The sequence below is a fragment of the Nostoc sp. ChiSLP03a genome (assembly GCF_034531215.2).
Lineage (GTDB): Bacteria > Cyanobacteriota > Cyanobacteriia > Cyanobacteriales > Nostocaceae > Nostoc.
On sequence record NZ_JAVRBQ020000180.1, the window covers coordinates 1 to 46833 of the forward strand.

Below are 46833 nucleotides of genomic sequence, written 5' to 3' on the forward strand. Positions count from 1 at the left end.
TTACAGCAGTTTTCTTTTGCATGAGGTACAAATTCACTGGTTTTGAGGCAGGAGGCAGAAGGCAGGAGGCAAGAGGGAGAAGAATAATTTGATTTGCGAATCCTTGGTTCTGTACCTCATTTAGTTGCAAAGTGCTGTAAATCAAAAAATAAAAATAACTTGGAGTTTTAATTCTTTATTCTGACAAACAATCTCAATTTGTCTAATAAATTCTCGAAAGTAAAATCTTCGTTCTGTTTCCGATAAATCTAACCAAAATTGTGGTATGGAAACAGCTTGAGCAACAGAACGCAAGTTAACTGGAGGGAGAATTGCCAACTTTGCTTCGAGTGCAGAAATTTCTGTGCGAAGTTTGTAAGCCCTTAACTTTGCTGTTTCGGCATCTAAAATTCCAGTTTCAATTAAAGCGGGTAACTGAGCAAGTATTTCTTGCTGACGAGCGATCGCTTGTCCTAAGCTATTTTTGAATGCATCCAACTGAGGAAAATTCATTCCTGCTACCGCCAGAGGTAAATTACGACAAACGGTTTCAATGGTATGTTCCAACACCTCTTGGTAGGGAATAGCCTTACACTTGGGGCTTTGGGGACAGCTAGGAGAACGTAAATAAAGATACTCTTGATCTTGGTTGCGTTGGGTAACACGAGTAACTGTCAGATGCGACTGACACTCAGCACAGACAACCAACCCAGCCAGAGAACGCGGTGCGCTAGCAGTTCGGGATGGTAAACGGCTGTTACGGCGCAAAAGTCGGTCAACTTGGGCTGCTTCTTCCTTAGAAATTATTGGAATATGGGTATTGGAGATAATTTCACCATTTTGGTAAGCTGTATTGCCGCGATAAACTGGATTAGTCAGCCAGCGTCTTCCTGTAGTGACAGAGATTTTCTTGCCATATTTTTTCGCCAAGTAACGCACTGAACCCCGCAGGGAACCATAAAGTAAAAAGTGTTCAAAAAAATCTTTTACCACTGGTGAAGTACTGCGGTCAATGGTATATTTTCCCTTACCTCTGCGATAGCCGTAGGGAACTTTGCCTGGTGGCGGTGCAACCTCAAGACGATTACGGGCGTGTCCTTGGCGGATGCGGCGGCTACGTTGCTGACGTTGGATTGCGTGTAGCAAATTCAGCAAGTCAGCGCCCAGAGGGTAATTTTCGGAAGTGTAGGGTTGTTCAGTGGCGATTACTGCGATTCCCATGACTTCGAGTTGATTGAGGCGATCGCTAATTTCCTCTACAGTATCTCCCAATTCTTCCAACCGACGAATCAGGAGATAATCTGCTGGTTCAGTTTGGCAATCAGTAAATAATTGTTGTAATTGCGATCGCAAAGAAGAGTCTGCCTTGCCCAAATCTTCATAAACCCGATCCACCTCCCATCCCCAATCGGCTCGATCGGGAGAAGCTTCTAATAGCGGATCGGTGTAAGAGTAGGCAATTATTTTCAAAGGTTTAGCGCAGCCTTATAAAGAAATGGTATCAGTTGTTTTGAGTTTAGCGTTCTAGTTGTTCAACTTGTGTCCATTAAATTATTATTGTCCATTTTAAAGAATTAGTGTCCATTTTTAGGATAGCTCCCTAATAAGCCAAAAGCCTTGCTGCAAAAGTATTTGAACCATATTTTCTCTTTGATTATTCTCTCACCACTTTTAAAGTAAATGATGTCATTTTTCTAATATACTTTTAAAGTAAATGATGTCATTTTTTTTTGAAAGACAGGTCAAGTGTATGTCTACGCGTTCTTTGAGTCAAGGCGCTAATCTCTCCGATCATGAGGAAGTTGTTGCTACGGAGCAGGTAGAGGGAAAGCCTTATCTACTGTTTAATGATGATTCACCAGAGTTTCAGCAAAAGGCTGATGTAATTGATGCCATTGTACAAGCACCTGATAAGAATGCTCGCAGGGATGCGATCGCAGAGGCAGCTAAAACACTTGGTAAAAGCATCCGAACTATAAAACGAATGGTTGAGAGAGTTCAAAAAGACGGAGTTGCTACCCTTGCAGTCGGTCGTCAGGATAAAGGACAGTTTCGTATTAGCAAACAATGGTTTCAATTTATAGTTGAAATTCATAAATGGGGTCAAAAAGAGGGTTCGCGGGTAAATCATAATCAAATTCACGGATACTTGATAGCTTTGGCATCTAAGGGAGAAGAACTACGCTCTAAAAAGTATGCTGAAAAATTCAAACAATACCCAGAGGTATTAAAGGATTTAATAGAGAGAAAGTGTCCCTCTCATGTCACCGTCTATAAAGTTATAAACTTTAATATTGACCAAGAAAGCAGAAGATTTCGCCATCCCGGTTCACCAACCGAAGGACAAATTATTCAGACAACTCAAGGAATTTTAGAAATTACCCATAGCAACCAGATTTGGCAGGTTGACCATACCAAATTAGATATTTTGTTGATTGATGATGAAGACAAAGAGATTATTGGTCGCCCTTACATAACATTAGTGATGGATAGCTATTCTGGTTGTGTGGTTGGGTTTTATTTGGGATATGAGTCTGCTGGATCACATGAAGTTGCACTTGCCTTTCGTCATTCAATCTTGCCAAAGCATTACGAACCAGAGTACAAATTGCAAGAAAAATGGGATATTCTCGGTGTTCCAGAATATTTAGTTACAGACCGCGCCAAGGAATTTAAGTCTGCACATTTGAAGCAAATTTCGCTACAGTTAGGTTTCCAACGTCGGCTACGTGCTTTTCCATCGGCAGGCGGTTTAATTGAGACTATATTTGACAAAATTAATAAGGAAGTTTTGTCTTTATACGGAGGATATACCGGATCGAGTATTGAGGAACGCCCTAAAGAAGCAGAGAGAACTGCATGTTTAACACTTGATAAGCTAGAAAGAATATTAGTTAGATATTTTGTAGACCACTACAATCAGCATGATTATCCAAAGGTAAAAAACCAAAAACGTATTAAACGCTGGAAATCAATGCTCTTGAGTGAGCCAGAAGTTCTCGATGAGCGTGAACTAGATATCTGCTTAATGAAAGTTGCGCATCGAAATGTCGAGAAATATGGTTCTGCCAACTTTGGAGGTTTGGTGTATCAGGGAGATTCTTTAGTAAGGTATGAAGGTCAGAAAATTTCCTTAAGATATGACCAGCGCAATATTGTAACTCTGCTTGCTTATACCCGTTCTCTTGACGGTCAACCAGGAGAGTTTATTGGTATTGTAAAAGCTAGGGATTTAGAAAAAGAGCGGCTTTCTCTTGGGGAATTAAATTGGATTAAGAAGAAGCTGCGGGTGGAAGCTAAGGAAGTTGATAATTCTTCAATTTTGAATGAACGACTAAATATATTTGAGGACGTGGAACAAGAACGTAAAAGTCGTAGAAAACGGCAAAGAAAAGCTCAAGTAAAACAGGAACAAAAGTCTAATAAATCGAAAATTGTTGAAATGTTTCCTGAAAATGCAATACTGGAGGAAACAACTATATCACAAGAAAATTTTACATCTTCACCTGATATTGCCTCACAAAAACCTGTAAATTCTATAGACAAACAGGGTAAATCTGAAACCAATCGCACTGTCAAGGCTAGACGACCGAGAGTAGGGGTACAAAATTGGAACCAATTTGTGAAAGATAACTGGTAAGTAAAATGTCAGAGACTAACTTAGCCCATGTAGAACCAAAACTTCAGAAGCAGTTTGATGCTAGTTTACAGTCTGCTGAGGAACTGCGCCGCTCACCAGAAATACAGGCTGAGGTTGAGCGAATTGGTAAAGCTGACACTTACTTACCATTAGACCGCGATACAGAATTATTTGACTGGCTTGATGACCAGCGTGATGCAAAACTCTGTGGTTACGTCATATCTGCTACAGGTTCTGGTTTGCTAAAAGCTTGCCAACTCTATAGGATGCAATATGTAAAACGGCGAGGGACATTGTTAGAAATTCCGGCGACTGTTATTTATGCCGAAATTGATCAGCATGGTGGCCCAACAGATTTGTATTACTCTATTCTAGAAGAAGTCGGTCATCCGCTTACTAACGTTGGAGCGCTGCGAGATTTACGATCGCGGGCATGGGGAACTCTTAAAAGTTATGGTGTCAAAATACTCATAGTTGGTAATGCTGACTACTTAACTTTGGAAGGATTTAACGAACTAATTGATATTTTTACGAAACGGCGAATAGCTATTATCTTGGTTGGGACTTACTATTTAAGCGATAATATTCTCGAACGAAAAAGTCTTCCATACGTGCGCGTTCATGACTCATTTCTAGAGCCATACGAGTTTCCCAACTTAACTGAAGAAGATATTATTGAAGTTGTGGATGATTGGGAGCAAAAATTCATTCCTGAAGATGGTCGATTAAATCTCGCACGAATGGATAGTGTAATTTCTTATTTGAAACTAAAATCTGGAGGGCTGATTGAGCCTTTGTATGATTTACTTCGTAAAATTGCAATCTTGAAACTAGATGAGCCATCCTTTGAATTGAGCCAAGCTAATCTGACTAGAAAATTTGGTAGACGCAAGGAACCAAAAGTTAAATTTAAAAGAAAAGGCTAACATTTTTAAATGGCTAGCTTTACAGCTATTTTGTGGGGTGGTTAGACAGCCCGCACTTCTCTAAGAGACGCTGCGCGTAGCTTGCTTCCACGAAGTGGTACGGCAAGCTCAGTGACCATCGTAGACATCGCTAGAGGCTGCGTTTATTATCAAAATGTCTCGCTGGCAAAGAAGAGTTAGCCATTCCCGTTTTATGTAAAAAGGTGAATATCAAAAAGAAGTTACAAAAAAAGACGTGAATTTAACCACGTCTTTGGGTGATAAGAGAAAGGTTTACTACTAAGCTACATCTGCTACCAGCAAGCCATTGACAGCTACTATGATCAGCTGCGCTTCAAAGGGTGTGTTACAGCAGGGTCTTTCATCCCTATTACAAGGTTGCGTTACCCATTTACCCTCCAAGTTTTGGTAAAAAGTGCCGAGAAGTTGCGAACCGTTCCACACTCGATACAGTTCTCCCAAATCATCTGGCACTGAATCAATTTCAATTTCTGGTGCTGCTGCGTCAGCTAAGTGGTCAACATATTCCTCAAGCTCTGATTTAGCAGAAGCTTGGTTATCAAACTCTTCTTGTACAATCATCTGAGTAACCTCATTGATGGGGTTTAACAAAAGGCGATCGCCCTCCGGCAAGAGACTGCGATCGCCTTTTTGATTTCAGATTTTATATTAGATACTTTAGTAGCTAAAATTAAGAGAGCTATTCAAAACTTTATATCGTAACTTCAATAGTGCTAATAAAATCACTTATAGAGATATTCAATGCTGTGCAAATAGATTCTAATACTTTCAGTGAGACACTTTCAGACTCACCATATTCTAGTTTTTTCAGGTTTTGATGGGAGCATTCTCCGCCTCTGGCAGTGATTTCATCAGCTAGCTTCTGACGGGATTTTTTACCACGTAATCGCTTTAAAACTTCTCCTCTATCTTTATTCCAGGCTACAGATACAACATCTGCAACATAAATATACATTTTTGTTTCTTTATCACCCTTATTGCTCATATAATAGCTACAGCAGTAAACAAAACGTGAATTCTTGAGCTACTACAGTTTACAAACTATGAGGATTTAAGATGAAAGCGAGTCTCCTTTGGAGAAGCTTCTCTACGAGAGAGTGCGCTAACGCACCAGAAGTGGCTTAGTTTTTACAGTCTCCTAGCAATTCTCATTGGCAAGAACTTAAAACTTGCAATTTTGTGTTGCAGTGAATAAAAATTTATTGCCCAAACAGTGCGATCGCATCGCAAAGTCAAACTTTTAATTCCCGCCATGAAGGATTACAGTTATTTAAGCAAGTTTATGTACCGAAGTGTTAAATTTGTGACTAAAATCTGGATATTTGAACCTCTATATGATTTCCTTCGCAATGTTGCGCTACTGAAAATAAATGAGCCGCATTTTGAACTGAATCAACATGATTTGACTAAAAGGTTTGCTAGACGCAAGAAAGCAAAAGTTATATTTACGAGGAAAGGCTAAAGTGGCATATTTGCTTTGAGTTCAAGCTGTTTAGGTATTGAGATGTAAGTTATGGAGCCAGAAGCGGTTCAATGTCCGCCTTGGTATGTAGAACCCAACGAAGGGGAGAGTATTAGTCACTATTTTGGACGATTTAGGCGACACGAAGCAGTTTGCGTCTCGTCTCCTGGGAGTTTAAGTAAAGCCGCAGGAATTGGCCCAGTATTAGCAAGGTGGGAGAAATTTCGATTGAATCCGGTTCCCAGTCAAAAGGAATTAGAGGCGATCGCAAAACTGATAGGTTTGGACACAGACAAGATAGTTCAAATGCTGCCGCAAAAAGGCGAAAAAATAAAGCTAGAGCCAATTCGTTTATGTGCGGCTTGTTATGCTGAGAAATCATATCACCGCCTAGAGTGGCAGTTTCAATCAACAATGGGGTGCGACCGCCACAAGTTACGTCTCCTTTCAGAATGTCCTTTTTGCAAAGAGCGTTTTGCTATCCCAGCGTTATGGGAACAGGGAGAATGTAACAAATGCCATGCTCCTTTTAGAAGTATGAAAGAGCGGCAGAAAGTCTACTAATTAACACTGCTAGGTAAGGTTTATGGCTTTGCTTAGGCATTTCAGAGCTTGTTATTATCCTTCTTCTGTCACTTTCCTTATATAAAAAGATGTAGCCCTTAAATCTAATTTATAAACTCAGGTAAATGCTTACTTATTAGTGTTTCAGGAATCCGAGCTAATAAAGTACTGATTCAGTGAAACTTAAACCTAGTAATGATAAGTTTTGGTAAATCAAAAAAACTTGATAAGTTTTATTTTAAATCAAATAATAACTTCTTAGAATAAATAGAGTTAAAGGAAAACAAGTATATGTCAAACAAATTTACACTACGGTTTAAATTAATATTTTAAGATTAAAACATACTAAAAATTTATAAACAAGAAACTATTTTTATATTTTTATAACTCCAAAATGCTATAATGTGTTTATCCAATTTGATTAACAGATTGTAATCACTATAAAATGTTATCTAATTCAGAAGCATATCTAATTGAATCAAAAAATGTTCGGAATTTTACTTCTTTAGGAACAGTTAGTTTATCACTTAGAAAACCAATCAAAGGTACTGAATATGAAATGGTACAAGAATATGTACGTTCGCAATTAATATCTCATATCAAAACAGGAGAGAAAAAAGTTATTCTTTTAGAGCCTCAACTTGATTCAGGGTTTCCGGATATTGTTATTGTTTACTTTGAGCCAGAAGTTGCTAGAAATTGGTCAATCAAAAGATTAAAAATTAATAAATTAGATTTGCGGATTTTGCATTATATTTTTTCTGAAAAGGATGTAGATAATTCAACACTAGAAAATATATTCCCTGGCGATTTTTACAAATCAGTACGACGTTTACTTAGTGCAGAACTTGTTCATTACCAATCAGGAAAGTTGCAAGCTAAACCATTAGAAGAAATCTTTGCGATTAAACGCCTAATTGCGATTGAGGCAAAAGTAAAAAATTGGCAGGAAGGACTTCATCAAGCTATTCAGAATACGTGGTTTGCTTCAGAGTCGTACTTATTGCTACCAAAGCTACCTAGTAATAGTGAACTTATTCAAGAAGCGAAAAGTTTTGGCGTAGGAATTATAACTACTCACTGTTCACTGGTAGAGTCTAAGCTTTTACCTACAGTAGGAAAACTGCCTAAATCCTATGTTTCCTGGTTATTTAATGAGTGGGTTTGGCACACATTGTTTGAATATAAGCATTGAAAGATTAAATTTAGTTAAAAATATTAAGAAAGTATAAAAAATGGGCTGAACATTATTCAGCCCATTTTTCATATAATGTGTATTTGTTAGGATCGCTAAAATTAAATTTTTGTATAAATTTACTTTCGTGATAGCAAATTAGTCGTTAGTGTTGGATTCAATTATTAAAAATGGCAATTGACATAGCATGGCTGCAAACCCAGTTTCCTGAAATTTCTTCACTTGCTCCATTAAATCAAGGTGGGCAAAAGGAAGTTTTTTCTGGTGTACACATTACTGATAGAACAGTGGTACTCAAGATTTACCGTCCGCAAACCGATATTGATAGGGTTATCCGCGAAATACAAGCCGTGCAAGATATTGGTTCCTCTAGGGTGCCAAAAGTTTTTGACCTCGGCACACGACACAGCCCAATTGGTGATTTCCTTTGGGTTCGGGAAGAGATGGTTATAGGCAACAACCTCCGTCAAATTCTGCAAGCAAAAGGAACCCTTACTCCTCAGCAAATATTACGCTTAGGGAAACAAATTCTTGAGGCGCTTGCTGATGCTGAAAAAACTCGCATTGTGCATCGAGACGTAAAGCCGGAGAACATAATTATTGATAATAATAGTGATGCGTGGCTCTTAGATTTTGGTCTTGTTAGACACTTAGATTTAGTTTCTCTGACTGCAACATCTGACCCCTATGGTGCTTTTACACCCGGCTATGCTCCACCAGAACAGTTTAGAAACCGAAAATGTGAAATAGATGCTCGTACAGATTTATTTGCTCTCGGAGTGACTCTATATGAGTGCTTAGAAGGCATTAATCCCTTTATTGAAAATGCGTCTAATTTAATAGAAGTTTTGCATCGAGTTGAAACTACCTCTTTTCCTACAATTTCTAAGCCAGTAGATAAAAGAGGGCAATTTTCACAATTGATCTGGGCGATGACTCGACAACGACCAGACCACCGCCTATCTACTATTACAGAAGCTCTTACTTGGATTGAAGAGATATGCACAGAAGAGGGAGTTAGCTAAATGGATTTTTATCTTCAGTTGGGCTGGGGAATGATGGGTCACTGTGAAAACTTGCTCAAGGGATGGGAAGGTGGAACTGTTATCCTTAGCCCTCGCGACTTAGAGCCTGAACAGCTAATAAATTTTGCTGGCAAAATAAAAAAATTGAAGGGGCAGGTGCTACTAGATCCTCAAGTCTACTTACCACGCGCTACTCACCTACGATTACAATCTCATAATTATTGGGATAAAGAATATAGTACTATATCTTTCTGGTCAGGAACAGGTCTCAACCAACAATTGATGAGATTGTTGGAACTAAATCGTCAACTAAGTTGTGATGCTTTCATTTTGCCAGGATTGTATACTCGTACCGTTAATATTGATTGGTTGGAGTATCAACGCGCTACAATCGAATCTGCTCAGTCACTACAAGATAATCAATTTGATTTAATTGCAACAGTTGCCTTAAGTGTTGATGTGATTAAAAATCCTGACCAAATTCATGACTTAATTGAGTCTGTGAAGAATTGGTCGGTTAATACTATTTATCTAATTTGTGAACCCCCTACAGGCCAATATTTAGTTAATGATCCGGCATGGTTGGCAAATGTACTTGACCTTATAGCCGGATTAAGATTGAGCGAGAAAAAAGTGATTTTAGGCTATTGTAGTCATCAAATGCTAATTGCAGCTTGTACTTGTGCAAATGCAATTGCTTCAGGAACATGGTTAAATGTGCGCTCGTTCACAACCAGCAAGTTTCACGCTCAAGAGTCTGACGACGAATCAAGACGAACTACTTGGTATTATTGTCCACAAGCTCTATCAGAGTTTAAGCTTCCTTCTCTGGATTTGGCAGCACAGCGAGGGATGTTAATGAACTTGAAGCCAATCCCAGCATTAGAAAATAATGAGGCAAAAATTCTCTTCAGTGGTTCTCAGCCTAGCTCCACTGGCTTTAGGGAATCAGAATCATTTCGTCATTACTTGCAGGCTTTGAGAACACAAGCTCTTGCATCCAGCCGAAGCTCATTTGATGAATCAGTTGAATATCAGAGAAACCTATTAGATTCTGCCGAGCAAATCCTTCAAAAGCTACAGTCAGTTAGCATTCGTGATAAAGCAAGAGATTTTGAACAAGTAATTGATACCAATCGAGCAGCCTTGAGTTATATCGAAGACTATCGTGGCGTAATTCTTCGTCGTAACTGGAGTAGGCTAGCTTGATGTTTATAATACTTCATACTTTTGGAAGCAATCGAACTCAATAACTTCCAAGGGGGGAACGATTCAATTCATCCTTGTAAAATTTCCAATTTGGCATAAATTTATTCATCAAAGCCACAAAGCGATCGCCATGATGTCGTTCTAACAGATGCACCATTTCATGAACTACCACATACTCTAGGCAGTGCTTGTCTTTTTTGGCTAGTTCGAGGTTAAGCCAGATACGTTTTGCTTGGATATTGCAAGTACCCCATTTGGTTTTCATCAGCTTTACGCCCCAGTCCTCAACCTTAACTCCCATGTTCTTTTGCCACTTTTCGATTAATGGGGAAATTTCCTGTTTTAACTGCTGTCGATACCAGGACATTATGACTTGTTGGCGTTGCGCTTCATTACTTCCTTCTCTAACATAAAGGTCGATATAAGTATTATTTCTAACTTCTACTTTGGGATTACCCAAGCTATAAATGACATTTAATAAATAGCGTTTTCCTTAAAAGTAATGGCTTTCACCAGACACAAATTCTCTTGGTGACTGGCGTTCTTGTGCTTCAAAGTTAGCTTGATGCTTTTTAATCCAGGCAAGTTTGGAGATAGCGAATAAACGCACAGCTTCGTCATCAATGTTTAAGGGTGTGGCGATACGTACTCGACCATCGGGGGGGTACACTGCCAAGTGCAAGTTTTTAATGTCTTTTCTGGCAACGTCTATGACGAGTTCACCGACAGTTATTTGGTGCATCCTAATACTCGCTTTGGCTCTTGACTATTTCAAAAATGCGATCGCAATCTTCAGGGGAAGTTAGAAGTTTTTTAATGGCATTTTTTACTTCGCGCTCTTTCATTATGTTTCCACGCCACCCATCTTTTTTGGTTTTGCGAATTGCGTCATCTATCGCTAGAGATAAGGCTTCGTCTTGATTGAGGTTGTCGTATAAAGCCCTTTTAGCAGCAGAGTTCAATGATTGAGGATACTGTGATGATCTACTCGGTTGAGCAACTTGTTTACTTAACTCAACAATTCGCTGCAAGTAGGCTTTATAGTTTTGACTGGCTGCTTTTCGCGCTTGGATTAACTCATCCAGCAATGTGGACATTTTTTCAAAATATTTCGGGTTGGTTGGCTGTTGATCGATAATGACTTTGCGTAAGTTGTTTTCGATGGTTTCCGCGACGGCTTCTTGGTTTTGCTTGATGCCTTTGGGTAATGCGTCAACTGCATTTGCACCGCGTTCGACAATCAACTGAATTAGCGTCATATCGTCGAAGGCTGAAATAATTTCGCTTTCTTCTGCGCCGATGTAGGTATCAATCAAGTGACGCATGGCGGGTTCGTAGGCTTTCAAATCAATATAATCACCACTGGCTAGCTTTACTTCTGCGCGTACCTGTTCGTAATGCTTAACTTCTTGTTTAATAACTTCAGTTTCTGCTGTGGTGTATCCGGCTTCTGCCATATCATTGGATAGATTAGCATAGGCTCGGATCAAAGCTGATGTGTACTTATAAAGGGCAATGCGCTGTTGTTGATTTTCTTTTATAAGGTCTGAGTTTTCAGTATCGGCACCGCAGAAATAGCGAATATAGGCATGGGTATCGTAGGGTCGCTCCACAGGTTCGCACAAGGCTTTGATGCTTTCTCTGGAATTTTCTAGGCGTTCTCTGCCTTTTGCGATTCTGTCACTCAATAATCCATCAATGTCGTCTGCTTCGTAGTCTTCAAATGCTTCGCTGGTGTAATCGTTAATTGATTTCTCCAGGCTTTTAAATAGGTCTTTATAGTCGATGATGTAGCCATATTCTTTATCTTCACCATCCAAACGGTTGACGCGACAAATGGCTTGAAATAGTCCGTGGTCGCGCATGGTTTTGTCGATGTAGAGATAAGTGGCAGAAGGTGCATCGAATCCCGTCAGCAACTTATCGACTACAATCAGCAGCTTCATTTGGGCTGGTTCTTCGACAAATTTATTTTTAACTTCGTCTTCAAATACTTCTGCCGCTTTGCCGTTGAGCATTTTTTGATAAATTTCGTACTGCCGTAATTTTTCCGTCAGTTCCTCTTCTCCCGTACTTTCGCCTTTGATATCATTCGGGGAAGGTTTGTAGGATGTGACAATGGCACATTTGGTAAAACCAGCGCTTTGGAATAACTCGTAATATTTACAAGCTTGGTAAATGCTACCGGAGATGAGCATAGCGTTACCATGACCACTTTGCAAGCGGTCTTTAGTTTCAAAATCTAGCAGAATATCGCTGACAATTTTTTCTAGTCGGGATTTTGAACTGAGAACTTTTTGCAAATTTCCCCAGCGTTTCTTGAGTTGGGTTTTGGCGTGTTCTGTTAAGCCTCTAGTTTTGGCTTCAAACCACTGGTCAATTTTGGTTTGTGAGGTAATGTTTTGGTCAACATTGCGAGCTTCGTAGCGCAAATCAAGGATAACCTGGTCGGCTACAGCTTTTTTGAATGTGTAGGTGTGAATGTAATCACCAAAAACGTTGATGCTGTTGTGCTTGTCTTTTTTGAGTAGGGGTGTGCCAGTAAAGCCTATGAATACAGCATTGGGTAGGATTTCTTTCATCGCGTCGTGCAGCGTGCCTGATTGGGTGCGATGACATTCATCCACAAATACATAGATATCGCCTTTGGCGCTAAAGTCGCTGGGCAGGCTGCGCTTGAGTTCTTCGATGTAGCTGTTATAGTCTGCGTCGTCTGCCTTGTCTTTCTTGCCAAATTTGTGGATTAGGGAGCAGAGTAACCAGGTGGTGGTGCTGTTGAGTTTGTTAATTAGGTCTTTCCCGCTTGTAGTGCGGTAAATCGCTTCGTTGACTCCTTTAAAGACACTCTCAATTTGCTTGTCTAGTTCATCTCGATCAGTAATTATCAGAACACGAGCATCAGTAATGTTTTCCCGAATCCATTTAGTTAGCCAAACCATTGTCAGGCTTTTACCACTGCCTTGAGTATGCCAGATAATACCCCCCTCTCGGCGACGGAGGTAAGATTGGGCAGCATTAACTCCAAAATACTGGTTATGGCGGCAAACTTTTTTAATACCCCGGTCAAAGACGATAAAGTTGTCAATTAACTCTAGAAAGCGTTCTTTGGCGCAGAATTGCCGCAGGTGTTTATCTAAAGGGTCGGTGATGTCGCTGTTAGTATCTTCTTTCCAAGTGAGGAAGTATTTTTCTGGGGTTTCAATTGTGGCGTAGCGGAGTCCCTCGGTGTCATTACCTGCCATGACAAACTGCATGGTGGTGAAGAAGGATTTAATAAATACAGATTTTTGGTTATCGAGATTTTGGCGGATGCCTTCAGAGACGGAAATGGTGCTGCGTTTGAGTTCGAGTACACCGATCGCAATACCATTAACATAAAGTACGATATCTGGGCGTTTGGTGTTTTCGCCTTTGACAGTGACTTCTTCGGCGATCGCAAAATCATTTTCTAGAGGTTTTTCCCAGCTGATCAGCCAAACGGTTTGGGTGTTCTCGCCAACTTCTTCTTTGACATTAACCCCATAGCGCAGGAGGCTATAAACCTGTTTGTTGATGTCATAAAGGCTTTTGCTTTGGTCGCCTGCGACTTTGTTGAGTTCATACAAGGTTTTGGTGATGAGGCTGTTGCTGTAGCCTTGTTTGTCGCGGAGGAAGGCGGTGAGGATTTCCGTTTCGATGTTGCTGTTGTTAGGTCGGTCGTGCCAATCACCCAGATAGCGATATTTTAATTGTTGCTCGAATAGTTGCACAATGCGGTTTTGGGTTTGGCGTTCGCGTTGTCCGACCTTGCTCATAGCAACCCCATTACTGTTAAAATCACGGATTTACTCAGATTTAAATATGACACTGTTTATCAAACTATGTCATCTTTATTTGTGTCAGCCGTGAATTTTATGTCTAGCTTAATGTTTGTAACCAAGTACCTGTGAGATTGGTATCGACTGTGGCTAAGGTCAACTGGTGGTAGACTGCGGTAGCTGCAATAAAGCGATCGCTTGGGTCTTGATGTGGTAGCTGAATCTGACGGCTTAAAATAGCGATGTGGCGGTTAAGTGGAGCTTCACGAATTTCTAGGGTATTTAAGGCTAAATCGACCCATGCAACTGGATTAGGCTGTAAAGATATTCGTCCTTTTTCTGCTAAAAGTAGCGTTTCCCAGATACTAATTGGACTGAGCCAAAGTTCGGTTGTTGCTGCTGCAATAGTGGTTTGAAGCCCAGGAGATAGGCGTTCGTTACCAAGCAAATACCAAAGCCAGATGTGGGTATCAAGTAACAGCTTCACTGGAGTACTTCCCATGTGGTAGCAGGGATTACTGGAGCAATTACGTCTCCCAATATTTCACCGCTACCCTTCATTGCTCCAAATGCTGGGCGTTGGGGTTGAGGAGTGGCGGGATAGATAATGACTAAGGGTTCCCCGTCATGGGTGACGGTTAAGGGTGTTTTGGTGCGTTGTATTTCTGCAAATATTTGTTGCAGGGTTTCAGGTAGTTCGCTAATAGCAATGTGTTCCATAATCTGATTTAGCTCTTGTTCTTGCTTCTATTTTAGAGATTAGCGGTTGAAAACCCTAACTTTGATTAAGAACTGCTCATTAGTCTCGTTTTTCCGGTGAGAAGTTCTTGCATCATGCCCTGTTTGATGGATTTGTATTTATCGCGTTTTTGTTCTAAAGCTTCAATCTCTGCATCCATGTCGCTGAGGACTTGGGCAATGGCTTTTTGTTCTTCAATTGTAGGAGGGAGATATATTGGTAGTTTTTTAACGATTTGTGCATTGTAACTTTGCTGCTTTGTTCCTTGGCAAAATTTCAATGCAAGATTTTCCCCAAAATTAACATAGTAATAAAAAAGATAATGAATTGTTAATTGTTCTTTTTTAGGATATAAAGCCATACAAGATTGATTAGTTGTTGCACTTATTCCATTAATTCCACAACTGCCTCTTGTACCTACTGCTTCAAGCCCTGTAATTGCAATAAAAAAAGTTCCAGGTTCGTGTATAGTTAAATTTGTCTTAATTACAGCTTCTTCAGTAATTTTTTCGTAAGTATCGTTAATAACTTGATAGTTCAATTCTCCACTTGTGATCCATTTGATATCACCTTTATAAAAATGGGGCATTCTTCTAGATGGAGTTGAACCGCTTGAAAAACCAGTCATTACTTTGTCAAAAGTATTAACTGCCCACTCACCACTAAAACCAGGTAAACGTTTTTTACCCGTAAGTAGTTGCTGCATTTTACTCTGCTTAATGTTGCGCTTTTTGGTAATGAGTTGATCCAATGCTGTAATCTGGGCATCGACATCACTGAGGGATTGGGTGATCGCTTTTTGTTCAGGGAGGGGGGGGAAAGGAATTGTCATCCCACGCAGTTTTGCACCGCTAATTTTTGGCATACTTCCGGTAGAACCTGCGGCAACACTTAGAAAGAACCGTCTACCACTGAAGCTATTGGCATATCTCCAGAACCAGTGAGCAGTTGATTGATCTTCAAATCTCAACCGCATCATCAAATCTGGGTAAATATAAGTTCTAGGTGATCCATTAAAGATTGCTGTGGTTCCAACAAGTTCATAAGTGTTCGAGCGTTGGATGAGAATATCACCTGGCTGCAAGAAAAGTTCCGAGCTTGGATTAATAATTTCATCCAATCGTTTCACTGTTTCATCATTAAGGATCAAATAGCCAGATGATGTAGCAGTAAGTCGCAGAGTTAGCGTACCTCGTGCGTCTCTCCCAGATCGACCTGAATAACCATTCTTCGGCCCAGCAATGATAATTTCTGCTAGATTCTTCACCTCCCAATCTTCAGGAATTAGCCTGATAGCAGTCTGTTGACAGTTTTTTGGTGTATTCGCCTCCATCACCATACCAACCCCATTCTCTGCAAATGCCCTTCAACCTTAGCCGTCAACTCCTCAACCTTACTCGTCAACTGTGGTAAAGGCGTATCATACCGTTCTGCCAACTCCTGAATTCGCAGCGTCAACCGTTGCGAAATCCGATCCATCTCTGAAGCGATCGCCTGTCTTAACGTCTGCATCCACTTATCATTAACTACTAGGTTTTTAATTTCATCCTCTGTTAGTTCCCGATATTTTTTTAACACCTGATTATGTAAAGATTGGGTAGCCTCTTTAATTTCTTTATTAAGTTCCGCTTCTGACTCAATCAATTTCAAATAAGACTTTAGAACTTTCAACTCATCCGCATCCGCAAAAAGAGGATTTTTCTGAATTTCCTTAATGCGAAGATTGATGTTCGCTTTAGTGATTTTGCCACTGTCATTGGTGACTTCTTCCAGCAAACCCTCCTCGCCGCCATGTTCTTCTTGCAGTTCCTCCTGCTGGCGAACAATTTCATCCTTTTTCGTTTCCAAAGTAGCGACCGCCGCCTGTTCTGCTTGAAAATAGCGGTTAATCATCAACTCCTTGGGAATCAGTTCGCAGACATAATCTGTTACTGCGCCTTTCTTATTCATCACCGCCGTCAGTTCTGCCTTCCAGCCATCTTCTACCAAAATATAAACATCGTCCTTCATGCTTTCCACCCAATAAGTCATTAGGTGCTGATAAACATCGTATTTATCAATCAGACTTTTACCCGTAAACGCTTGCAGCAAGTCTTCCGAGAGCGCGTAAATAATCGCCTTGGGCTTATCTCCCGGCTGGATGGCTTTGAGCAAAGGCGTGTGTTTCCCCTGCCACGTCTCAAAAACTGCTTGAATGTCTTTCCCATAGCTGATAAATTCAGGATGGGCAAAAATACAAGCTTTGACTTCTGATCCTGGAATTTTGAGCATCAGGTATCCTGGGCGATCGGCCGCCTCAAATAATTCCTGTTGCAGCGTCGGGTAAACCTGCCAGTAATCCTTCAAAGCTTCAATATCTCGCTTGGGTATCCCCCCCAACAAATGCGCCTCAATATCCTGTATATCTTCCTCTTCCTGAGAGTCGATATAACGTGGAATATTCAGGTTGTACTCATGCCCCTCAATTTCCTGAACTGGCACCATCCGCGAATACTTCGCCACTTCAAGCTGCTTGTTGAAGACATCAACAATTTTATGAATGTCCTGCTCCCGCAGACGGTTTTTATTGCCGTCTTTAACAAACCCCTTGCTGGCATCAATCATAAAAATGCCTTGGCGATTCTCGGCATTTTCTTTGTCTAACACAATAATGCAGGCAGGAATCCCCGTCCCAAAAAACAGGTTCGGCGGTAGCCCAATAATCCCCTTAATAATTCCCTTGCAAATCAGATTTTTCCGAATTTCTGCCTCCGCATTCCCGCGAAACAGCACCCCATGCGGCAGAATAATCGCCCCTTTGCCATTACTTTTCAGAGAGCGAACCATGTGCAGCAAAAAAGCATAGTCCCCATTTTTAGCTGGAGGAATCCCATAGTTATCAAACCGTTTAAACTCATCATCGGCTGGATTCAGTCCATTGCTCCAAGCCTTCGAGGAAAAGGGAGGATTAGCCACAGCAAAATCAAAAGTTTTGAGGCTGCCATCCGCATCTTTGAAGTAAGGGCTTGATAAAGTATTGTCCTGCCAAATCTCAGCAGTAGGGTGTCCGTGCAGGATCATGTTCATCCGAGCCAAGGCGCGGGTAGCGTTGTCCATCTCCTGACCGTAGATGCTTACTTTCACATCTGCCTCATCTGCCGCCTTCAACAACAGAGAACCACTGCCACAAGTGGGGTCGTAAATCGTATCGTTTGAGCTTTTGGCTAAATTAATACTTATAACCTTTGAGATTACACGGGAGACTTCCCCCGGAGTATAAAATTGTCCCTTGCTTTTGCCTGATTGCGTCGCAAAGTTACGCATCAGGTATTCATAGGCATCGCCCAAAATATCATCACCATCGGCGCGGTTTTTACTAAAATTCAGTGCCGGGTTCTCAAAAATCGCCACCAAGTTGGAAAGCCTATCTTGCATTTCCTTACCCTTGCCCAGCTTATCGGCATCATTGAAATCTGCGACATCAATAACACCCTTTAAGTCATTTGCCTCAGCTAGCTTGGTGATAATTTTGTTGATGCCATCCCCAATATCTTTTTGTCCCTTGAAGGCAACTATATCCTGGAAGCCTCCGCCTTCAGGCACTTCAATCAGCGCATCTGCTACACCCGCATATTTATCAGATACATATTTAACAAACAATAAAACCAGCACATAATCCTTATACTGCGAGGCATCCATGCCACCCCGCAGTTCATCACAGCTTTTCCATAACGAACTATAAAGTTCACTTTTCTTAATTGCCATTTCGTGTAGCCTTCACCCATACCTCCCCTGATCAACTTTGCCAGACGTTCTTAAGCCCGTCTGACACTTTGCCTTGAAGTTTTTACATCGTACAAAGAACCAATAACATACCACGCACAAGGACTTTGCTCATGTAGTGGCTGAGGATATATCGTATACCAGGAATTTACAAATTGTCCTATCTGCGACAGCTAGATATTATTGCGGCGGATTTTGCTTCTTTTCCCGCTCCTCAACCGCCTTACTCACAAGCCGCACAACAAGATTACTGATGGGACGGTCTTCTTCCTCAGCCCATTTCACCAAAGCCTCGTGGATATCTTTGGGGAAATATATGGAAGTTTGTACGCGATCGCTCTGACTCATCAACACTACAAAGATTTGTTGCCAGTTCATCATACTCCCGTAACCTTGTTACAACACAAAACAATGTTTAAAAATGTGTGGCAATGTTTTTGTGGTAAATTGAAAACATTATTGAACAAATGCGGCAATGCCGAGGTTTTTGGATGGCGATCGGGTCAAGTGGCGATCGTTATCTGGCAAAGACGAATAAGTAGTTAGTTCTAAATTACACAAACAAAAAATTATTGATTTGGTGGAGATGTTGTCACCATGAGTAGCGATCGTAAGAGTAAATCCACGGTTCCAGTTCATAGAACCATACGATGTCATCTAGATGCTAGTGAAGATATACTTCGCAAAGTATGGGAAGAAATGACTCAAAAAAATACTCCTCTTATTCTTCAATTGTTAAAGAGTGTAAGCGAACAACCAGAATTTGAAGCTAATAAAGAAAAGGGAGAAATAACTAAGAAAGAAATCGTAGAATTACGTAAAGCTTTGACAAAAAATCCTGAATTTGAAGAACAATCAGGCCGCCTTCGCTCATCAGCAGAGTCTTTTGTAAAAGAGGTTTATTCTTCATGGCTTACTTTATACCAGAAACGAAAAAGGCAGAAAGAGGGTAAAGAATATTTGCTCAAAAATATACTTAAAAGTGATGTTGAACTTATAGATGAAAGTAACTCTGATTTAGAGACAATACGTTCTAAAGCGCAAGAAGTGCTTAGTCAATCAGAAGAATTTATAAAACAACTTACTATTAATGATGAAGATGTAAAGCCAACAAAATCAGCTAGAAAAAGAGTTAACAAAAACATTAATAATAAAAGTACCGATGCAGAACAAAGGAAAAATTCTAGTTCTACAAACAATGTAGCTAAAAATAAATTAGAAAAATTAACTAATATCTTATATGAAATTCATAAACAAACACAGGATATCTTAACGCGGTGTGCAGTAGCTTACCTGATAAAAAATCATAATAAAATTAGTAGTTTAGAGGAAGATTTTCAAAAACTAGAAAAGCGTCGTAATGAGAAAATAGTCGAGATAAAACGTCTAGAGAATCAAATTCAAGATAATCGATTACCTAGTGGTAGAGATATAACAGGAGAAAGATATAGTGAAGCATTTGGCAACTTAATAAATCAAGTACCTAAAAATAATCAAGAGTGGGAAGATTGGATAGCTAATTTATCGAAAAAAATATCACAGTTACCATATCCTATAGATTATTTATATGGAGACTTAACTTGGTATAAAAATGACACAGGCAATATTATTGTTTACTTCAATGGTTGGAGTGAATATCACTTTAAAATTTGTTGTAATAAACGCCAACGTCATTTTTTTGAACGCTTTCTAGAAGACTACAAAGCTTTTAAAGTAAGCCAGAAAGGTGAAGAAAAACTTTCGGGAAGTTTAATTACACTACGTTCTGCACAGTTGCTATGGCAACAAGGTGAAGGCAAAGGTGAGCCGTGGAAAGTTCATAAATTAGCTCTGCATTGTACCTATGATGCTCGTTTATGGACAGCAGAGGGTACTGAAGAAGTGAGAAAAGAAAAGACTGACAAGGCACAAAAACGAGTAAGTAAAGCCGAAGAAAATAAAAAGTTAGAGAACAATCAACAAATACAACTGAATAAAGATAAATCTTCATTATCTCGACTTAATAATTCATTCAATCGTCCTGGTAAACTAATTTATCAAGGTCAATCTAATATAATTGTTGGTATCAGTTTTCATCCTATTGAGTTAGCGACGGTTGTCATAGTTGATATAAATACTAAAAAAGTACTTGTCTGTAATACAGTCAAACAGTTGCTAGGCAATGCTTTTCACCTGTTAAGCCGCAGACGACGACAACAAGTGCATTTTCGGAAAGAGAGAGAACAAGCTCAGAAAAAAGATTCACCGTGTAATATTGGAGAATCACAACTAGGAGAATACGTTGATAAATTATTAGCGAAGAAAATAGTAGAACTCGCCAGGCAATATCAGGCAGGTTGCATTGTATTACCTAGATTAAAAGACATCAGGGAAATTCGTGCCAGTGCAATTCAAGCGAAAGCTGAGACTAAAATTCCAGGCGATGTAAATGCTCAAAAATTATACGTAAAAGAATATAACCGTCAAATACATAATTGGAGTTATAACAGACTCCAAGAATTCATAAAGTCGAAAGCTGCTGAGTTAAAAATTAGTATTGAATTTGGTATCCAACCCCATTATGGTACGCTGGAAGAACAAGCGAGAGATTTAGCATTTTACGCTTACCAATGCCGGATTAATACTTTTGGTAGATAAAATACAACAAAGTAAGGGTACGGGTATACCGTCACGGTGGCTACCGAACTACCACCCCCTAATTTTTATTTTTGGCAGCTCAAAGCGGGGGCAAAATCCCTGGGGTTCTGCCAAATGTCTAAAACTCTTGTCTACACTGGGTATTACTGTTTTAGTCATGAATAAAATTTTATTCATTGGCTGTAGAAAATAGGAATTAAAGAAGGCTTGCCAAATTTGCCTTCAAAAGCCATTGTTGGCAAGAGTTTTCACGGGTGCGGTTTCCACAGCCCTCCCGTTAGGTGGTGGGTTGAAAGTTGGAATGGACTCTTTCGTTAGATCCCGATCCAACCGTTTCCACAGCCCTCCCGTTAGGTGGTGGGTTGAAAATTCTTATGATTGAAGACACCACTTTAGCGATATAATTTCGTATTAGGGTGGTTTGAAAGGAGTGCTGCGATCGCACGTAAAACGCAGCTATTTTATAGTAATGGAGCCTCTGCTTGGGTGAAAACAGCAAAAGAAGAGGTTATATATTTTTGTAACTAGACTGCAAATAAAGTGCTTTAAAGCTATTCTTGCAATTTAAGAGCCTTGGGCTTGCTGTAATAAATTAAATTAGAAAACATATATTTAGCCGAGTTTTACAGGCTGATTTTGGACAATAATTCTTTAAAACTGGTTTCAACTCTGGACAATAATTCTTTAAAACTGATTGAATTGCTGAAAGCCTCGAAAATACGTAACTTATGCCCCTGAACTTGGAAAAAATGGACATTAATTCTTTAAAACTGACAATAATTATTTAATGTACAAATGGAGAATAACGGATTCGAACCGATGACCTCTGCGGTGCGATCGCAGCACTCTACCAACTGAGCTAATTCCCCTTATTCGGTGCTAAGTCAAGAGTACTATTACTCCAAGACATTATCACCATAGATTATTCTAACATTCAGTTACCGATGGTTGAGGCTGTTTTTGGGAATAAACTTTTTGCACCCGTTCTAGTTCCAAATCACTAAGATAATCAACAGTCCAGTTACAGCAGCGCTGGAGCATGTGGAATGGGTAAGTATTTGCTACACCAACAACTTGCATTTGCGATCGCTTCGCGGCTTCTATACCTGCTGGAGTATCTTCAATTGCCAGACACTCGTGTGGTTGAAGATTCAAGTTGGGATATTCTTTATTTAGGCGTTTTACTGCCAGTAGATAACCATCGGGTTCTGGTTTACTGGTGGTGATGTCATCACCAGCGACAATAATTTTAAAATATTCAGCTAGTTTAGCGCGATTGAGTACTAGTTCTATTTCTTTCCGAATCGCGCCACTAACTAATCCTAGTTTCAGATTGCGTGATCGCACCTGAAATATTAAGTCTTCTACACCTGGATATAAAGGCAGTTTCTTTATTTTTTCTAATTCCACCGTATAAGCTTGGGCTTTGCGGTACAGCAACTGAGTTAAATAGTTTTCATTGGCTACTCTACCACGATTAGCGAGTAGTTGCCCAAAACAAGCGCGATCGCTACGTCCTAAAGAAGCTTGACGCTCGCTCACCTTTTGGGGTTGGAGATTTTCTTCAATGAGAATCTCATCGATCAGTTGCAGGTGGATTGGCTCATCGTTAATGATTACACCATTAAAATCAAAAAGAACTGCCTTTAAACTCATGCCATTATGCCAAACGCTGGAGAACCAAGTCCCTCCAAATTATTATCTACTGATGTGGCAGTATACTGACGGACATTTTCGGTTGAGAGCGGTTTAATGCCGCTAGTTACCTGATTTATCCACCATACATCTTGCGATCGCACTGCTTCAAATCCGGCTGCACCCATATTCGCTTCTGTACTACTAGCAGCATACTCACGAATATATGGCTCCTCAAAAACATCATTGAGCCATTCTAACTGACGCAGAGTCTTCTGATTCCCATCTAGAATTAATACTTGTCCTCCAGTTACCAGCAACCGGAAGCTTTCTCGCAGAATTGCTAGAGACACCGCATCTGGTGTTTCGTGGAATAGCAAAGAAGCTGTTACTAAGTCAAATGTTGCATCCCTCAAACCAGTTTTTTCAGCATTTCCGTGTCGCCATACTATCTCCAAGCCAGCATTTCTAGCTTTATCTTCCGCCCTTACTAACATATAAGGTGATAAATCCAAACCAATAACTTCCGCATCCGGGAAAGCCTGCTTTAACATTAAAGTAGTGGAACCAGTACCGCAACCTAAATCGAGTATGCGTCGTGGTTTTACCTGAACGGCATCAACTAAAGCTTGACGGACAATACCTTCATTAGGCGGTAGAACGTATTGAGTAACCGGATCGTAAGTAACTGCTGCATCGGAATTGAGGTATCCGCCAGCAATACCGTGAAAGTTTTGATTAATGTAGTATGACGGAATTATCACATCATCTCGTCGATAGCGATCGCTCTCTTTCTCCCAATTAATACTATCAGCGTAACGCCGTAACCCATCTTCATCAATCAAAAGACGCACTACAGGGGATAAAAAACGTTCCCAGATTGTATCTTGACGCACTGCCATATTATTGTGTCGGAACTTTAAGGAGCTATTTAAACACAGTGATTTTCTTTACAAATTTTAATACATTGGAGAAACATTTGCTTTCTCCCTGTGGTGATAGATTGACGGTTGTAATCACTTGTGTTACATTTATAATACAAAAATGTAACTTCTAAAAGTAAGTTCTTCAGCTTCACAAAAATTCAGGGAGCCAAATGAAAGACAATACAACATATAAATTGCTACAACTAACTAAGTAATGGGTTATATGTCATACCGATAATTATCGCTGCCCTATACCCAATCTAAAATTTAAAATCCAAAATAGAAAAAATTATGCCCTACGAAAAGTTAGAAATTACCACACCAGCACCCGTCTTATCTTGGGCAAATCACTCTTTGGGCCCAGAAGAAACTAAGATGGCAAAGAATGTAGCATCACTACCATTTGTGTTTAAGCATGTCGCATTAATGCCAGATGTTCACTTAGGAAAAGGTGCTTTAGTGGGTTCTGTAATTGCAACTAAAGAAGCGATTATCCCGGCTGCTGTCGGCGTGGATATTGGTTGTGGGATGAGCGCTATCAAAACATCATTTACCGCCGAACAACTAGAAGGTAAATTAAAGAAAATCCGCCTAGATATTGAAGCCGCAATTCCGACTGGATTCAACGAAAATAAAGATGTTGAAAAATCCGTCAGCAATTGGCAACACTGGGATGATTTTAAAGACTTGCATCGCGGTGTACAAGACCTACAAAGTAAAGCAATGAAACAGATGGGTTCTCTCGGTGGAGGAAACCACTTTATTGAAGTGTGCCTCGATACAGAGAATCAAGTTTGGCTGATGCTGCATTCTGGTTCACGTAACATTGGCAATAAACTCGCCCAGTGTCATATTCACACAGCTAGAGAATTAGCAAAGATGGCAGGTAATAAATTGCCTGACCCTGATTTAGCTCATTTTGTCGCTGGTACACCAGAATTCCAAGCATACTGGCACGATTTGCAATGGTCACAAAACTATGCGCGTGTCAACCGTGATGTGATGATGGCGCGTTTTAAGCATATAGTTGAGAAGCATCTTGCAGGTGGGAAAGCAACTAAACCTTTATTGCAGGTTAATTGTCATCACAATTACGCTGAAAAAGAAGTGCATTTTGACGAGGATGTATACGTTACTCGTAAAGGTGCAGTCCGTGCCCAAACTGAAGATTATGGGATTATTCCTGGTTCGATGGGGGCAAAGTCTTTCATCATTAAGGGTAAAGGTAATGCCCACAGCTTTTGTTCTTGTTCTCACGGTGCAGGGCGTTTGCTGTCTAGAAATAAGGCCAAAAATGTTTACACGCTTGATGATTTGATAGAGCAAACAAATGGTGTAGAATGCCGCAAAGATGAGGGTGTGTTAGATGAGATTCCTGGTGCTTATAAACCGATAGAACAAGTGATGGAAAATCAAGCAGATTTGGTTGAAGTTGTAGCAACACTTAAGCAAATACTTTGTGTTAAGGGCTAAATTTATGTAGAGTGGGTAATGCCCACTTTTTTATTTTTTAAACGCTAAAAGCCTAGCAAATATAAGTATTAATACTCAACCAAATAAGTTTTCTTTATAAAATTTATTGAAGCATTAAGTATAAGGTTTTGAAGTGCAAAATGTGGAATATAAAGTTTTTTTATAGTATCTCGCATAAAACTAAAAAACTAGACTGATTGATATTTGAGGGTTCAATAAACAACATTCTCAAACTTAGGAACTCTAACTAAACAAATGATTGCAATATTTTTAGAAGATTCAAAGCAATGATTATCGTCATGAAATTAGGGACGCCATCAGTATAAATTGAGCGTGTTGTTGAACAAATTCGTCGTCATGGAATAACGCCAGAAATATGCCAATTGTATACATTCCTGTATAGGCAGTAACATCCGCCAACTCAGTAACACCTTTCTCTTTTGGAAATACTTCTAGGCATTGATATTCTTGGGCGATCGCTAGCATAATATCCTCAATAAAAGGTTCTGCTTCGTTTGAATTAAGCATAATCACAACATATGAAAATCGCACTTCAACTTTCCCAACTTACCAAGTATTATGGTTCTCACCAAGCTGTAAACAATCTCAGCTTGCAGATTGCAGAAGGTTCATTTTATGCTCTTTTAGGTCCCAATGGTGCAGGAAAAACTACTACTCTACGAATGATTGCAGGGTTACTACGACCAGATAACGGGGATATTATGATCTTAGGACATAGTATCCAGCGATCGCCTCAAAAAGCAAAGCAACTTTTAGCATACCTACCTGAAGAGCCTCTACTCTACAACAAGCTACGTCCAATAGAGTATTTAGAGTTTATCGCCGGACTTTGGGGAATTCCTCCTTCTAAAGCTCAATCTTCTGCCGAAGAACTCCTCAAACAATTAAACTTGTGGGATAACAGAGGAGATTTTAGTGAAACTTTTTCGCGAGGGATGAGGCAAAAACTTGCTTTAGCAGGGGCATTAATTCATCAGCCGAGAATTATTATCTTAGATGAACCGCTAACAGGATTAGATGCAGCCGCAGCCCACTTAGTCAAAAATATGCTTACCGAGTATGTAAACCAAGGTGGTGTGGTAATTTTAACTACTCACATTATGGAAATTGCCGAGCGTATGGCGCAGCGAATTGGGATTATTAATCATGGGTACTTAGTTGCCGAAGGTACTTTAGATGAACTTAGAACTCAAAGTGGTGAAGCAGAAGGTAGTTTGGAGAGGGTCTTTTTAGAATTAACTCAAGATAATAATGTTGAAGGTACAAGATGAAAGTAGGGACATTACCTTGGCTTTTGGGCTATGAATTAAGTTTGTGGTGGCGTGAAATTACTGTTAGACCTATAGCAAAATTTGTTTTCAGTATTTTTGCACTTTTATTTTTGGGTAGTGTTTCTTTAACTTGGTTATGGGTTACGTTTGGTAATATTCGAGGTGCGATATCATTTCATACCATACCAGATTCTGCTATTTGGATAGCGGTAGTAGTTTGGTTGTTCGGATTTTATTATAGCTTTATCCAAGCGATGAGAAGTAGCTTGATGGCGTTATTTGAACGCGGGGATTTAGATTTACTCGTGTCATCACCAATTTCGAGTCAAGTGATTTTTGCAAGTCAAGTGTTAAGAATTGCCCTGAAAACTTTTTTCAGTGGTTGTTTATTTGTAATTCCTGTAAGTTTAATCGCTTTATTACTCGGTATTCCTCAACTTTTAGGGCTTTATCCGGCTTTGATTGGTCTTAGCTTAAGCGCTACAAGTTTAGCAATGTTATTTGTTTTAGGGTTAGTTCGTGTTATAGGTGCAAAACGGACGCGGACTTTTGCTCAAGTTCTTACAGTATTATTTATTATCACTATATATTTGAGTTCTCAGTTACCTAATCTCCTGAAAAAAACGGATGGAAACACGGCATCAATTTGGTTTCAGTTAGAACATTGGTTAGCGAAAGGAAACTTTTTGAGTGCAGATAGTTGGGTTTGGTTTCCTGCAAGGGCTATTTTCTTTGATCCGGTGTCAGTAGTGTTAGTGTTGTTAATTAGTATCAGTTTGACGTGGTTAACGGTGAAAGTTTTACATCGTTATTTTATTGCAGGTACACAGCAGCAAATTACAAGTGAACACCGTCAACTGCGCCCAACCCAAGCAACTCGCCTTGTTGGTGGTTTTAATCGTGTTGCTTTACTCAAAGAATGGCGGATTATGCGGCGCAATCCTTATTTAATTTCACGCCTATTTCTGCAAATATTTCTCCTCACATTCGCGTTTTTGAGTATATTACGACAACATAGCAATGGTGGTATTTTAGGGATGAGTTTAGTGTTGGCAGAAGCTTTGACATCAAATTTAGTGCAAATTTGCGTTTCTGGAGAAGAAGCACCAGATTTGCTCAAATCTTCACCAGTAAATAGTTCAAAGCTGAATCAATTGAAGTTGTTAGCGGCATTAATTCCTATCTGGTTATTGATATCACCACTGTTTATTGTTTTGATAGGCAACGGTAAACCGTGGTTTATACCGATGGTGGTTTTTTTCGCTGGTACTACTTGTGCAGCAACCCTCAGTCTGTGGAATTCTCGCCCTGTAAAGTTTACAGAATTGTTTCGACGACGGCAAAATACTAAACTCGATGTATTGTTAAATTTACTCGAAATTATTTCCTTGCTTTCTTGGGGATGGTTAGGATTTAGCTTGCAACAAGGTCATTTGCACACCGTTTTGACTTTATTGGCTGTGATTGGTTTAGTTGTGGCATTAGCATATGGGCGTAGTCGTCAGTTAGGGCGTGTCATCAATTAAACATTGTTAGCGCTACTCTACGATAAACTGCTGCTCGCTGATAGCGCTAACGTTTAAATTTGGTGTCTTTTCAAAACTACAGTGTCAAAGATTGAGGATTTGTCTCAATCAATTTTGCCAAATCTTGCAAGAACGCCGCAGCATGAGCACCGTAAATAATTCTATGGTCAGAGGTAATATTAACTTGCATTTGTTGGCGCACGCCAAATAAACCGTCGGGTGTTGCTACCACTTGCGGGCGGGATGCCCCGATCGCTAAAATTGAACCTTGTCCAGGCGGTAAAATCGCATCAAATTTATCCACGCCAAACATCCCTAAATTGGACAGGGTAAAAGTACCAGTGTTGTATTCTTGAGGCTGTAGTTGTTTTGCCCTAGCACGTTCTACCAAAGACTTCCAAGTACGCGATAGAGAATATATATCCACTGCGTCTGCATTTTGCAGCACAGGCGTAATCAATCCGCCATCATCCATCGCTACTGCTACGGAAATGTTGATATCAGAATGATAAACAATACCCTGGTCTGAGTAGCTAGCATTTAACAATGGATGTTTTTGCAATGTCACTGCTACAGCTTTCGCCAATAGCGCTGTCATTGTCACGCCTTTGGATTTAATTTGTTTATAAAGTTTGTCTAATCCATCGGTGGTAATTGTATAACCGACACGGAAGACAGGCACGGATATGGTGGCTACCATATTCCGCACTACGGCATTTTGAAAGGTAGTTAAAGGTACGGTTTGACCAGGAACAGCCGCTGCCACGGGTGCGGGTGCGGGTGTCTGAGGTGCTGGGGGCGCAACTGGGGTACTGGTTGCTACGGGTGCTGGTGGAACAACTGGGGCAGGTGCAGTTTGCTTGCCCTTGTTAGACAATGCTTCTATATCTTTGGCGACAATGCGTCCATGGGGGCCACTACCTTGGAGTGTAGTTAAATCAACTTTGAGTTCTTTAGCTAACTTGCGGGCACGGGGTGAAACCACAAGCCTTCCTTCTTTGTGGTTAGACCCGTTTTGAGACACTAAGGCAGGTGTTGCGGCTGAGACTATGGTGGCAACTGGTTCAGGGGAAGAGGTAGGAGTAGCAGCCGCGCCGCCAGAATTGGCAAGAGATTTGGCCTGTTCAATTTCAGCTTCCGTTTCGGCGATAAAGGCGATCGCAGATCCTACCAGGGCAGTTTCACCAGCTTCAACTATGATATGGGCAAGAAATCCTTCATAAAAGGTTTCTACATCCATATCTGCCTTATCTGACTCTACAACCACCACTGTTTCGCCTTTTTCCACTTTGTCCCCTGGCGATTTCACCCAGGAGACGATTTTGCCCTCCGTCATGGTGGAACTCAGCGCCGGCATAAATACTTCGTGAATGCTCATAGGGTGGTTTGGAAATCAATGGTTTATGGACTTTAACAGTTTTTATCAGATCGAATTGTATCTTGGTGGGAGGGTTTTAGACTGTTTATATTTTAGGTTGGGGATTGGGCATTGGGCATTGGGTATGGGGCATTGGGGAGGCAGTGCGTGGGGTCTCCTCAAGTGGAGCAACTGCCGTCATTGGGCATTGGTTATTTGCTGATGGCTAATGACTCTAGGAACCTAAATATAGGTTAGAGGTCTATAATACAGAACTATCCTCAATGGTTAGCCAAAATCTCGATCTCGTTTTAGTCATTGACTTGCAAAAACCACTACGAGTTTCTCACAGTTAATATTTCTCATAACCACTGCTTAAGATACACGAGCTTCTCACGGATAGAGGATATAGGATGTAGTTCAATCTAGAATTCAAAACTGGTAATAAACCTATTTGAAATTCCTGTTTACTTTTATGTCGGCAAAGCTGAAATTCTTTTTGATTGTGATATTAAGTATCTCTGCCACGGCTGGTGCTGGAGTTTATATTATCCAGCACCAGCAATCTGCACCGATTGTTGAGACTAATGATGAGCAAACCCAGCACATGGGAGCAATACATCAGTCTCAGGAAGTTGCAGCATTCTCAGAGCGTTCCGATTATCAAACTATACCTTTAGAAAAACTTAACTCATCTCTCCAAGGCAGTAATCCTACTACCCTTGCTCTGAATGCCTTTGAGGAGATAGCAGTGGGAGGATCGCAAAAGATAGAGGTAGTTTATCCCCAACCAAATCAGGCGTTAGTGACGATTACGCAAATCAAGCGGGGTAATAATTCAGTTGGGACGGTTAAATATCGAGCAGAGATGACAACCTTTGGGCGATCGCTTTTTATAAGCTCACCTCCAGTGTGGCAAATCGTTTGGGCTGGCTCCCAGGTGGAATGTTGGGCTGGGAGCCGTTCTCACACTAACCCTAAGTTAAATCATATCTGTCATTAGTCATTGGTCATTGGTCATTGGTCAGAAAACAAATGACAAATGACAAATGACAAATTTAAATGTCGCCGCGAATTTCTTCTACAACGCCATCGCGCAGAACGATTTCGACTTGCATTTTGCTAATCAGGTTATCACCGATTTCTACTCGGAAAAAGCCTTCCATTTGGAATTGGTTGACTTCCTGATCTTGCTGGAGAAACTGCACTTGCTGGAGGTTTTGCAGCAACTGATTTTTTTGCTCCAAAAATTCACTTTTCTTTTGATTGACTTGGAGTTGGATATTGTCAATTTGTTGGAGAGTCTGGGGGCCAGGTGGTTGCAGACTCTGCTTTTGAATTGCCGCGATCGCTCTTTGTCCTTCAACGTCTAGCTGTTGCAGTTGCTGATCGAGTTGATTGATTTGCGCTTGCAGCTGCTGTTGTACTTCCTCTTTCCAGAGGGGAGTCACAATAACTTTGACGTTAACGACGCGTTTGAGAAGCAAATTAGATTTGGAGACATCCATAAATATTTCACGTTCACTCTTTACAGTTAGCAGGTGGAATGATCAGGCAAACATGCCGTCAATAATATCGCGATAGCGTTCCGTGACGACATGTCGGCGAACTTTTAGTGTTTGTGTCATCAAGCCATTTTCAATAGAAAACGGTTCCAGGATGAGTTTAAACGTTCCGATGCGGTCATCCGGTCGATAGCCTGGACGATTTTGGACTTCCCGATTCAATTCTTGGCGAAATAAATCCTGGATCATTCTACTCTCCAAGTCAATTTTTTGACTATCTGAGGAAGTCACTTGATTATTGGGCGTATCCAGCGTTAGATTCTGACTTGCTGCCCATTTTTCTAAGGCTTCGACATTGGGGACAATTAAGGCTCCCAGGCTGCGCCGATCTTGACCGATGAGCATAATTTGATCGATGTATGGCGATCGCAAACACGCATCTTCAATCGGCTGTGGCTCGATGTTTTCCCCGTTAGTCAATACAATCGTATCTTTAGCCCTGCCAGTCAGCACTAAATCGTCTTGTGGTGTCAGCCAACCCAAATCGCCGCTATCAAACCAACCCTCAGCGTCAATTGCTTTCGCTGTCGCTTCGGGATTTTGGTAATAGCCTTGCATAATCTGCGGGCCTCTCAACAATACTAAGCCTCGCTTCTCTATTGGTAAAGGCGCTTTTGTCTCCGGATCGACGATTTTAGCTTCTGTAGCCGGGAGTGGTAGCCCTGATGCGCCAATCAAATTCCGCCAAGGACGCCGTACATGGGTGACAGGAGAAGTTTCTGTCAAGCCATAGCCTTGTAAAATCTGCACGCCAATAATTTCAAAGAAATTATCTATGTGTTTGGGAAGCGCACCACCACCGCTAATCATCTGCTTAACTTGTCCTCCTGTGGCTTCCCGAACTTTGGCGTAAACCAGTCGTTCTCCCAATGCATGGAGGGGTAATAAAGCTGATGCTTGGATCTTAGCTGCTAATCGTTCGACGGCTGAAGCATGAAGATTATTTAAATCCAATCCCTGAACAGTTCGCTGTGCTTTGATATATTTGTCGCTAATGCCCAATAAAAAGTTAACTAGGCGTTGCTTATTCGCTGGTTGTTCGCGGAACTGCTTTTGCACTCCTTCATAAATTGATTCCCACAGGCGGGGTACACCCACCATGTAATTAGGTTTAAATTGTCTCAAATCCCCTTTTACAGAACGTAAATTCGTATAAACTTGGGTGCAACCTTGAGATAGTAGGTAATATTCAACGGTTCGTTCATAGCTGTGCCACGAAGGTAAAATACTAAGAACAATATCACCAGCATTTGGTTGCAATACTGTCCCAAATGTTGTTACTTGGTGCATCAAGTTACTATAAGACAGCATTACACCCTTGGGTTTACCCGTAGTACCAGAGGTATAAATTAGGGTTGCCAGAGCGTCACGATTTTGCTTGACGGGCACAAAATTATGACTTTTCCCAATTTCGAGCAACTGTGTAAAGTTGAGTACTTTTAGAGTTTCGTCTGTTGGTGGTGCTTCATCCGAAAGTAAGATTACCACTTGAATTGGTAAATCTTTGAGGCGGTCTTGTAGTTTTTTAAGTGTTTTTAAATCCTCTACTACGATCGCTGTACTACCGCTATTAGTGATAATAAACAGCAATTCTTCTTTTTCGGCTTGGGAACTACGCACCGCATCAACGCCTCCAGCAGTCATGATGCCTTGATCGGCAATGAACCACCGAGGACTGTTGTCAGCAATTAGGGAAATGCGGTCGCCTACCTTTACTCCTAACGCTTGTAACCCAGCAGCAAATAGTTGCATTTGCTCTACCAACTGGGTATAAGTAATCACTACTTCCGGTTTAGCATGAGGATTGCGGAGGGCGACAACATCACCAAATCTTTGAGCTGCCAAAGGCCAAATTTCTGGTAGCGATTCCACATTTGTGTAATCTACCAACCGCTTTAATGCCTCACGTTCTCGCTCGCTGATGTTAGATAAAAAAGAAGACGCGGTTTGGGTTGTTGACATAACACCTTACTTAAAGATTTTAAACTGATTATTTTCCAGCTTATTTTGTTATTTTGCTACAATGACCATCCTTATTATCCACATTTCCTTCTGTGTATGATAATTCCAGGAATTCCACGTTTATATTTACAAAAATTTATGTTAAAGTTAATTTACATAGAGTGCAAGCAATGATTGTGTTTGCATCTAAGAACAGTGATCGCCTATGTTTCACAGGAGATGATTACCTATGAATTTTATCGACGGCATAATGCTAACGTTGCTCAATATTGTTGCTTGCATAGCGTTACCGAAGATTTTAGCTATCCTTTTGGCTGATAAAACCAAAATTACTGAAACATTGGCAAATGGTTCCAAATTACAAACAGCCAAAATTCAACTTACAAGTTTCCCTTATTGTACAGCTTACGGATTGACAGGTAGCCAATACTGCAAATTCAGTCCTGATTTTTGTGCTAGCTGTTCTCCAAATTGATGGACTATTCGCGAGGAATTTTTCCTCGTTACTTCTGAAAACCAGCAATTCAATTAATTCTTCAACACATATTCATTCTCATTTCGACAGCTTGAAATCCCCGACTTTTTCAATAATTCGGGGATATTTTTATTAGTAACTCCTGCAAGGATTCCTAAACTTCGTCCATATTCATAGTTAAACTTGTCTCTGTAGTAGGCTCTTTAGGAAAGTTGCAGCAACAATCTGCTTCAGCATCAAACACTAGCCGGACATGGCATGAGTTGATAACCATAAGGCACGCATCGATCGAAGCTATTAGGATTTTCAGGGTTTACATAACGTTACTACGAGAAAGTTTAATTAAATTTACATTGTGTAATATAGATTGTATTATTCTTGCCTACTTAGTTTAGATTCAAGCAATTTTCCAGCTTAGTCAGTATAATTACTAATTGAACTAAAGCTACATATATAACTAATATAACAATTATTAAATCTATTACATGACAGTCAAGCAGGCTGTAATGCCCAAGCAGCAGGAAGTTGGTCAGTTTATTTAGAAACTTCACAAATTTCTAGTGGGCTACCAAGTCAAAGATGCTGGGTAAATCAGTTTGTAGTCAAGACCTTAGTCCTGTGTTAATCACTTAAGTGTTTACTATGTAGCAGGCAAAGTTAGCTTAATGGATTACTAGAGTTCATGTGATTGATTCTGATAGATGAGGGCTACGAGATCCTCGACTTCTGGAATAAGTCGGGGATTTCGCAACCCCGTAAAATTAATAAGGCTGTTAATCAATAAATGATGCGTGGGGAGAGTATGGGCAGAAGCTTAATGAAATGGGATAAAAAAGTAAATAATTGCTAGAGAAGTATTTAACGAGTTAACCATTAAATGTAAATAAGATTACAAAATTTTCGGCAAACTCTTTTGATGGTCAACACATTAAACTATTAGTTTCAAATCACAGGTTTCACTATGAATCAGAAACAGATCGCAGAGTTTTCTCTCAAAGATGGCACGAAGTTTTTAGCTGAAGTTGATGAACCAGAAAATAGCAATGCTCTTGTACGTGTTGCTAGACCAGATACAGGGCAAATGGTAGTTGAAGCTAAAAAGAAATTTGAAGATGTATTAGATCAAATACAACCTGTCGCTTCAGCAATTATCACCAAACTGAGTCAGCTTAATACACCGGCCAATGAGGTAGAGGTTAAGTTTGGTATTAAATTAAATGCGGCGGCGGGTGCAATTTTTACCTCTGTAAGTGGTGAAGCTAACTACGAAATTACCTTGAAATGGAAGCAAGACAAGGCATAGTATGGTAGCGAATACAGATAATTATATTCAAACTTTTAGGTCAGCGATCGCTCGGATTTTTCATGCTAATGGTGCGGTAGTTGGTGTAGGTTTTTTAGTCTCTGGGCGAACTGGAAATTATATCCTGACGTGCGCTCATGTTGTTACCTCAGCCCTATCTTTAGCAGAAGATATAGTTGAAGCTCCTAATAATGATATTTATTTAGATTTCCCCCTAATTGCATCAGGACAACAACTAAAAGCTAAAGTTATTTTTTGGCAACCCGTTGTCAGCAATGCATCAACCTCTGCGCCTGAAGATATTGCCGGGTTGCAAATCGAAGGGCAGTTGCTTAAAGAAACTCAAGCTATCCAACTAATAAGAGCTAACAATATTTGGCAGCATCCTTTCCGCATATTCGGTTTTCCTAACGGACATAATGATGGCGTTTGGGCTACAGGCGTGTTGCGAGATGGCCAAGGAAAGGGATGGGTGCAACTGGAAGATAGTAAGGTAACTGGCTACAGAATAGAACCGGGTTTTAGTGGTGCGCCGATATGGGATGAAACTCTTGTAGGAGTGGTTGGAATGGCAGTAGCGGCAGAGAAGCGGCGAGAAGATATCAAAACTGCTTTCATGATTCCTGCGGATGTATTGATTGCAGCATGGGATGAAATAGACAAGCCGATTTCATCTCATACGCATATCCAGAATATTTCTAATAGAGTTCAACAACTCAAAATCAAAACTTTGCAACAACGCTTTGACGTTTTAAGTAGTGATTATGAGGCGGCTTACAATCAACTCAACTATACACTTAGTGCAAGCGATCGCAATATAATCCAACGCCAAATTGATAGCATCTTACAAGAACTAGAGCGAGTAGAAAGCGAACTTAATACCATAAACCATTAATTTAATACCTAAATAAAATGAAAAGCTCTGTAGATTTACGAAAGAACTATCTAGAACAGTTAATAGCCAATTTAAAAACTGAGATTGAAAGTCTTAGTAATCAAATAGGGTGGATGCTTAATGATGTAGATAAAAGTAAATTGCAAAGACAACTTAAAGAAAAATTCGATGAAATAGAAAAAGCTGAATCAGAATTAAGCCAGCTCAATCAACAATCTCTAGAGCTTGATCCGGATAAAATCCCATTTACTAATCGCGATGCTGCAATTAATGAAATTACAGCAATTAATTCTCCTCCTTATCGTCTGGTGACAGCACCTGAAGGTTATGGAAAAACAGAATTTCTCAAACAAATACTGGGACGGTTTCAAGAATTGCAATGGTGTTGTGCTTACGCTCCTATATCTGGTTATGAAACTATTGAAAACTTAGAAAACCGATTAGCAAATTCTCTGCAACTTAAGCTTCCGGAAGGACATGATTTAAGTTGGGGAGAACGTTTAGGTTCACTATTGCATAGAAATTGGGCTAAATGGCAATCACAGGGCAAAAAAGGCATTGTGCTGCTAATCGACCTCGATGGCTGTGCCCCACAAAAGCAACGCTTAAATGAACTTTTTAATGACTTTAAGGAATTTGCTTGGAGAATTGAAAAATGTTTAAAAGAATTACAGTTCTTTAAAGATAATTCGCGGAGACTTCGAGTTGTGATAGCAGCTCGTTGTTTGATCGATCTTCCATTAGATCGGACTTTTCCTAAACTAATACTCTCTCCTTTTAACTGGGAAGTAATTCAGGATACAGCAACAAAATATCTCAAGCCTATAGAGATGACTTCTGAAAGTCTTGCTTTACTAGCAGGACACTTACTGTATTTAACTGGTGGACATCCAGGGGGAATTGCTGAAGCGCTAAAAGTTTATCGAGATGGTTGTTACACAGTAAGTTGGCTTTTAAACAGTTATGGAAACCAATTATGGGAAAAAAACCTCAAAAAGTGTAGAGATCAGATTAAAGAAAGCTTGACAAAAGAAAATAATCATCTATACGAATCTATTGAAAAATTGAGTATATTTCCTATACTCAATGGAACTTGGATATTAAAGGAAGCTGTTCGGAGATTTAAGTTACCTTTCAGTGATGATAGTTTTAAATTAAATGCTGAACTAACAAAGACATCTATTTTTACTCGTGATAAAACGATTATTAAAGATGGAATGACACGGCGGCTGTTAGTTATTGGTCTACTCCGAGAAACCTCGCCTGATGACTTTCAAGAACTTTGCACTGAAGCGGCTCAAATCTGTTGGGAATATATTCACGAACTGAAATCAAAGAATAATTCTGCTGTTGCGGGTACTTGGTCTATGCAATATTTTTTTCAAAGTCTTCAACAACACGCTGGATTTATCAATTATGGCCCAAATAGTCTGGCTTATCGACAAAAACTCCGTAATGATTTCTTTGATAAAACCGTTGAGGAAACTCTGGGAATATTTCGCAATACAGATCGAGAGCAATTCCATGAATTTATTTATACGCTTAAATCTGAAGTCGAAAATGACTGGGAATTTCAGTTTCTTGTCAATTACTATCTACACAATGATGAATATAATGACGCACCCTATCGAGATTTAATTCAGAAGCTTGATGAAGCCATTCAAAATAACTAACAATTAAATAGGAGTCTATTATGTCTGAACTAAATAAATTAGAGTTTGTTGGTCGTGCAGAACATCTAAATCGAATTATTTCCCTTGCTCAAGATTCTAATAAGCTGCGTGTAGTTTTAGTAGAGGGTAGAGGTGGAATTGGCAAGACTTGGTTGCTTCATGCATTAAAATCTCGTCTAAACCAAGTTCAAATTGGCACAAGTGAAATTATTGATTGCGATATCCCTGTTTTTAATGATGCAGAAGATTTATACACTCAAATCGCTAAACAATTATACTACTATACATATAAAGAATGGTTGCTGCGGTTACGACAACTGCGAGAAGATGAAAACCGTCTCAGTCAACTTGCATACGAACAAGAACGCAGACAACTTGAAAAATTCTTGGTCGATGAAATTAATCGCAAATCCAGCGAACAGAGACTAGTCTTTCTAATTGATACGGTTGAGAAATTAGGACAAGCAGATGTCAGAGAGCAAGTTTGGGAGTGTATTGGCAATTTATGCCATCAACTAAAGAATGCCGTATTTATTTTAGCAGGTCGTCCTAGTATTGCTCATCAAATTCTAGAAAAATCATTCAAAGAAGAAGAATTAACTTATTTAGAATTAAATGAATTTACTCATGAAGATGTACAAACATACATTCGTTGCAAGGAGGAACAACTTCACTTTACTCTCGGACAAGAATTGGTTAGAAAGATCATAGTTTTATCTGGTGGTAGCCCGATCATGATTGAATTTGGAGTAGAGTATGCTTATCGGGAAGTCATACCAGATTGGTTAGAGAGTGAAGATATAGAAACTATTCCCAGCAGGTTAGAAAAAACTGGTGGATTTGAAGCTGAGATGGTTCGGCATATTACGCAGCTTCGGACATCAATGGATCGGTTAACTCTATTACTTTCACGTATCTACCCATTAGATAGCTGTGATATTGCTAATTTATTAGAACTATCTACAGAAGATGCTCAAAGATTATTTATTGATGCACAAAGTTACTTTTTTATCAAACCAGTAATCGGTGGTTCTCAAATATCATTACATGATATTGTGCGAGACTTGGTTGAAAAATATGTATGGGCAGATATTGACCCCGATTTGGAATGGAGAAAACGAGATAGTTGGATTGCTGCTAAATATTTTGAGCAAAAAGATTATAATCTAGGGCCACAAAAAAGGATATTGGAGGTTCAACGTTATTGTGATGATTCTCATAAAGTCGCTAATATCGAGTTTATGATTGAAGAAGTTAAGCAACTGCGAGAATTCAATACTACACGATGGCTCTGGAATGCTTTATATGCCGATCCGATAACAGGCTTTGAAACTTGGCACGAAGTTACTGATAGGATACGCCGCCAATCCAAAAAGTTTGGTTTTGTAAATCAATTATTGGCAATTGCCAAACAGTTTGAAACAGAAATAAATTCCGATCAAAAATTTAAACTGATTATTTTTGAATCAAAGATTGTTCACGCTCTTAAAGATAAGAGTACAAAAGAAAATGAACTAGTAAAGCTGGAGGGAATGCTATCCGCTCAATCTGATAATTCTTCTCATCAAGCGGATATTTACAATGTCTTGGGAATGCTAAATACTAAGTTACACCTTTATGAAGAAGCTTTAAAATATCAGCAAGAGTGTTTATCCTTAGTTCAAGGCAAAAAGCTATCATACGCTATTCCTGCTGTAGCTAACCTAGTTGGTTATCTGCATCGACAACTCAACAACTTTCAGGAAGCTGAGAAATATTACAAACTAGGTTGGGAGGCTGCTATGGAAATTGATACTCCTGACAAAGGTTTAACTCAAGTTATGGCTAGCATTCAGAATAATTTGGGATTTTTATACGGACAACAAAAAGATTATGTCAAGGCTGAACAGTGTTTTAAGGCTGCTATTGATATGTGGTCGAGTGTTGAGAGCGAACGCGAAATAGCCAACGCCGAAATTGCCTCTGCTACTATTTTGGTAGATAATGGTAATTATGTTAAAGCGAAACAACTACTTGAACGAGCATTAAGCCGTTGTGACAATGAAGAAAACGATAATCAAATACTGTGTAGGGCATACTTTCAGTTAGGCTTAAATCAGTGGTTTAGTGCTGAGGTAGTAAATGAAGCTGTTTGGGATGTGACACAGGTGCAGTGGGATCTCAATGTGCTAAGTCTTGCTCAAAATGCTTTAGAAAAAAGCCTAAAACTCGCAGAGAAATATGGACTTGAAGAGGAATTACCTGGAATTTTGCACCAAATTGCTAGTGTATATTGGCATCTTGGGTTTCAAACAGGCGATCGCACGCTACAAGACCAAGCTTTAAAACTCAACGATCGCTCTTATCAGACTAGTTTAGAGTACAATGACATGCGGTATGCCATCGATAGCCTGGTAGGTAAAGCAGAGTTTGATTATTATGCAAAAGCCTACGAGCATATTTCCGATTATGCACAAGAACTTAGCGATCGCTTCCAATCATATCAAAATATCCACACACTATACTTTGGCCGCATGTTACGCATAGAAGGTGATGTTGCATTTCAACAAGCTAACTACAACTTTGCTTTTAGTAAATATGCTCAAGGAATACCCCAAATCTTTCAACATGGAGGTTTCGGCCCGTATTCGATTAAACATGAGCTAAATCTGCTCCAAAAGAAAATTGAACGATTGCCTATAGAACTTTCTAAAACTCTGATTCAGCAACTAAAATCTCAGTGGAAAGATCATAAAGCTCTCAAGGAATGGTGCGATCAACAAATGTTTTTGACCAGAATACGTGCCACAAAACAGCCATCTTCTCATGCTTAGTAAAAAAATTGATCGACCCCAAATTTTAGTTTCTCTTAATTCTACCTATGTACCAACTGGGCAATGCGATTGTGATGGAGGAGATTGTGCCTGTGACTTATCCCCTTTAACAGAATTAAGCTCAGATATCCGATTACCTCTGGGGATGTTGGACACAGAATTTGTGAGAGTTCCTAACTCGCAGATGATGAATTTAGATGATACTTATTCTATCTGTTTTGGTACTTATCATCAAGTAGCAGTTCTGAATCAATCAGCGATATTTTTACTTGAAAAATTTACAAATCCTCATAAATTAGATGAGATTGCAATAGAGTATTCTGAGATTGACCTAATAGACTTACAGACAGCTATTCAAGAACTATATCAAGCACGTTTAATAGCACCCAATAATTATTCATTATTTGACTTAAATGAAATACCAGAAACTTTAACAGCATGGTTGCATATCACCGATCGCTGTAATTTAAGATGTGACTATTGCTATCTTCCGCACGAAGCAAAAGATATGTCAATCGATATAGGGAAAGCAGCTATTGAATCTATATTTCGCTCTGCAACCTTAAATAATTACCGCCGCGTCAAACTGAAATATGCAGGAGGAGAGGCATTACTCTGCTCTCCTTTAATTAAGGATCTCCATTTGTACGCTCAATATCTTAGCAAAGAAACAGACATTATATTAGATGGAGTTGTTCTCAGTAATGGAACATTGATTACGCCTGAAATTATTGAGATACTACAAAGATTAAATCTGCGTCTAATGATTTCACTAGATGGATTATCAAATTTCCACAATATTCAACGTTCTTATACAAGCAAAAAGGGATCGTTTACAGATGTTGAACGAGGTATTAAGATTGCTTTGCAAAATGGTTTAATACCAGATATTTCGATTACAGTTAGTGGGCGGAATGCAGAAGGATTGCCCGAACTTGTGGAATGGATACTAGAATATAATCTGCCCTTTAGTTTAAATTTCTATCGAGAAAACGAACTGTCAGCTGCTTATGAAGACTTGCAACTAGAAGAATCTCGGTTAATTGAGGGAATGTTGGCAGCATTCAAAGTTATCGAATTGAAATTACCTAATCGAAGTTTGCTAGGTTCATTGATCGATCGTGCTAATTTAGCATCTCCTCATAAACGAACTTGTGGAGTTGGGCAAAGCTATCTTGTATTTGATTACAAAGGGCAAATTGCTAAATGCCAGATGCAGCTACATAAAACTATATCTGTCTCTAAAATTCAAGATCCTTTAACTCTTGTGCGACAAGATAAAGCAGGTATTCAGAATTTATCAGTTGAAGAAAAAGAAGGCTGTCGTACATGTGAGTGGAAATATTGGTGTACAGGTGGTTGTTCTCTAGCAACCTTTAAAGTTACAGGTCGTTACGATATTCAATCTCCAAATTGCAATATTTACAAAGCTCTCTATCCTGAAGCTCTCAGACTAGAAGGGTTACGATTAATCAAATATAATTCTCCAACTAAGTCATAACTAATTATAAGGACATGATAGAATTTTAATTTTTCAAATTTTGGTAGATATATAGAGAAGATATTGTATTTAAATCCGCTTCTTTAGGCTCATTTTCATCCTCATTAGTATTTTTAAACAAGACTGTAAATGCACCAGCACCTAACCTATCTTGAGGAAATATCCGATAACAAGGCATCGTTGTTAAATGTGATTGATATTTGGCTAAATTACTAATTTCTATCGCTTTAAACTGGGAAAAGCGTTCCAAAAACCATTTACAAACTTGCTCATTTTCTTCAGGCGAATATGTGCAAGTCATATAAGCAAGATAGCCTTGCGGTGAGACAATTTTAGCAGAATTCGCGATAATACGCTTTTGCCGATTTGCACTCTTATTAATAGCACTTGGGTGAAAACATCCGGGTGCTTTTTCACCTTTGGCAAGTAAAGATTGTCCAGTACACGGAGCATCTACTATGACTAGATTGCTAGAGCCGGGAAACATTTCGGCAAATATGCTTGAATCTCGATTAACCACTGCGCTAGGGCTAACCTGACAACGCTTCAAATTAGAAATTAGCATTCCCAGACGTTTGCCAATTACTTCATTGCTGATGAGCAATTTAGGTTTTAAAGCTTTCCAAGCAAAGATACTTTTACCTCCTGGTGCGGCACACATATCAAAAACTAAACGCACTGACTCAGGAATAGCTAACAAAGTACTAGCTGCAAACACCGAAGAAAAATCTAAACAATAGAAATATCCTTTTTCATGCAAGGGATGCTTACCAGGTTTTTCTCCCAGAGATAACCGGTCTATAAATTGTGGTTGCCAAGAGGTTGGTGTTTCCACTGCCAAAGGTAAAATATCTGGCTTTTCTTGACACCAAAGAATACTAGGTGAAAAAGGCTGAGGATTCATTAAAGCCTCAATAAATTTTTCTTGTTCATCTAGATTAGCGAACAAACGCCGCGAGACTTTAAGTAATAAATTAGAAGGTTTTTCCATGTAGATGATGAATTATCAATTACGAATTACGAATTACGAATTACGAATTACGAATTAGTACGTTGTATCTAAATCAAAATCAAACTGTTACACAAGAACAACGTAATTAAGGCTTTTGGCTTCATACTCAAAATATAATGACCGCCATTGGGAACGCAATGGCCAAGCTACCCCACTGCACCGGAGAAGGTCATGTTCTTAGATAGTTTTCAGGAAAAATTACGCAAACAAGCACAACTATGGAGGGATGAAGGATTAATTAGTTCTTCGCAGTATGAGCAAATAGCAGAACGTTATCAATTTAAAAATCTGGAAGCTGCTGCACGCGATCGCAATAAAGCAATCGCGATCGCGGTCGGTAGCATACTTTTATGCTTAGGCATAATTACTTTTGTATCAGGAAACTGGCAAGGAGGATCGCGAGAAGTCAAAATTATTTTGATGATGAGTTTGTTTTTTGCGATCGCCATCACTGGATTTTACAGTTGGAGGCCACCTGAAGGAAAGAAGCCAGAACGAAGCAAATGCCTACTAGGAGAGGGGTTGCTAATTTTAAGCGCCTTCATCTTCGGTGCAAATTTACTGCTGATGGCCCAGATGTTCAATATCATCGGTTCAGTTTCCCAACTATTTCTCGCTTGGGGATTCGGTGTTGTGGTCATGGCCTTCAGTTTGTGCTTAAATTCTTTAGGAATTCTGTCAATTGTCCTCGTGGAAATCGGCTACTGGACTGGACTAGAAGACTTATGGTACGCAACAGGAGAGTTAACTTGGTCGCGGCTAGTAGTGCAGCATTTGCCTTTGTTGGCATGGCTGGTATTTGTACCCTTAGCCTACTTCTGTCGTTCCCGTTGGATTTTTGGTTTAGCAGCCTTTGTTTTTGCTAGTTCCTTACAAGCTAACCTTAATCCACTGCCACTGTTGAATTATGCTGATATAGCCCCTTGGGTGGCATCTTTTGCTTTTGCACTGCCACCTGCATTATTCTGGAGTTATGATGATTTACTCTTTCCAACCATAAATTACAGGTTGTTTCAATATCTAGCCCGTAATTTAGCGTTGTTAAGCTTTGGCATCGTCTTTTACATTTTGTCTTTTCGTTGGGTCTGGGAATCTCCAAATTATAGTTATAATCAGCCAACGAATTTGACAAACTTATTCGAGTCTTTGCCAATCATCGATTTGGGGATTCTCAGCGGTTTGGCGGTATTACAATGGTTGTTTCTACTGCGCCAAAGAAATAATCCTCCGCGCCGCGAAGTGATTTTCACAACTGCTGTCATTAGTACATTTCTTGTCTTTATTGCAATAGTACCTTTTTGGCATCAAACTATCAGCCGGATTGATGAACTTGGCATTTTTATTTTCAATGTACTTCTTGCAACATTAGCCTGGGGACTAATTCAAGAAGGATTGAAATTAAGCAACAGAATTTCCTTTTGGGGCGGTATGCTGTTAGTAACACTGCAAATTATCAGTCGCGTGCAGGAGTACGATACAGACTTACTTTTTAGGTCTCTAGTCTATGTTTTGTGCGGTTCTGCTTTAATTAGCGCTGGACTCTGGTTTGAACGCCGCCTACCTGGTGGTAGCTCTACAAGTAAAAAGTAGGGCAAATTTTAGATTTTAAATTTTGGATTGAATAAAAAATCTAAAATCCAAAATCCAAAATCCAAAATTGAGAAATCTCTGTGCGTCAAAGTTTTTAAAGTTTCTCTGCGTTAGTCCTAATCTCGTTACTTTTAACCTCTTCAAGACCTCTGCTTTTTAGGACTACGCTCATGACTAATACTTCTTCTGAATCTAAGAATAAACCCTTGTCTCCTGAAGCTGAATTTTCCAGTAAGGTGACTTTTCGGGATTACTTGATTGCTACTGAACAAAAATCAAATAAGCCCTTACCTTTTTGGCGGTTACTTGCTCCCCTGGCGCTGCAAACAGGGCTAATTATGGCAGTACCAGCCCAAGCAGTTTATACAGACGTAACAGGTAAAACGGTGATTTTACAAACCGTACCTGTAGACCCTAACAATGCGATCGCAGGTAACACCTTAGCCTTAGATTACAACATCTCTCGTACCTCAAATTTGAGCAGACTACCTGGGTGGCAAACATTAGTCAGCAAAGGTCGTGGAAGCGGCAGAAGATTGCCTGAAGGAACTAACATATATGTGACTTTGCAAGAGCAATTCTCTTCTGGTCGCGGTGTTCCTAGAGCTTGGAGACCGTTACGAGTAAGTAGCGATCGCCCCACAACTCTTAGAGCCAATCAGGCAGCCTTAAAAGGTGTTTATCAGGATGGTTCCGTTAACTACGGCTTAGAAACATATTACATCCCAGAAAACCAACGGCAGCAGATTCGGAACGACTTACAAGCCCAACGCGCCCGCAGAGGACAAGTACCACCTATTGTGGTTAAGGCGAAAGTAGATCCACAAGGTAAGGCTGTGCCAGTTAGTATGTGGGTGCGCGATCGCAACTATCGTTTTTAAGCTGTTAGGCAAATAAACAGTGCATATTTACACCACGCTAGTTTGGTCTTTGAAATTTTGAGCGCCGATTTCCGACGACGCTCAGAATTTTCTGTTTGTCATTAGATATTTGCTGAAAAAGAATATAGAGACGTAGCATTACTACGTCTCTACAAAGGTTCTATAACAAGCATATTTATTTTCATCGGATGTCTTATATATCGCCCACATTTAAAATAAAATAGCACTTGATTACGGCAGAGACTCAAAGCAGTATATTTAGAGTAAGATTATCAGCAAGTTTTATTTGCTGATAATATATGATTTTTCGGGGATTAAGTCAAAAAGCAAGGCTACTATTTACTATATTTTTAACGCTAGTGTTCATTGCAGTAATTGCGTTGTGGCAACTTTCTCCAACACAAGCCCAGCTAGTACAGAAAGAAAGTAATTACGCAATACATATTCAACAAAAATTTAATCAATCTGCTTTTTATCCCATTGCCCAAATTCCATCTACAAACCTTTATAAACCTATTGGCGATTGGGTAGGAAGATTAATTTTACCAACGAAACAGCAATTACAAGATGGTTTAGATTGGGTATGGATGGAAGTACAATATGCACCACCTACAGCACAAAATTTGGTAGGTAAAATTGTACGTTTGGAGTGGAAAAAGAATAAAAATTTGCTGGCTTTGGAACGAGTTGTAACGCGAGATATAAATTTCACTCCTGAAGTAATTAAAAGCCAAAAACAAGGAAATATTCATCCTTTTCGACTAAATGGAGTTCGTCAGGTAGGGATTTTACGCTCTTTAGCTGGTGCAAATCCTGATGATGAAACAATTGTTGTTTTAGATTCAACTACAATCATTGATGCAAATCAAGAAAAATCTATTTTGCAAATTGAACGCGAACCTGTTTTGGCAACTGGTAGATTTTATGGTTTGGTAAAAATAATTAAACCGATTAAATCTCAATATAATACTAGTTTATTTCCAAATCAAAAGCAGTTTAACGATTATTTTTTAGTACAACATTATAATCCTAATGCAAATAAATTTAATGGGATTGAAGAAACTATTCGCATTCCCCAACAAGCAATAGATTCGCGAAATTTTACTCCTTCAAGTTCGCAGCAAATCGAGCGATCGCCTGCGGGTGACGATGGGTGGTATATTTATGGCGCTGCCGATGCAAAGGGCGTATTTACAGTACGCGCACTTGCACCTCGTTCTCTGTTGCAAATTCAACCCCGTCAAATCATTACTGGTAAAGAATTAGGGCTAAATTACATCCAAGATATAAATTGGCAAAATACTAAGAACAATAAAGGTAAATTCAATACTGTATTATTAAAGCCTGGAGAAACACAAAATTCACTTAATCAATCTATATCAACATGGCAAGAAGGCAATAAAGCTATTGTTCTACACCTATTTGGTGGAATTGGCGGACGTAAAGCTGAACCATTAGGAGTACCTTATACTATCACCGGACATTTCGCTTTTGGAATTACAGAAGTTGTCCGCGATGAGTTTACTAAAGAATTACGCTTCGAGACTAAATACCACCAAATTTATGCCCATAACCCCGATGGAATTATTGCCGGAACGCATACATGGGCTGATTATATGGGTAATTTACAACGTGGTTGGCTGGCAACACGTCCAGTATCAGATATTCTGATCGAATTCGACCCTGTAACGCAGGATTATGATTTTGATGGTGTCAAACTTTCGCCTTTAAAAGAATTTCAGCAACAATTACAGATAACAATGGCACGTTATCGAGTTGGTGATGGAACTGGTGGCGCAATGGTATCACCTGCTACCTCATGCGTCCAAGACGCAAGCCAAGCACTTTATGCCGCAATATTAACCCAAGTTGCGGGTTATCAAGCTGTGGGTACTTTGCACTTGAATAGTCGTGCGCTCGTTCAGGACGAAGTGGCGATTGCACGTCGCGCAACCGCCACCTCAATTAACTCAAAAATACAAATACTGAATTAGATTA

37 protein-coding genes, 1 tRNA gene and 1 pseudogene are annotated in these 46833 nt (G+C 39.7%); 20 read left to right on the forward strand and 19 right to left on the reverse strand.

All coding sequences use genetic code 11. The annotated features are described in order from the left end of the window. Window positions 1-141: 141 nt before the first annotated feature. Window positions 142-1449 (reverse strand): recombinase family protein, encoded by a 1308-nt coding sequence (locus RMY32_RS30230; protein WP_322712025.1) that lies wholly within the window; start codon window positions 1447-1449, stop codon window positions 142-144. A 280-nt stretch (window positions 1450-1729) separates the two neighbouring features. Here RMY32_RS30230 and RMY32_RS30235 point away from each other — a divergent pair, with 280 nt between their 5' ends. Together RMY32_RS30235 and RMY32_RS30240 are read left to right on the forward strand one after the other, a co-directional pair. Beyond that, the gene (locus tag RMY32_RS30235) at window positions 1730-3619 is read left to right on the forward strand and encodes a Mu transposase C-terminal domain-containing protein (protein WP_322712026.1); all 1890 of its coding nucleotides are present in this window, start codon (window positions 1730-1732) and stop codon (window positions 3617-3619) included. 5 nt (window positions 3620-3624) lie between these two features. Next, window positions 3625-4545 carry an ATP-binding protein gene (locus RMY32_RS30240; RefSeq protein ID WP_322712027.1) on the forward strand — a complete coding sequence of 307 codons (921 nt, stop codon included), beginning with the start codon at window positions 3625-3627 and terminating at the stop codon, window positions 4543-4545. Between the two features lie 279 nt (window positions 4546-4824). Here RMY32_RS30240 and RMY32_RS30245 read toward each other — a convergent pair whose 3' ends face one another. After that, window positions 4825-5127 (reverse strand): hypothetical protein, encoded by a 303-nt coding sequence (locus RMY32_RS30245; protein ID WP_292811272.1) that lies wholly within the window; start codon window positions 5125-5127, stop codon window positions 4825-4827. A 130-nt stretch (window positions 5128-5257) separates the two neighbouring features. Further along, window positions 5258-5551 carry a helix-turn-helix transcriptional regulator gene (locus tag RMY32_RS30250; RefSeq protein WP_322712028.1) on the reverse strand — a complete coding sequence of 98 codons (294 nt, stop codon included), beginning with the start codon at window positions 5549-5551 and terminating at the stop codon, window positions 5258-5260. A gap of 528 nt (window positions 5552-6079) precedes the next feature. Between RMY32_RS30250 and RMY32_RS30255 the strand changes: the two genes are divergently transcribed. From RMY32_RS30255 to RMY32_RS30270, 4 genes are all read left to right on the forward strand, one after another. Then, window positions 6080-6592, forward strand: a complete 513-nt coding sequence (locus RMY32_RS30255; RefSeq protein WP_322712029.1) for a TniQ family protein — start codon at window positions 6080-6082, stop codon at window positions 6590-6592. 445 nt (window positions 6593-7037) lie between these two features. Further along, window positions 7038-7787 carry a hypothetical protein gene (locus RMY32_RS30260; RefSeq protein ID WP_322712030.1) on the forward strand — a complete coding sequence of 250 codons (750 nt, stop codon included), beginning with the start codon at window positions 7038-7040 and terminating at the stop codon, window positions 7785-7787. Between the two features lie 170 nt (window positions 7788-7957). Further along, window positions 7958-8812 carry a serine/threonine-protein kinase gene (locus RMY32_RS30265; RefSeq protein WP_322712031.1) on the forward strand — a complete coding sequence of 285 codons (855 nt, stop codon included), beginning with the start codon at window positions 7958-7960 and terminating at the stop codon, window positions 8810-8812. Beyond that, on the forward strand, window positions 8813-10021 hold the full coding sequence (locus tag RMY32_RS30270) for a hypothetical protein (protein ID WP_322712032.1): 1209 nt from the start codon (window positions 8813-8815) through the stop codon (window positions 10019-10021). Window positions 10022-10058: 37 nt separating this feature from the next. On the opposite strand, the pseudogene RMY32_RS30275 reads toward RMY32_RS30270, so the two are convergent. From RMY32_RS30275 to RMY32_RS30310, 8 genes and pseudogenes are all read right to left on the reverse strand, one after another. Continuing rightward, a pseudogene (locus RMY32_RS30275) lies at window positions 10059-10763 on the reverse strand (M48 family metallopeptidase). A gap of 1 nt (window position 10764) precedes the next feature. Further along, window positions 10765-13815 (reverse strand): type I restriction endonuclease subunit R, encoded by a 3051-nt coding sequence (locus tag RMY32_RS30280; RefSeq protein WP_322712033.1) that lies wholly within the window; start codon window positions 13813-13815, stop codon window positions 10765-10767. Window positions 13816-13918: 103 nt separating this feature from the next. After that, on the reverse strand, window positions 13919-14305 hold the full coding sequence (locus RMY32_RS30285; RefSeq protein WP_322712034.1) for a type II toxin-antitoxin system VapC family toxin: 387 nt from the start codon (window positions 14303-14305) through the stop codon (window positions 13919-13921). Beyond that, window positions 14302-14538 (reverse strand): type II toxin-antitoxin system Phd/YefM family antitoxin, encoded by a 237-nt coding sequence (locus RMY32_RS30290; protein ID WP_322712035.1) that lies wholly within the window; start codon window positions 14536-14538, stop codon window positions 14302-14304. The genes RMY32_RS30285 and RMY32_RS30290 overlap by 4 nt, the downstream gene beginning before the upstream one ends. A 65-nt stretch (window positions 14539-14603) precedes the next feature. Further along, on the reverse strand, window positions 14604-15896 hold the full coding sequence (locus RMY32_RS30295) for a restriction endonuclease subunit S (RefSeq protein ID WP_322712036.1): 1293 nt from the start codon (window positions 15894-15896) through the stop codon (window positions 14604-14606). Continuing rightward, window positions 15890-18301: a type I restriction-modification system subunit M gene (locus tag RMY32_RS30300; protein ID WP_322712037.1), complete on the reverse strand. Its 2412-nt coding sequence runs from the start codon at window positions 18299-18301 to the stop codon at window positions 15890-15892. Before RMY32_RS30300 ends, RMY32_RS30295 begins: the two co-directional genes overlap by 7 nt. A gap of 198 nt (window positions 18302-18499) precedes the next feature. Further along, on the reverse strand, window positions 18500-18700 hold the full coding sequence (locus RMY32_RS30305; RefSeq protein ID WP_322712038.1) for a ribbon-helix-helix domain-containing protein: 201 nt from the start codon (window positions 18698-18700) through the stop codon (window positions 18500-18502). Between the two features lie 75 nt (window positions 18701-18775). After that, complete coding sequence (locus RMY32_RS30310; protein ID WP_322712057.1) at window positions 18776-18958, reverse strand: hypothetical protein; 183 nt, start codon at window positions 18956-18958, stop codon at window positions 18776-18778. Between RMY32_RS30310 and cas12k the strand changes: the two genes are divergently transcribed. Then, complete coding sequence (cas12k, locus tag RMY32_RS30315; RefSeq protein WP_322712039.1) at window positions 18917-20956, forward strand: type V CRISPR-associated protein Cas12k; 2040 nt, start codon at window positions 18917-18919, stop codon at window positions 20954-20956. The genes RMY32_RS30310 and cas12k overlap by 42 nt on opposite strands. A 796-nt stretch (window positions 20957-21752) precedes the next feature. Here the strand turns inward: cas12k and RMY32_RS30320 are convergent. The 3 genes from RMY32_RS30320 to RMY32_RS30330 all read right to left on the reverse strand — a co-directional run bounded on the left by RMY32_RS30320 (window position 21753) and on the right by RMY32_RS30330 (window position 23493). Continuing rightward, window positions 21753-21825: transfer RNA gene (locus RMY32_RS30320), tRNA-Ala, on the reverse strand. A gap of 58 nt (window positions 21826-21883) precedes the next feature. Beyond that, window positions 21884-22612 carry an HAD family phosphatase gene (locus RMY32_RS30325; RefSeq protein ID WP_322712040.1) on the reverse strand — a complete coding sequence of 243 codons (729 nt, stop codon included), beginning with the start codon at window positions 22610-22612 and terminating at the stop codon, window positions 21884-21886. After that, window positions 22609-23493, reverse strand: a complete 885-nt coding sequence (locus tag RMY32_RS30330; RefSeq protein ID WP_322712041.1) for a class I SAM-dependent methyltransferase — start codon at window positions 23491-23493, stop codon at window positions 22609-22611. The genes RMY32_RS30325 and RMY32_RS30330 overlap by 4 nt, the downstream gene beginning before the upstream one ends. A 315-nt stretch (window positions 23494-23808) precedes the next feature. Between RMY32_RS30330 and RMY32_RS30335 the strand changes: the two genes are divergently transcribed. Further along, window positions 23809-24990 (forward strand): RtcB family protein, encoded by a 1182-nt coding sequence (locus tag RMY32_RS30335; RefSeq protein WP_322712042.1) that lies wholly within the window; start codon window positions 23809-23811, stop codon window positions 24988-24990. A 297-nt stretch (window positions 24991-25287) separates the two neighbouring features. Here the strand turns inward: RMY32_RS30335 and RMY32_RS30340 are convergent, their stop codons facing one another. After that, window positions 25288-25518, reverse strand: a complete 231-nt coding sequence (locus tag RMY32_RS30340; protein WP_322712043.1) for a hypothetical protein — start codon at window positions 25516-25518, stop codon at window positions 25288-25290. Between the two features lie 11 nt (window positions 25519-25529). Here RMY32_RS30340 and RMY32_RS30345 point away from each other — a divergent pair, with 11 nt between their 5' ends. Continuing rightward, window positions 25530-26282, forward strand: coding sequence for an ABC transporter ATP-binding protein (locus RMY32_RS30345; RefSeq protein WP_322712044.1), 753 nt, complete (start codon window positions 25530-25532; stop codon window positions 26280-26282). Then, window positions 26279-27808, forward strand: coding sequence for a hypothetical protein (locus RMY32_RS30350; protein WP_322712045.1), 1530 nt, complete (start codon window positions 26279-26281; stop codon window positions 27806-27808). Before RMY32_RS30345 ends, RMY32_RS30350 begins: the two co-directional genes overlap by 4 nt. A gap of 76 nt (window positions 27809-27884) precedes the next feature. On the opposite strand, the gene RMY32_RS30355 is transcribed toward RMY32_RS30350, so the two are convergent. Next, window positions 27885-29186, reverse strand: a complete 1302-nt coding sequence (locus RMY32_RS30355; RefSeq protein ID WP_322712046.1) for a dihydrolipoamide acetyltransferase family protein — start codon at window positions 29184-29186, stop codon at window positions 27885-27887. 454 nt (window positions 29187-29640) lie between these two features. On the opposite strand from RMY32_RS30355, the gene RMY32_RS30360 reads away from it, so the two are divergent. Continuing rightward, complete coding sequence (locus tag RMY32_RS30360; protein ID WP_322712047.1) at window positions 29641-30168, forward strand: hypothetical protein; 528 nt, start codon at window positions 29641-29643, stop codon at window positions 30166-30168. Window positions 30169-30223: 55 nt separating this feature from the next. On the opposite strand, the gene RMY32_RS30365 is transcribed toward RMY32_RS30360, so the two are convergent. Both RMY32_RS30365 and RMY32_RS30370 read right to left on the reverse strand, forming a co-directional pair. Continuing rightward, window positions 30224-30673, reverse strand: coding sequence for a YlqD family protein (locus RMY32_RS30365; protein WP_322670207.1), 450 nt, complete (start codon window positions 30671-30673; stop codon window positions 30224-30226). A gap of 42 nt (window positions 30674-30715) precedes the next feature. After that, window positions 30716-32692, reverse strand: a complete 1977-nt coding sequence (locus RMY32_RS30370) for an AMP-dependent synthetase/ligase (protein ID WP_322712048.1) — start codon at window positions 32690-32692, stop codon at window positions 30716-30718. A 229-nt stretch (window positions 32693-32921) separates the two neighbouring features. On the opposite strand from RMY32_RS30370, the gene RMY32_RS30375 reads away from it, so the two are divergent. The 6 genes from RMY32_RS30375 (at window position 32922) to RMY32_RS30400 (ending at window position 41352) form a co-directional block, all read left to right on the forward strand. Further along, window positions 32922-33167: a hypothetical protein gene (locus RMY32_RS30375; RefSeq protein ID WP_322712049.1), complete on the forward strand. Its 246-nt coding sequence runs from the start codon at window positions 32922-32924 to the stop codon at window positions 33165-33167. A 961-nt stretch (window positions 33168-34128) separates the two neighbouring features. Further along, window positions 34129-34470 carry a CU044_2847 family protein gene (locus RMY32_RS30380; RefSeq protein WP_094352373.1) on the forward strand — a complete coding sequence of 114 codons (342 nt, stop codon included), beginning with the start codon at window positions 34129-34131 and terminating at the stop codon, window positions 34468-34470. 1 nt (window position 34471) lies between these two features. Next, window positions 34472-35365, forward strand: coding sequence for a trypsin-like peptidase domain-containing protein (locus tag RMY32_RS30385; protein ID WP_322712050.1), 894 nt, complete (start codon window positions 34472-34474; stop codon window positions 35363-35365). A 17-nt stretch (window positions 35366-35382) separates the two neighbouring features. Next, window positions 35383-37038, forward strand: coding sequence for a hypothetical protein (locus RMY32_RS30390; protein WP_322712051.1), 1656 nt, complete (start codon window positions 35383-35385; stop codon window positions 37036-37038). 20 nt (window positions 37039-37058) lie between these two features. Then, window positions 37059-39851 carry a tetratricopeptide repeat protein gene (locus RMY32_RS30395; protein WP_322712052.1) on the forward strand — a complete coding sequence of 931 codons (2793 nt, stop codon included), beginning with the start codon at window positions 37059-37061 and terminating at the stop codon, window positions 39849-39851. Beyond that, window positions 39844-41352: a radical SAM/SPASM domain-containing protein gene (locus RMY32_RS30400; RefSeq protein WP_322712053.1), complete on the forward strand. Its 1509-nt coding sequence runs from the start codon at window positions 39844-39846 to the stop codon at window positions 41350-41352. The genes RMY32_RS30395 and RMY32_RS30400 overlap by 8 nt, the downstream gene beginning before the upstream one ends. 25 nt (window positions 41353-41377) lie before the next feature. Here RMY32_RS30400 and RMY32_RS30405 read toward each other — a convergent pair whose 3' ends face one another. Then, complete coding sequence (locus RMY32_RS30405; protein WP_322712054.1) at window positions 41378-42343, reverse strand: RsmB/NOP family class I SAM-dependent RNA methyltransferase; 966 nt, start codon at window positions 42341-42343, stop codon at window positions 41378-41380. A gap of 192 nt (window positions 42344-42535) precedes the next feature. Here RMY32_RS30405 and RMY32_RS30410 point away from each other — a divergent pair, with 192 nt between their 5' ends. The 3 genes from RMY32_RS30410 to RMY32_RS30420 all read left to right on the forward strand — a co-directional run bounded on the left by RMY32_RS30410 (window position 42536) and on the right by RMY32_RS30420 (window position 46829). Next, window positions 42536-43954, forward strand: coding sequence for a DUF2157 domain-containing protein (locus RMY32_RS30410; protein ID WP_322712055.1), 1419 nt, complete (start codon window positions 42536-42538; stop codon window positions 43952-43954). Between the two features lie 170 nt (window positions 43955-44124). Next, window positions 44125-44835, forward strand: coding sequence for a GDYXXLXY domain-containing protein (locus RMY32_RS30415; RefSeq protein WP_322695951.1), 711 nt, complete (start codon window positions 44125-44127; stop codon window positions 44833-44835). Between the two features lie 299 nt (window positions 44836-45134). Continuing rightward, entirely contained in the window at window positions 45135-46829 is a 1695-nt protein-coding gene (locus RMY32_RS30420) for a hypothetical protein (protein ID WP_409884359.1), read from the forward strand. Window positions 46830-46833: the final 4 nt, after the last annotated feature.

Coding starts and splice junctions, on each gene's coding strand:
- RMY32_RS30235 (WP_322712026.1), top strand. CDS start 1,730: ATGTCTACGCGTTCTTTGAGTCAAGGCGCTAATCTCTCCGATCATGAG.
- RMY32_RS30240 (WP_322712027.1), top strand. CDS start 3,625: ATGTCAGAGACTAACTTAGCCCATGTAGAACCAAAACTTCAGAAGCAG.
- RMY32_RS30245 (WP_292811272.1), bottom strand. CDS start 5,127: ATGATTGTACAAGAAGAGTTTGATAACCAAGCTTCTGCTAAATCAGAG.
- RMY32_RS30250 (WP_322712028.1), bottom strand. CDS start 5,551: ATGAGCAATAAGGGTGATAAAGAAACAAAAATGTATATTTATGTTGCA.
- RMY32_RS30255 (WP_322712029.1), top strand. CDS start 6,080: ATGGAGCCAGAAGCGGTTCAATGTCCGCCTTGGTATGTAGAACCCAAC.
- RMY32_RS30260 (WP_322712030.1), top strand. CDS start 7,038: ATGTTATCTAATTCAGAAGCATATCTAATTGAATCAAAAAATGTTCGG.
- RMY32_RS30265 (WP_322712031.1), top strand. CDS start 7,958: ATGGCAATTGACATAGCATGGCTGCAAACCCAGTTTCCTGAAATTTCT.
- RMY32_RS30270 (WP_322712032.1), top strand. CDS start 8,813: ATGGATTTTTATCTTCAGTTGGGCTGGGGAATGATGGGTCACTGTGAA.
- RMY32_RS30280 (WP_322712033.1), bottom strand. CDS start 13,815: ATGAGCAAGGTCGGACAACGCGAACGCCAAACCCAAAACCGCATTGTG.
- RMY32_RS30290 (WP_322712035.1), bottom strand. CDS start 14,538: ATGGAACACATTGCTATTAGCGAACTACCTGAAACCCTGCAACAAATA.
- RMY32_RS30295 (WP_322712036.1), bottom strand. CDS start 15,896: ATGGTGATGGAGGCGAATACACCAAAAAACTGTCAACAGACTGCTATC.
- RMY32_RS30300 (WP_322712037.1), bottom strand. CDS start 18,301: ATGGCAATTAAGAAAAGTGAACTTTATAGTTCGTTATGGAAAAGCTGT.
- RMY32_RS30305 (WP_322712038.1), bottom strand. CDS start 18,700: ATGATGAACTGGCAACAAATCTTTGTAGTGTTGATGAGTCAGAGCGAT.
- cas12k (WP_322712039.1), top strand. CDS start 18,917: ATGAGTAGCGATCGTAAGAGTAAATCCACGGTTCCAGTTCATAGAACC.
- RMY32_RS30310 (WP_322712057.1), bottom strand. CDS start 18,958: ATGAACTGGAACCGTGGATTTACTCTTACGATCGCTACTCATGGTGAC.
- RMY32_RS30325 (WP_322712040.1), bottom strand. CDS start 22,612: ATGAGTTTAAAGGCAGTTCTTTTTGATTTTAATGGTGTAATCATTAAC.
- RMY32_RS30330 (WP_322712041.1), bottom strand. CDS start 23,493: ATGGCAGTGCGTCAAGATACAATCTGGGAACGTTTTTTATCCCCTGTA.
- RMY32_RS30335 (WP_322712042.1), top strand. CDS start 23,809: ATGCCCTACGAAAAGTTAGAAATTACCACACCAGCACCCGTCTTATCT.
- RMY32_RS30340 (WP_322712043.1), bottom strand. CDS start 25,518: ATGCTTAATTCAAACGAAGCAGAACCTTTTATTGAGGATATTATGCTA.
- RMY32_RS30345 (WP_322712044.1), top strand. CDS start 25,530: ATGAAAATCGCACTTCAACTTTCCCAACTTACCAAGTATTATGGTTCT.
- RMY32_RS30350 (WP_322712045.1), top strand. CDS start 26,279: ATGAAAGTAGGGACATTACCTTGGCTTTTGGGCTATGAATTAAGTTTG.
- RMY32_RS30355 (WP_322712046.1), bottom strand. CDS start 29,186: ATGAGCATTCACGAAGTATTTATGCCGGCGCTGAGTTCCACCATGACG.
- RMY32_RS30360 (WP_322712047.1), top strand. CDS start 29,641: ATGTCGGCAAAGCTGAAATTCTTTTTGATTGTGATATTAAGTATCTCT.
- RMY32_RS30365 (WP_322670207.1), bottom strand. CDS start 30,673: ATGGATGTCTCCAAATCTAATTTGCTTCTCAAACGCGTCGTTAACGTC.
- RMY32_RS30370 (WP_322712048.1), bottom strand. CDS start 32,692: ATGTCAACAACCCAAACCGCGTCTTCTTTTTTATCTAACATCAGCGAG.
- RMY32_RS30375 (WP_322712049.1), top strand. CDS start 32,922: ATGAATTTTATCGACGGCATAATGCTAACGTTGCTCAATATTGTTGCT.
- RMY32_RS30380 (WP_094352373.1), top strand. CDS start 34,129: ATGAATCAGAAACAGATCGCAGAGTTTTCTCTCAAAGATGGCACGAAG.
- RMY32_RS30385 (WP_322712050.1), top strand. CDS start 34,472: ATGGTAGCGAATACAGATAATTATATTCAAACTTTTAGGTCAGCGATC.
- RMY32_RS30390 (WP_322712051.1), top strand. CDS start 35,383: ATGAAAAGCTCTGTAGATTTACGAAAGAACTATCTAGAACAGTTAATA.
- RMY32_RS30395 (WP_322712052.1), top strand. CDS start 37,059: ATGTCTGAACTAAATAAATTAGAGTTTGTTGGTCGTGCAGAACATCTA.
- RMY32_RS30400 (WP_322712053.1), top strand. CDS start 39,844: ATGCTTAGTAAAAAAATTGATCGACCCCAAATTTTAGTTTCTCTTAAT.
- RMY32_RS30405 (WP_322712054.1), bottom strand. CDS start 42,343: ATGGAAAAACCTTCTAATTTATTACTTAAAGTCTCGCGGCGTTTGTTC.
- RMY32_RS30410 (WP_322712055.1), top strand. CDS start 42,536: ATGTTCTTAGATAGTTTTCAGGAAAAATTACGCAAACAAGCACAACTA.
- RMY32_RS30415 (WP_322695951.1), top strand. CDS start 44,125: ATGACTAATACTTCTTCTGAATCTAAGAATAAACCCTTGTCTCCTGAA.
- RMY32_RS30420 (WP_409884359.1), top strand. CDS start 45,135: ATGATTTTTCGGGGATTAAGTCAAAAAGCAAGGCTACTATTTACTATA.